The organism is Flavihumibacter cheonanensis, assembly GCF_022352215.1.
GTDB classification, from domain to species: Bacteria; Bacteroidota; Bacteroidia; order Chitinophagales; family Chitinophagaceae; genus Flavihumibacter; species Flavihumibacter cheonanensis.
In genome coordinates this window covers 922,307-979,977 of record NZ_JAKRWF010000002.1, presented here as the reverse complement: position 1 = coordinate 979,977, position 57,671 = coordinate 922,307, and the positions used below count along the sequence as shown (strand labels likewise).

The 57,671-nt window shown below is 43.6% G+C and carries 49 protein-coding genes (2 of these 49 running past the window's edge); 28 read left to right on the top strand and 21 right to left on the bottom strand.

What is annotated here, in order from left to right:
• The 3 genes from MD536_RS13570 to MD536_RS13560 all read left to right on the top strand — a co-directional run.
• Positions 1 to 1,482 carry the 3' portion of a ComEC/Rec2 family competence protein gene (locus MD536_RS13570; protein WP_239600982.1) on the top strand. The gene continues 615 nt to the left of window position 1, outside the view, so 1,482 of the gene's 2,097 nt are visible here — the last part of the coding sequence; the start codon falls outside the window, past its left edge; the stop codon is at positions 1,480 to 1,482.
• A 71-nt stretch (positions 1,483 to 1,553) separates the two neighbouring features.
• The gene (purH, locus tag MD536_RS13565; RefSeq protein ID WP_239600976.1) at positions 1,554 to 3,086 is read left to right on the top strand and encodes a bifunctional phosphoribosylaminoimidazolecarboxamide formyltransferase/IMP cyclohydrolase; all 1,533 of its coding nucleotides are present in this window, start codon (positions 1,554 to 1,556) and stop codon (positions 3,084 to 3,086) included.
• Between the two features lie 18 nt (positions 3,087 to 3,104).
• Entirely contained in the window at positions 3,105 to 4,067 is a 963-nt protein-coding gene (locus MD536_RS13560) for a DMT family transporter (RefSeq protein ID WP_239600974.1), read from the top strand.
• On the opposite strand, the gene MD536_RS13555 is transcribed toward MD536_RS13560, so the two are convergent.
• The 3 genes from MD536_RS13555 to MD536_RS13545 are packed head-to-tail and all read right to left on the bottom strand — an operon-like array spanning position 4,046 to position 7,342.
• The gene (locus MD536_RS13555; protein ID WP_239600973.1) at positions 4,046 to 5,371 is read right to left on the bottom strand and encodes a DUF7033 domain-containing protein; all 1,326 of its coding nucleotides are present in this window, start codon (positions 5,369 to 5,371) and stop codon (positions 4,046 to 4,048) included. The genes MD536_RS13560 and MD536_RS13555 overlap by 22 nt on opposite strands.
• Before the next feature lie 4 nt (positions 5,372 to 5,375).
• The gene (locus tag MD536_RS13550; RefSeq protein ID WP_239600972.1) at positions 5,376 to 6,758 is read right to left on the bottom strand and encodes a LutB/LldF family L-lactate oxidation iron-sulfur protein; all 1,383 of its coding nucleotides are present in this window, start codon (positions 6,756 to 6,758) and stop codon (positions 5,376 to 5,378) included.
• Complete coding sequence (locus MD536_RS13545; RefSeq protein ID WP_239600964.1) at positions 6,755 to 7,342, bottom strand: DUF3109 family protein; 588 nt, start codon at positions 7,340 to 7,342, stop codon at positions 6,755 to 6,757. The genes MD536_RS13550 and MD536_RS13545 overlap by 4 nt, the downstream gene beginning before the upstream one ends.
• Before the next feature lie 68 nt (positions 7,343 to 7,410).
• On the opposite strand from MD536_RS13545, the gene MD536_RS13540 reads away from it, so the two are divergent.
• The gene (locus MD536_RS13540) at positions 7,411 to 8,676 is read left to right on the top strand and encodes a serine hydrolase domain-containing protein (protein ID WP_239600962.1); all 1,266 of its coding nucleotides are present in this window, start codon (positions 7,411 to 7,413) and stop codon (positions 8,674 to 8,676) included.
• On the opposite strand, the gene gldD is transcribed toward MD536_RS13540, so the two are convergent.
• The 4 genes from gldD to MD536_RS13520 form a co-directional block, all read right to left on the bottom strand.
• On the bottom strand, positions 8,673 to 9,353 hold the full coding sequence (gldD, locus tag MD536_RS13535) for a gliding motility lipoprotein GldD (protein WP_239600960.1): 681 nt from the start codon (positions 9,351 to 9,353) through the stop codon (positions 8,673 to 8,675). The two genes, MD536_RS13540 and gldD, sit on opposite strands and share 4 nt — an antisense overlap.
• Before the next feature lie 8 nt (positions 9,354 to 9,361).
• Entirely contained in the window at positions 9,362 to 10,678 is a 1,317-nt protein-coding gene (gene gldE, locus MD536_RS13530) for a gliding motility-associated protein GldE (protein ID WP_239600956.1), read from the bottom strand.
• A gap of 50 nt (positions 10,679 to 10,728) precedes the next feature.
• Entirely contained in the window at positions 10,729 to 11,163 is a 435-nt protein-coding gene (locus tag MD536_RS13525) for a single-stranded DNA-binding protein (protein WP_234866843.1), read from the bottom strand.
• Positions 11,164 to 11,317: 154 nt separating this feature from the next.
• A complete protein-coding gene (locus MD536_RS13520; protein WP_239600955.1) occupies positions 11,318 to 12,397 on the bottom strand; it encodes an A/G-specific adenine glycosylase in 1,080 nt (359 codons plus the stop codon).
• 145 nt (positions 12,398 to 12,542) lie between these two features.
• On the opposite strand from MD536_RS13520, the gene MD536_RS13515 reads away from it, so the two are divergent.
• The 3 genes from MD536_RS13515 (at position 12,543) to MD536_RS13500 (ending at position 15,595) form a co-directional block, all read left to right on the top strand.
• The gene (locus MD536_RS13515) at positions 12,543 to 12,863 is read left to right on the top strand and encodes an HU family DNA-binding protein (protein ID WP_039136824.1); all 321 of its coding nucleotides are present in this window, start codon (positions 12,543 to 12,545) and stop codon (positions 12,861 to 12,863) included.
• A gap of 23 nt (positions 12,864 to 12,886) precedes the next feature.
• Entirely contained in the window at positions 12,887 to 13,735 is an 849-nt protein-coding gene (locus MD536_RS13510) for a tetratricopeptide repeat protein (RefSeq protein WP_239600953.1), read from the top strand.
• Positions 13,736 to 14,047: 312 nt separating this feature from the next.
• Positions 14,048 to 15,595, top strand: a complete 1,548-nt coding sequence (locus MD536_RS13500; protein ID WP_239600952.1) for an Rne/Rng family ribonuclease — start codon at positions 14,048 to 14,050, stop codon at positions 15,593 to 15,595.
• 72 nt (positions 15,596 to 15,667) lie between these two features.
• Here MD536_RS13500 and MD536_RS13495 read toward each other — a convergent pair whose 3' ends face one another.
• The 3 genes from MD536_RS13495 to MD536_RS13485 form a co-directional block, all read right to left on the bottom strand.
• Positions 15,668 to 17,032, bottom strand: a complete 1,365-nt coding sequence (locus tag MD536_RS13495; RefSeq protein ID WP_239600950.1) for a RagB/SusD family nutrient uptake outer membrane protein — start codon at positions 17,030 to 17,032, stop codon at positions 15,668 to 15,670.
• Positions 17,033 to 17,061: 29 nt separating this feature from the next.
• Positions 17,062 to 20,148: a SusC/RagA family TonB-linked outer membrane protein gene (locus MD536_RS13490; RefSeq protein WP_239600948.1), complete on the bottom strand. Its 3,087-nt coding sequence runs from the start codon at positions 20,146 to 20,148 to the stop codon at positions 17,062 to 17,064.
• A gap of 318 nt (positions 20,149 to 20,466) precedes the next feature.
• Positions 20,467 to 21,153: a zinc metallopeptidase gene (locus MD536_RS13485; protein ID WP_239600946.1), complete on the bottom strand. Its 687-nt coding sequence runs from the start codon at positions 21,151 to 21,153 to the stop codon at positions 20,467 to 20,469.
• A 453-nt stretch (positions 21,154 to 21,606) separates the two neighbouring features.
• Here MD536_RS13485 and radA point away from each other — a divergent pair, with 453 nt between their 5' ends.
• The 8 genes from radA (at position 21,607) to MD536_RS13445 (ending at position 30,927) form a co-directional block, all read left to right on the top strand.
• A complete protein-coding gene (gene radA / locus MD536_RS13480; protein ID WP_239600945.1) occupies positions 21,607 to 22,974 on the top strand; it encodes a DNA repair protein RadA in 1,368 nt (455 codons plus the stop codon).
• A 58-nt stretch (positions 22,975 to 23,032) separates the two neighbouring features.
• Positions 23,033 to 23,731, top strand: a complete 699-nt coding sequence (locus tag MD536_RS13475) for a ComF family protein (protein ID WP_239600931.1) — start codon at positions 23,033 to 23,035, stop codon at positions 23,729 to 23,731.
• A 39-nt stretch (positions 23,732 to 23,770) separates the two neighbouring features.
• Complete coding sequence (locus MD536_RS13470) at positions 23,771 to 25,165, top strand: choice-of-anchor Q domain-containing protein (RefSeq protein ID WP_239600929.1); 1,395 nt, start codon at positions 23,771 to 23,773, stop codon at positions 25,163 to 25,165.
• A gap of 38 nt (positions 25,166 to 25,203) precedes the next feature.
• Positions 25,204 to 25,716 (top strand): glutathione peroxidase, encoded by a 513-nt coding sequence (locus MD536_RS13465; protein ID WP_239600927.1) that lies wholly within the window; start codon positions 25,204 to 25,206, stop codon positions 25,714 to 25,716.
• Positions 25,717 to 25,728: 12 nt separating this feature from the next.
• Entirely contained in the window at positions 25,729 to 26,946 is a 1,218-nt protein-coding gene (locus MD536_RS13460; RefSeq protein ID WP_239600926.1) for a DNA polymerase III subunit, read from the top strand.
• A gap of 55 nt (positions 26,947 to 27,001) precedes the next feature.
• Positions 27,002 to 28,405 (top strand): regulatory iron-sulfur-containing complex subunit RicT, encoded by a 1,404-nt coding sequence (ricT, locus tag MD536_RS13455; RefSeq protein ID WP_239600923.1) that lies wholly within the window; start codon positions 27,002 to 27,004, stop codon positions 28,403 to 28,405.
• A gap of 104 nt (positions 28,406 to 28,509) precedes the next feature.
• Positions 28,510 to 30,420, top strand: coding sequence for a TlpA disulfide reductase family protein (locus MD536_RS13450; RefSeq protein ID WP_239600922.1), 1,911 nt, complete (start codon positions 28,510 to 28,512; stop codon positions 30,418 to 30,420).
• A 120-nt stretch (positions 30,421 to 30,540) separates the two neighbouring features.
• Entirely contained in the window at positions 30,541 to 30,927 is a 387-nt protein-coding gene (locus MD536_RS13445; protein ID WP_239600920.1) for a hypothetical protein, read from the top strand.
• Between the two features lie 40 nt (positions 30,928 to 30,967).
• Here MD536_RS13445 and MD536_RS13440 read toward each other — a convergent pair whose 3' ends face one another.
• Positions 30,968 to 32,422, bottom strand: coding sequence for an amidohydrolase (locus tag MD536_RS13440; protein ID WP_239600915.1), 1,455 nt, complete (start codon positions 32,420 to 32,422; stop codon positions 30,968 to 30,970).
• A 42-nt stretch (positions 32,423 to 32,464) separates the two neighbouring features.
• Here MD536_RS13440 and MD536_RS13435 point away from each other — a divergent pair, with 42 nt between their 5' ends.
• Entirely contained in the window at positions 32,465 to 33,307 is an 843-nt protein-coding gene (locus tag MD536_RS13435; protein WP_239600907.1) for an alpha/beta fold hydrolase, read from the top strand.
• Positions 33,308 to 33,350: 43 nt separating this feature from the next.
• On the opposite strand, the gene MD536_RS13430 is transcribed toward MD536_RS13435, so the two are convergent.
• From MD536_RS13430 to MD536_RS13410, 5 genes are read right to left on the bottom strand one after another with little or no spacing between them, the layout of a single operon-like run.
• Positions 33,351 to 34,145: a TIGR00266 family protein gene (locus MD536_RS13430; protein ID WP_234866824.1), complete on the bottom strand. Its 795-nt coding sequence runs from the start codon at positions 34,143 to 34,145 to the stop codon at positions 33,351 to 33,353.
• Between the two features lie 19 nt (positions 34,146 to 34,164).
• Positions 34,165 to 37,788, bottom strand: a complete 3,624-nt coding sequence (locus tag MD536_RS13425) for an efflux RND transporter permease subunit (protein WP_239600905.1) — start codon at positions 37,786 to 37,788, stop codon at positions 34,165 to 34,167.
• Positions 37,789 to 37,844: 56 nt separating this feature from the next.
• Positions 37,845 to 38,987, bottom strand: a complete 1,143-nt coding sequence (locus MD536_RS13420; protein WP_239600899.1) for an efflux RND transporter periplasmic adaptor subunit — start codon at positions 38,985 to 38,987, stop codon at positions 37,845 to 37,847.
• A 28-nt stretch (positions 38,988 to 39,015) separates the two neighbouring features.
• Positions 39,016 to 40,377: a TolC family protein gene (locus MD536_RS13415; RefSeq protein ID WP_239600898.1), complete on the bottom strand. Its 1,362-nt coding sequence runs from the start codon at positions 40,375 to 40,377 to the stop codon at positions 39,016 to 39,018.
• 11 nt (positions 40,378 to 40,388) lie between these two features.
• Positions 40,389 to 41,060 (bottom strand): TetR/AcrR family transcriptional regulator, encoded by a 672-nt coding sequence (locus tag MD536_RS13410; protein ID WP_239600896.1) that lies wholly within the window; start codon positions 41,058 to 41,060, stop codon positions 40,389 to 40,391.
• A 140-nt stretch (positions 41,061 to 41,200) separates the two neighbouring features.
• Here MD536_RS13410 and MD536_RS13405 point away from each other — a divergent pair, with 140 nt between their 5' ends.
• The 7 genes from MD536_RS13405 (at position 41,201) to MD536_RS13375 (ending at position 48,898) form a co-directional block, all read left to right on the top strand.
• Entirely contained in the window at positions 41,201 to 41,842 is a 642-nt protein-coding gene (locus MD536_RS13405) for a DUF502 domain-containing protein (protein WP_239600894.1), read from the top strand.
• 13 nt (positions 41,843 to 41,855) lie between these two features.
• Entirely contained in the window at positions 41,856 to 42,821 is a 966-nt protein-coding gene (locus MD536_RS13400; protein WP_239600892.1) for a zinc dependent phospholipase C family protein, read from the top strand.
• Positions 42,822 to 42,880: 59 nt separating this feature from the next.
• On the top strand, positions 42,881 to 43,948 hold the full coding sequence (gene serC / locus MD536_RS13395) for a 3-phosphoserine/phosphohydroxythreonine transaminase (protein ID WP_239600891.1): 1,068 nt from the start codon (positions 42,881 to 42,883) through the stop codon (positions 43,946 to 43,948).
• 18 nt (positions 43,949 to 43,966) lie between these two features.
• On the top strand, positions 43,967 to 45,196 hold the full coding sequence (locus tag MD536_RS13390; RefSeq protein ID WP_239600886.1) for a DUF1015 domain-containing protein: 1,230 nt from the start codon (positions 43,967 to 43,969) through the stop codon (positions 45,194 to 45,196).
• Positions 45,196 to 46,224: a tetratricopeptide repeat protein gene (locus MD536_RS13385; RefSeq protein WP_239600880.1), complete on the top strand. Its 1,029-nt coding sequence runs from the start codon at positions 45,196 to 45,198 to the stop codon at positions 46,222 to 46,224. The genes MD536_RS13390 and MD536_RS13385 overlap by 1 nt, the downstream gene beginning before the upstream one ends.
• 121 nt (positions 46,225 to 46,345) lie before the next feature.
• Entirely contained in the window at positions 46,346 to 46,987 is a 642-nt protein-coding gene (locus MD536_RS13380) for a YceI family protein (RefSeq protein ID WP_239600873.1), read from the top strand.
• 120 nt (positions 46,988 to 47,107) lie between these two features.
• Positions 47,108 to 48,898 carry an AMP-dependent synthetase/ligase gene (locus MD536_RS13375; RefSeq protein WP_239600871.1) on the top strand — a complete coding sequence of 597 codons (1,791 nt, stop codon included), beginning with the start codon at positions 47,108 to 47,110 and terminating at the stop codon, positions 48,896 to 48,898.
• A gap of 2 nt (positions 48,899 to 48,900) precedes the next feature.
• Here the strand turns inward: MD536_RS13375 and MD536_RS13370 are convergent, their stop codons facing one another.
• Positions 48,901 to 49,728 carry a CvfB family protein gene (locus MD536_RS13370; protein ID WP_239600869.1) on the bottom strand — a complete coding sequence of 276 codons (828 nt, stop codon included), beginning with the start codon at positions 49,726 to 49,728 and terminating at the stop codon, positions 48,901 to 48,903.
• Positions 49,729 to 49,807: 79 nt separating this feature from the next.
• Between MD536_RS13370 and purU the strand changes: the two genes are divergently transcribed.
• Complete coding sequence (purU, locus tag MD536_RS13365; protein ID WP_239600865.1) at positions 49,808 to 50,647, top strand: formyltetrahydrofolate deformylase; 840 nt, start codon at positions 49,808 to 49,810, stop codon at positions 50,645 to 50,647.
• Positions 50,647 to 51,144, top strand: coding sequence for a GNAT family N-acetyltransferase (locus MD536_RS13360; RefSeq protein WP_239600860.1), 498 nt, complete (start codon positions 50,647 to 50,649; stop codon positions 51,142 to 51,144). The genes purU and MD536_RS13360 overlap by 1 nt, the downstream gene beginning before the upstream one ends.
• Here the strand turns inward: MD536_RS13360 and MD536_RS13355 are convergent.
• Together MD536_RS13355 and MD536_RS13350 are read right to left on the bottom strand one after the other, a co-directional pair.
• The gene (locus tag MD536_RS13355; protein WP_239600854.1) at positions 51,122 to 52,198 is read right to left on the bottom strand and encodes a glycoside hydrolase family protein; all 1,077 of its coding nucleotides are present in this window, start codon (positions 52,196 to 52,198) and stop codon (positions 51,122 to 51,124) included. The genes MD536_RS13360 and MD536_RS13355 overlap by 23 nt on opposite strands.
• Before the next feature lie 10 nt (positions 52,199 to 52,208).
• Positions 52,209 to 53,000 carry a carbohydrate-binding family 9-like protein gene (locus MD536_RS13350; protein WP_239600852.1) on the bottom strand — a complete coding sequence of 264 codons (792 nt, stop codon included), beginning with the start codon at positions 52,998 to 53,000 and terminating at the stop codon, positions 52,209 to 52,211.
• Positions 53,001 to 53,157: 157 nt separating this feature from the next.
• On the opposite strand from MD536_RS13350, the gene MD536_RS13345 reads away from it, so the two are divergent.
• The 3 genes from MD536_RS13345 to MD536_RS13335 all read left to right on the top strand — a co-directional run bounded on the left by MD536_RS13345 (position 53,158) and on the right by MD536_RS13335 (position 56,524).
• Positions 53,158 to 53,628, top strand: coding sequence for a PAS domain-containing protein (locus MD536_RS13345; protein WP_239600850.1), 471 nt, complete (start codon positions 53,158 to 53,160; stop codon positions 53,626 to 53,628).
• 256 nt (positions 53,629 to 53,884) lie between these two features.
• The gene (locus tag MD536_RS13340; RefSeq protein WP_239600846.1) at positions 53,885 to 54,808 is read left to right on the top strand and encodes a sugar phosphate isomerase/epimerase family protein; all 924 of its coding nucleotides are present in this window, start codon (positions 53,885 to 53,887) and stop codon (positions 54,806 to 54,808) included.
• An 18-nt stretch (positions 54,809 to 54,826) separates the two neighbouring features.
• Complete coding sequence (locus MD536_RS13335) at positions 54,827 to 56,524, top strand: GMC oxidoreductase (protein WP_239600844.1); 1,698 nt, start codon at positions 54,827 to 54,829, stop codon at positions 56,522 to 56,524.
• Here MD536_RS13335 and MD536_RS13330 read toward each other — a convergent pair.
• Together MD536_RS13330 and MD536_RS13325 are read right to left on the bottom strand one after the other, a co-directional pair.
• A complete protein-coding gene (locus MD536_RS13330) occupies positions 56,521 to 57,633 on the bottom strand; it encodes a glycoside hydrolase family 26 protein (protein WP_239600842.1) in 1,113 nt (370 codons plus the stop codon). The genes MD536_RS13335 and MD536_RS13330 overlap by 4 nt on opposite strands.
• Positions 57,630 to 57,671 carry the end of a hypothetical protein gene (locus tag MD536_RS13325; RefSeq protein WP_239600841.1) on the bottom strand. Its footprint extends 150 nt past the window's final position, so the window shows 42 of its 192 coding nt (coding positions 151-192); the start codon falls outside the window, past its right edge; the stop codon is at positions 57,630 to 57,632. Before MD536_RS13325 ends, MD536_RS13330 begins: the two co-directional genes overlap by 4 nt.

The following is a 57,671-nucleotide window of genomic DNA, read 5'->3' as shown; positions in this document are numbered from 1 at the left end:
CCTTCCTCCTATGAAAACCGGTATCGCACCTGGTTGACAAGCGCACAACAAGTAGCGCTTGAAGCTATGGACACCTCCATTCCGGTTCCACATAATCAACTGGCAAAAGCACTGCTAATCGGTTACCGCGAAGAAGTAGACAAGGAACTGCTGGATACTTATTCCCAAACCGGGGTTGTGCATGTAATAGCCGTATCCGGCATGCACCTCGGTCTCATTTTTCTTATTCTCCAAAGAATTCTACTGTTCCCGGAGAGCAGATTTCCTTTTACCAAATGGATAAAATTCCTGCTGGTGGTTGTCTTTACCTGGTTTTTTGCAGCAGTAGCAGGCAGTGCCGGATCCATCATCCGTGCTGCTTCCATGTTTAGTTTCATTCTCTTTGCAAAACTGCTCCGCAAACCGGTGAATTCCTTTCAATCCATTTCCCTCACCGCTTTTATACTCCTGCTCATAGACCCTAACTGGCTCTGGGATGCCGGATTTTTGCTGTCCTTTGCAGCCCTTCTTAGTATTGTACTTTATCAAAAAAGTTTTTTTAACCTGGTAGCGGTTCAGAATCCCATCATGAATGCTGTCTGGGAATTAAGTGCCGTAACGATCGCTGCCCAAATCCTGACCATTCCAATCTGCATCCTGCTGTTTCACCAGCTACCAGTCTATTTCCTTCCTGCCAACCTGATGGCAGTACCCTTATCCAGCATGGCCCTTATTGGTACCCTGGCACTCTGGATGACAGCAGCCATCGGATTTACAATACCCTTCCTTGGTACTCTTACAGGTTATTTTATTCATTGGATGAACCTTGGAATTGAGCTGATCAGTCGCTTACCGGGCGCCCTGATCCATGATATCAACTGGACCCATGGCCAGGTTACGTTCGCTTATGTTTTGCTCGTAATGATGACAGGCTGGTTGAAATCACGCCAGCCGCGTTTAATCTTTCTTTCTCTGGTATCGCTCACAGGATTTCTTTCACTCGGTCTTGTCCAGAAATGGAACCAGGAGAAACAGGAACTTATACTACTACATCATCTGCCAGGTAAATCTATCCTTACGATAATCAGCGGAACAACAGCTCATTTTTTCCTGAACCGATTTTCACCCCCAAGACACAAAACTTTGGACGATACCCGCAGACACCTTGGAATTGAAACAAGTCATTACACTACTGCCAGCATAATAAACTTTGAAAATCAGCTACTCGCCCTGCCGCGAAACAATGGAGAACTGGCACAGTACCTACTGCTGGACCCGGATTATCTCCTGCTTAACAGACAGATCAGTTCCATAAAGTCACTTTTGAATAAATCCCCGAAAGGAACAATCCTATTAATTGACGGATCTATTCCTGAATCGCGGGCAGCCCAATGGCATACAGCACTCACCAGGGCCGGGTACCGGGTCCATTCAACCTGGCAGGAAGGTGCTTTTTGTCAATCAGTTTCAACCATTCTTCCTAATCCCATACCGGAAAAATGAATTCGAAACCGTAGCTTTGCGCCTTCTATCGAAGTTTTGCTTGCCCATCTTTTAACTGATAATTCCTTGGTATGAACAAGAAGATCCAGTCTGCATTGATTTCCGTTTTTTACAAAGACGGCTTAGAACCCCTGGTTCAACTCCTGCACGAACAGGGAGTAACCATTTATTCAACCGGTGGCACCCAGCAATTCATAGAAAAACTGAATCTTCCCTGTGTTCCTGTGGAGTCTGTTACTTCCTACCCTTCAATCTTAGGCGGACGGGTAAAAACCCTACACCCTAAAGTATTCGGAGGAATTCTGGGTCGCAGAGCAAATGAGCAGGATCTGAGCGAAATGAAAGAATTTGAAATTCCGGAACTGGACCTTGTTATCGTAGATCTCTATCCCTTCGAAGAAACCGTAGCCAATACAAGCGATGAGCAGGCCATTATTGAAAAAATCGATGTTGGTGGTCCGTCTATGATCAGAGCAGCTGCGAAAAATCATAAGGATGTGGTAGTGATTGCTTCTAAACAGGATTACAGTTTGCTGGAAAACATGTTAAGAGATCAGAACGGCAGCACTACGCTTGAACAACGCAAACATTTCGCGGCAAAGGCTTTTGAAGTATGTGCTCATTATGATGTGGCCATCTCACAATATTTCACACCTAAACAGGATAATTATTTCCTGGCTTCCATACCCTCACCCAAAATCATGCGATATGGTGAAAACCCGCATCAACAGGGTATTTTCTATGGCCAGCTGGATACTCTTTTTACCCAGCTCAATGGTAAAGAACTTTCCTATAACAACCTGGTAGACGTAGATGCCGCGGTACAACTGATCCGTGAGTTTGATGCTAACAGAAATGCACAACCGGAGTATACATTTGCGATCATCAAACATACCAATGTATGTGGTATCGCTGCAAGAGCATCGGTTAAACAGGCATGGGATGCAGCACTGGCAGGAGACCCGGAAAGCGCTTTTGGGGGCGTGTTGGTATGCAATGGTACTATCGACAGTTCTACAGCAAATGCCATCAATGAAATCTTCTTTGAAGTATTAATTGCTCCAAATTTTGAACCTGCTGCTTTAGACATACTGAAATCCAAGAAAAACAGAATTCTACTGCAGCAAAAACAATCCGTGAGTAGTTTGTACCAATATAAATCCATGCTGAACGGAGTACTGGTTCAACAGCAGGATGAAGGCAATTACGAAAAATGGGAAGAAGCCGGTGGTCGCCCTTCTACCGATGCTGAAAGAGCTGATCTTGAATTTGCCAACCTTGTTTGCAAACATCTGAAGAGCAATGCTATTGCCCTCGTGAAAAACAAGCAACTGATAGGTAAAGGATGCGGACAAACCAGCCGGATTGATGCACTGCGACAGGCTATTGAAAAATCAAAACAATTTGCTTTCGATCTGAAAGGTGCAGTACTGGCAAGTGATGCATTCTTCCCCTTCAATGATTGCGTTCAGATGGGTCATGAAGCCGGCATAGAAGCATTCATTCAGCCGGGTGGATCCATCCGTGATAAAGACTCTGTAGAGTATTGCCAGCAACACCAGCTCGCACTGGTGATGACAGGCATGCGTCATTTCAAACATTAAACGAAAAGCGAGGACTGTTTGGCAAAGCTGCTGGCCTCCATGAATCCATTGAGCCTCCGAAAAAGAGGGACACATGCCAAAGCATTACTTGCACTGGCTGCCGTTAGCTTTTTATGGGGTACAACCTGGGTTGGTTCCAAAGCAGGTGTTAAATATATGCCTGCTTTACAACTTGCCAGTATTCGTCAAATGCTTGGGGGAGCCCTCTATATCGGCTTCTTTATGGCCAAGGGCCGCGCTTTCCCCAGGGGAAAAGAATGGTGGCCCATCCTGACCTTGAGTTTTCTCAATTTCTTTCTCAGCAACAGCTTCTCCACCTGGGGAGTTAAATACATTTCCAGCGGATTAGGTGCCATCATCGGAGCAGTATTCCCACTCTGGCTGGTTGTAATTGCACTGATTGCGGGTAACTCAAAGCTGACAGCCAAATCAATCATTGGTTTCCTGCTTGGATTTGCAGGCATCTGCATCATCTTTTATGATCACCTGGCCGATTTTTTAAATCCTGAATTCAGGTTTGGTATTTTTTTATCGGTAATGGGTACCCTAAGCTGGGCCTTCGCCACTCTTTATACAAAAAAGCAGGTGCTGGGTTTTAATCCTTATTTCTCCATCGGTTTACAGATGATGATTTCAGGTATCGCCCTGTTCGGTGTAACCCGCATCACGGGTGAACATATTCCCATAACTGAAATACCGATGCCATCCTGGATAGCGATCCTTTATCTCGCAGTAGCAGGTTCCGTCCTGGCGTTTATGGCTTATCTATACGCTTTGCAGCACCTGCCTACAGAGCAGGTTTCTATTTACGCATATATTAATCCGATAGTTGCCCTTTTACTTGGCACCTGGTTGTTTGATGAAAAACTCAACGCCTATATTCTGATTGGCGGAGTTGTAGCATTGATTGGAGTTTACCTGGTTAACGAAGCCTTCCGGAAAAAACAACTTGTCTCTGATCAACCAACAGCATCCCAGTAAGCGTCCTCTTTCATGAATATTTCGTACAGATCGCGCCAACTGGCATATTTTGGATCGGATCCCAAATAATTATTGTGCCAGATTGTAATGAAAATTCCCTGTACTTTTTTTACCGCAACATAATACTTCATGAGTTCGGTATAAGCCTGCTGGGGAGTCAGCTTTTGTTCAAAAAATGCATTGACCTCCATAAAACAGAAGGGATACAAACGAAGTGCTGTGGTTGCATTGGTCTCCAGGTTAAACCAGTAAAAGGATGATGCGACAGAGGCTCTGAAACCATTGATTGTTCCATATCCCATGGAATAATCTTTTTGTATTCCTGAGTCCAGCAAACGTTGGTAACCACCTGGTAAAGTGAATTTGATAAAATGCTGGCGACTTTTTTCAATTGATATGTCGGAAACTGCTTCCAGCCATTCTTTCTCTTCCCTCAAAATGGAATTTCCATCTTCCACACTACTCTGCCAGGAAGGATGCAAACCGATTTTATAAACGGATGCATAATAATTGATCAGTTCCTGAAAAGGTTTATAAGAAGTTGAAATATTCTTGTCCAGTCCCACCTGCTTCTGCGCCACCAGGAAAAAATAAATTGGTTTAACCCGGCAATACAAATGAAGGGCATCAAGCCATTCATAGGCATCAAAAGGATCTTTCATTTTTCCTCTTAAAACCTTCCATCGTTCAATAGCCTGTTTAAAATCTCCATGTAAAAGAGATCGTGCTGTTCCTCCGATATTTCGCAGCCATCCTTTACCCCGATAGCTATACAGCATATCGATGTCGTAGGTGGGAATGAAACGATAACTTCTTCGTTTAAAAACTGCCTTCGGAAAGATTGCTGATAGCTCTTCTCTCCAGGCCATCAGCCATTCATTGATCAATGGGCGATCCAGGAATCCCTCCCTGAAAGCAAGTGAAGCCTTATGAGAAAATCGGCCGAATTCATCTTTTTCATGAGGCAGGTATTCTTCATATCGTGAGAGCAAATAAAAGATGGCAGCAAAAATATCAAAACTCAAACCAGCTTGTTGCCTGAAAAAGAAAACCGGCAGATTTTTCCATCGCCCCATCTTTATTTCCTGCACTGCAATGCCCGTTTCCCGGAGCAGTCCATGTGGACGAATCGTATGATAAACCCCTTCAAAATCCTGCTCACTGTAATTGATTCGAACTCCTTCAAAATGCAGAAAGGTATTCATGTCCTGGCAGATTACTGCCCTGTCCATCAGCATTTCCTCACTGATAAAATCAAGCACATAGGCGAGTCGGGGGGAAGGGTCAGGGCAATATACCAGCATATTATCAGTTAGCGGGGTGTTTATCGCGCCAGAGCTGGTTGAAGGATTTCTCCGGGAAATGCAGATTAGCCCTGTGTGTATTCCAACCCTTTACCATTCTGTTAACCACCCAGTCTTTCATGCCTGCCTTTCCTTTATTCATCCATTTCCGTTGCAGCATAGCAATTTTCCATCCTTTCCAGGCCATACGTTCTATAAAAGGACTATATCCATCCCGAACTGCTTCCGCCCTGTTTTCCAGCAGCAGTTCATGCAGATTGATCTTTACAGAACAAACTTCCGTGCAGTTGCCACATAAGGAGGATGCATGGCTCAGGTGTTTCCATTCGTTCAGGTCGCGCAAATGGGGTGTGATCACACTTCCAATGGGGCCGCTATAGGTGGTGCTATAGGTATGTCCGCCAACATTTTTGTAAACCGGGCAGGCATTCAAACAGGCACCGCAACGAATGCAATACAAACTCTCCCGGGTTTTGGGATTGGCAAGCAGATTGGTTCTACCATTATCGAGCAGAATAACGATCATTTCCTTCGGACCATCCATTTCACCTGGTTGTCTTGGACCAGTAATGATACTGTTATAAACAGTCAGCCACTGACCGGTTCCATAAGTTGCAAGCAGGGGCCAGAAAAGTCCCAGGTCCTGCATGGAGGGGATCATTTTTTCAATCCCTACCACCACAATATGTGTGGAAGGCCAGGCACAACTCAGGCGGGCATTCCCTTCATTTTCCGTAACCGCGACTCCTCCAATATCACTAATCAGAAAATTTGCGCCGGTTACACCTACTTCCGCCTGTATGTATTTTTCCCTAAGCCTTGCTCTTGCTTCGAGGGTTAATTGTTCCGGATTCAGTTTTGGATCGGTTCCCAGTTTTTCGGCAAATAATTTGGCTACATCTTCCTTGCTTTTATGCATGGCTGGAGTAACGATATGATAGGGAGATTCTCCATCCAGTTGCTGTATATATTCTCCCAGGTCGGTTTCAACACTTTCGATATGATGTTTCTCCAGGAACTCGTTTAACCGGATCTCTTCCGTAACCATGCTCTTGCTCTTGACAAGGGTTTTACAACCTTTTTCCTGGCAGATTTCAAGTATGGCTTCTCTTGCCTGGTCGGCGGTTTCCGCCCAGATCACTTTCCCACCCCGGGCAGTAAAATTGGCTTCAAAATTTTCGAGTTGCTGATCCAGGGTTTCGATGGCTCTCCATTTGATATTCTTGGCTCTTTCACGAGCCAGTTCGAGGTCACTGAATTGCTGCTTACCCAGGGGCACAACCGAATTGTACCGTCCAATATTAAAATTGATTTTACGGCGATGTTCCAGATCCGCCGCCTTAATGGTGCTTTTAGCCAGGAAACCTGATTTATAGTCTGTACTCATCCTGCCTGATTTTTACCGTGATACTGATGATAATAAGCATCCAGTCCCTCATAATATTCCTGCCCGTATTTGCGAATAAGGGCTTCTTTGAGGAACTGATAAACCGGAACTTTCAGTTTCTTTCCCAGTACACAGGCCGGTGCGCACAGGACTTCCCGTGGTTCATAATTAAGCATATCATACTCTTTGCCGGATTTGATCCGGATCGGGAAAAGGTGGCAACTGATGGGCTTTTTCCAATTAATCTTGCCATCATTATATGCCTGTTCGAATGCACATTTTAAAATGCCTTTATCATCGTGATAACCATAGGCGCAGATGCCACCATTAACAGCAGGAGTAACCCAACCGAATTCCTTATCATACTGGTAACGGCCAACCCGCTCAATTTCACGTAATCCATCGGGTGCGAGATAAGGTTTCACAATTTCATATACCTCATTAATGATATCCAATTCAGCTGTTTCAAGAGGAGCGCCAGTATCTCCATCTTCACAACACCCCCCTTTACATTTATTGAGATCGCAAACAAACTGTTCTTCCAGCACCTCATCACTAACCAGGGTATGTTCAATAACGATCATGCAGTGTATTTTGACAAAGTTAATTCTTCGAAAAATTAATAGTACCTTTTTTTAATAAATCAGCCAATATGAAACCGGTACTGCTATTACTGTCCATTCTATTGCAGACAATACTGCTTGCACAAACACCGCCAGCCAGCAAAACCAACAGTTTTGTTCCGGCAGCTGCCAACCGTATTGATCAGCTTATTCAACAATATGTCGATAATCAATGGATTGCCGGAGCTACTGCCATTGTTATAAAAGATGGTCAAATTGTATACCACAAAGCATTTGGCAGCAGTAATATTTCAACCAAAGAGAAAATGCGCACAGATCATATTTTCCGGATCGCATCTCAAACCAAGGCAATAACCAGTACGGCTGTGATGATCTTACTTGAAGAAGGAAAGCTATTACTGGATGAGCCGGTTGAAAAATACATTCCGGCATTCTCCAAAGTTGCCGTCCTGGATAAATTTAATAGTGCAGATTCCAGTTTTACCACCAAACCAGCCAAAGGGAAGATTACGATCCGGCACCTGCTAACACATACTTCCGGTATCGGCTATGCGCAGATCGGATCAGAAACCTATAATGCAATGGCAGCTAAAGCAGGAGTATTTGGTCAGATCGGTGTTCCTTTTCATTCGCTTGAAGAGCAGGTTAATAAAATCGCATCTATTCCGCTTGAACATCAGCCGGGAGAAAAATGGACTTATGGACTGAATACAGATGTGCTGGGCAGGCTCGTTGAAGTAGTAAGCAAACAATCACTGGCAGATTTTTTTCGTACCCGGATCTTTGAACCCCTGGGCATGAAAGATACCTGGTTTTATCTCCCATCCGATAAACAGAATCGATTAGTTGCATTACATGGTGAAGACTCGCTTAAAAAAGTTACCACTATGAAAGAGGAACTGGATGTCAATGGCACCAGCTTGGTTGTGAATTACCCGAATGTAAAGGGCAAATTATATTCTGGTGGAGGCGGATTGGTATCTACCGCTTATGATTATGCGCTTTTTATGCAGATGATGTTGAACAAAGGAAGCCTGAACGGGAAACGAATTCTTAGTCCGAATTCGGTAAAACTCATGACCAGCAACCAGATTGGGCATTTAAAGTCGGGTTATAATTCATTCGGACTCGGGTTTGGAATTACTTCGGCGAAGGAGTCATTAAAGCTGGGAGTATCCGAAGGCAGCTTCGACTGGGGTGGCGCATTCAGTTCATCTTACTGGATTGATCCTGAACAAAAAATAGTTGCGCAGTTATTTATCAACCAGTGGCCAAATAGTCATGGTGAGATTCATGAAAAATTCAAAGTATTGGTCTATAGTGCGCTTGATTAATTTTTCCAGCGAAGGGTATTAATCAGATGTTTCAGGTCTTCCCGGAGAAAATTATTGATTGGTCGAAGTGAATCCTCATTGGGGGCCGCATCAAAATACAGGGCTCCCCGCAGGAAATGACGACTGCTGTCAGTAAGTAAAAATTGGTTGGAAGTAGCTGTATTTCCGCCAATGCGAAAATAAATGCCGTTTATTCCACCCTGCGATACAAAGGCACTGTCTTCAATCGAACTTGCCTTATAGGAATGTTTATAGGATAGGGTGTACGAATCATTGAGCAACTTATCGAATGTATTAACTCCGAAAGAATCAACATATTCCCCTGATTTGTTTTGAACTTTGTACCTGGCTTTCCCTCCAATCTGGTTATAGCTGATATAAATTCTTCCATTTAAAGACGGAATATCGATGTTGATCCAATACGGATTTTCAGGTTGATCATCAAAATAGGTACTATCCTGAATAATAGTTGCATATTTCGGGTATTCGAAACTGTAAGGGAAACCGGGTTTTTCGAAAACCTGGTATTCATGCTCCGGAAGTGCGATTTTAAAATAACCACGGGGCTTAGGTGTAAAAGGACTGTTACAGGCAGAAATCAGCTGGAAGCCAATCAGAACCAGCAGTAATATAAAATAGGCAGTAATCTTACCAGGGAAGCGTTTGAATAAACTCATACAAATAGTTAAACGGGGCGGATCGTTATTTTCACTTTTTTAATTCGGTTGCGATCCAGTTCTAAAACGGCCAACTGAAAATCACCCACTTCAATTACTTCATTCTCTGCGGGAATTTTTCCTGCAACTTCCAGGATGAGTCCGGCGAGTGAATCACTTTCCCCTTTTACCGTATCAAATGTGGAAGTGGGCAGGTCCATTATCTTACAAACATCATAAATCATGGTTCTGCCTTCGAAGAGATAGTTGTTTTCATCGAGTTTGCGATTGATACTTTCTTCCTCATCAAATTCATCCCTGATATCACCGATTACTTCTTCCATTATATCTTCCAGGGTAACGATGCCGCTGGTTCCACCAAACTCGTCTACAACTACAGCAAAATGTGTTTTGCGATTGCGGAAATCCTGGAGCAGGTCTTCAATCAGTTTCTGTTCATGTACGAAATAGGGTTGTCTGAGTAGGGAGTGCCAGTTGAAGGAATCACTTTCTTTGAGATAGGGAAGCAGATCTTTGGAATGAAGAATTCCAACAACTTCATCGAGGTTGTTCCGGTAAACGGGAATGCGTGAATAATGAAGGGCTTCCACCTGTTTCAATACATCCGTAAAGGTCGTGTTGAAATTAACACCGCTAACATCCAGACGGGTTCTCATAATCTGCTTCACTGTAATGTTGCCGAATTTGGCAATACCCCTCATAATATTTTTTTCTTCTTCCGAAGCCAGGGAATCATCTTCCAGTTCTTCGAAATGATTGGCTGCATCTTCAGAACGCAAGGATTTTTCAACTCCCTCAGACATTCCAACCAGCCACCGGCTTACCCGATTAAAAAGAAGGTATACAATTTCCACCAGGAAGGAAGCATCCCGGGCGAAGCGCAGATTATTTTGAGAAGCATATACTTTTGGAAGTACTTCTCCAAAAAGGATTAGAAAAAAAGTAACAATCAGGATTTTCAACAATAGTTCAAAGAACCAGAAACTGTTCTGAATCGGCATCAGCTCATTGATCAGGAAATTGGAAAGGATGATAATGGCTATGTTTACAAAAGTATTTCCAATCCGCATCGAACCGAGCAGGACCTTAGGTTCTTCGAGCAGGTTCACGATTCGCTTCCAGGCAGTTCCCTGCTTGGTTTTTAGCATATTGATGTCACGGCTGGTCAGGCTGAAAAAAGCGACCATCGATCCCGAAATGAAATAGGAAATAACCAATAGTGCCAGAATCAGGATCACCATTACGGTTGTTCCCTGTACATTGGAAGCCAGGAACAGGAGGCTCAGCATGGTATTTGAAAAGGGATCAACTGAAGCGTAGTCCAAAGCAGTGGGTTTTGTTTACAATAGAAGCAAAATTGCACTATTTTCTCCAATCAAAAGGGAAGATCCGGATTGGACTCTGGAGGTGCATCTTCGCCTGTAATCCCATCTAATCCTTCTCCGTGCAATCCGTTGAAGGATTGTCCATGAACATCATTTCTTTTATCGAGCATGATGAGGTTATCACCCACTACCTCAGTTGCAAATTTTTTATTGCCTTCTTTGTCTTCCCAGCTGCGTGTCCGTAGACGGCCTTCAATATAAACCAGGCTGCCTTTATGAAGGTATTTTTGGGCGAGTTCAGCCAAACCACGCCATAAAACAACCGTATGCCATTCTGTTTGTGAAATGAGTTTACCGGTGCGATCCTTGTAGGTTTCAGTGGTAGCGAGAGAGAATTTTGCTACTGCGATATTTCCTTCCAAAAACTGTACATCCGGATCCTTGCCCAGGTTTCCGATCAGCATCACTCTGTTTACACCTCTCATATGCTTTCATTTGTGTTTAAAATCGTCTATCCCTGTTTGTACTTTCTAAAATTAATTTTTTTTCGGAGGAATTCCTTGTTTTTGAGACATTAATGCAGTTTTAACGTCCCTCACCCGTCCGGTGCCACCGGACGGGTGGCACCGGACGGGTGAATCAGGGTTTGGGTGAAAAAGCGGTGATGAAACGGGGGAACGCCAGTTTGGCCAGAGCATCTGGTGAAAGCAATTGATACCCTGTTTCAGTTGAGAGCGGCTGGGTAAGTTCGGCAGTAATAAATCGACCGATAATGGTTTGATGAGACAGTTGTTGCCGCACTTCCTCTCCTACTCTCAGCTGTTTGAGTTTGGCAGTTCCCAGGTATTTTTTCAATAGATTCCGGTAAATGGAAGAATCCGTCGCAAGCGGTTCTGCTTGTTCAATAAGCACCCATTCATGTAAGTCTTGCCATATATCGGCTCCAACTCTTTGCCTTACATAATATTGATCGTTCCATTTTAGCAGGAAATAATAAAAATAGCGCGTTCTTTTTTTGATAGACTTTTCCTTTACCGGCAGATCTCCCACTACCCCCAACCGATATGCTTCACAATCAGTTCGCTGTACACAAGCAGAACAAAGTGGTGCCTGGGGTTTACATACGACGGCACCGAAGTCCATAATCGCCTGGTTATAAGCTCCTGGCTGATCCGGTGGCATCAGGGCCTGTGCAAGTTGTGCATACAGTTTTTTGCCCGTCAAACTGTCGATGGGTGTGGTAATACCGAAATACCTTGAAAGCACACGGAAAACATTTCCATCCAGTACGGCACGGGGTTCAGCAAATGCAAAGGAGGCGATAGCAGCAGCAGTGTACGGGCCTACCCCTTTTAGCTTCAATAGGCCTTCATAATCAGGAGGAAACCGTCCTTTATTTTCAAAAGCCACCCAACGGGCAGTGGCCAGGAGGTTTCGGCAGCGACTGTAATAACCGAGCCCTTCCCAGTATTTGAACACTTCAGCATCCTGAGCCAGAGCCAGGTCCTGAACTTTTGGAAACCTGCTTATGAATTTTTCATAATATGCAAGTCCCTGTTCTACACGTGTTTGTTGAAGTATTATTTCGCTCAACCAGATTTTATAGGGGTCGGTTTCACCCTTCCAGGGCATCTGGCGTGTATTGCTGAACTGGTTCCAGTTGAGCAGGTTTTTGGTAAACTCGGGCAGGTTCATCAGAATGTTGGAAAAATATTTCAATTTAATTCAAAATCAATAAATTGCATAAGAGTTGCACGGATTAGAAGTTTATTTTATATTAACAAAACAAAACCGCATTGTTGTGGAATCCGGGTTAACTGGCCAGCATTCCGCCACTTGACAAAAGATTCAAAACAGGTGAATTATGAGAAAGGCCGACCTCATCAATCAAATTGCAGAAAAAACCGGCATCCCAAAAGTGGATGTGCTGGTAACCCTGGAAGCAATGTTCAAAGAGGTGAAGGATGTGTTATCGCAGGGAGAGAACATTTACATCCGGGGTTTTGGCAGCTTTATTACCAAAAAGCGAGCAGCCAAAATCGGGCGTAACATCAAAAAGAATGTTGCCGTTGAGATTCCCGAACATTTTATTCCCGCCTTTAAACCTGCCAAGGAATTTGTGCAGGAAGTAAAAAAACTCAAAACAGTTAAGGAAGGGCAACCAAACCCCGACGAAGAAATGTAATTTTGCTGCCTTAAATGTAGGATTTGAAAAAGCAGCAAATTTTGGTAGCAGGTAGCGGTGTTCTTCTGCTACTGGTAATTTTTTTCTTTGGCAAAACGACCCCGCCTGTAAAAGCAAAAACTGGGGCAAATGTTTCTGTACCATCAGAAACATTTGATATTCAGTCCGTTATTAAAGGCGCAACCGCCAAACTCAGTGAATCGCAGCAAACCTATGTAAATGGATTAAGCGAAGCTGTGGTTCGGGGGGATGTAAAAGAGCAAAAAATCAGGAATTTTCAGCAGCTGGCAAGGTTCTGGAGTGACTCTGCCAGGGCCTTCGTTCCATTCGCCTATTATACCGCGGAATCAGCCAAGTTGGAAAATTCTGAAAAAAGTCTCACCTTTGCAGCCCGAATCTTGTTGGATAACCTCCGCGCTGTGGAGGATCCGGGACTAAAATCCTGGCTTGCCGGCGAGTCGAAAGAGTTATTTGAAAAAGCAATTGAGTTGAATCCTTCCAATGATTCACTGCAGGTGGGATTGGGAAGCACGTATATTTTTGGAGCTTCCGCAGAAAATCCCCAGGCAGTGATGCAGGGTATCCAGAAAATTCTGGAAGTAAGCAGGAAAGATTCCACCAATATGTATGCGCAGAAAATGTTGGGCATCGGAGGAATTGTATCGGGGCAATACGACAAAGCGGTTGAACGCCTGGAAAAAGTTGCCTTGTCCGAACCCCATGATTTGGAAGTGTTGCTGATGCTGGCAGAAGGATACGAGCGGAAAGGCGATAAAGCGAAAGCGATTGAATGGTATGAGCACGCTGCCGAACATATCGAGAATCCGGTATTAAAAGCAGAACTGGAAAAGCGTATCAAACAACTGAAGTGATTTGAATTGTTAACATTGTAAATAGTACTGAAGATGCCTTGTGGTAAAAAAAGAAAGCGTCATAAGATTGCGACGCACAAGCGGAAAAAAAGATTGAGAAAGAATCGTCATAAGAAGAAGAAATAATTTTCCTTCTTTCAACGCCTTTATATAAAGCCGGAATGAATTAACTTATTCCGGCTTTATTCCCTTTCAGCTGTTCGTTTTACGTGGTTGTAGGTGATTATTGCAAAAAACTAAAAACCATCGTTCCTATCAAACACAGCTGAGTTCCTTTTGGTGAGATTGGACTGATGTTAAAAGATTACTCGCTTGAACAAGGAATTAATTATTAACTCAGCGCCCCAGGGTGTTGAGATAGCTCTCCTGGAAGACAAGAAGCTGGTGGAACTGCACAACGAAAAAGCAGATGCCAGTTTTGCTGTCGGGGATTTATATTTAGGGAAGGTACGCAAACTGATACCTGGTTTGAATGCTGCATTTGTGGATGTAGGGTTCGAAAAGGATGCTTTTTTGCATTATACGGATCTGAGCCCCTATGCCAAATCGCTCCTCAAATTCACACAACAATCCATTGCTGATACTGCCGGCAGTTTTGACTTCGGCAAGTTTGAAGTAGAAGCTGAAATTGTAAAAACCGGAAAAATCAATGAAGTATTGGGTGGCAAACCCAATGTTTTGGTACAGATCCTGAAAGAGCCGATTGCAGCGAAGGGACCCCGTTTAAGTTGTGAAATATCGCTGCCAGGCCGCTTTGTGGTCATCACGCCATTTAATGATGTAGTAGCTGTTTCCCGTAAGATTCATTCTGCGGACGAACGTAAGCGCCTGCAAAAAATCATTGAAGCGATTAAGCCCAAGAATTTTGGAGTGATTGTCAGAACCGCAGCGGAAGGTAAAAACACAGCAGAGTTGCATGAAGATTTACTGGCACTGGTAGAAACCTGGAAAACCATTCAGCAGAACCTCAAAGGGGCAGCTGCTCCGGCCAAAATTCTCAGTGAGCAAACCAAGACCACCAGTATGTTGCGGGATCTGCTCAATGAAGATTTCAACCGCATCGTAGTGAACGACCGGAATCTCTATAACGATACCAAGACTTATATCCAGCGTATTGCTCCCGATAAGGCAGATATCGTTTCATTTTATCACAATGGCTCTCCCATATTTGATCAGTATGGCGTTACCAAACAGGTAAAAGCAGCATTTGGTAAGACTGTTAACCTGCCCAGTGGTGCTTACCTGATTATTGAACATACGGAAGCCCTGCATGTCATTGACGTGAACAGTGGTTACAAAAGTGTGAGCAATAACCAGGAGCAGAATGCCCTGGAAACCAATATGGAAGCTGCAGAGGAGATCGCCCGTCAGTTACGTTTACGCGACCTGGGTGGCATTATCGTGGTAGATTTTATCGACATGAAGCTACCCGAGAACAAGAAGAAACTGATGGACGCGATGGAGGCAATGATGAAACCCGATCGTGCCAAACATGCAGTTTTACCGATCTCCAAATTCGGTCTGATGCAAATCACGCGTCAGCGGATGAAACCGGAGCTGAACATCAATACAATGGAGGTTTGTCCCAGTTGTAATGGTACGGGTAAAATATCCTCTTCATTAGTTCTGGAAGATGAAATCGAGAAGAACCTGAATTATCTTATAACGCATAAACATTCCAACCTGACCCTCGTGGTGCATCCTATAATGTATGCTTATCTCACCAAGGGCTGGATCTTCAGCAAATTCTGGAAATGGAAGCGTCGTTTCAAACAAAACATCAAGTTGCAGGAGAATACCAACTATCACCTAACCGAGTTTCATTTTTACGATGATCATGAGGAGGAGATAAAGTTGTAATTACTTTAAATCTTTAAAAATAAAAGCCGGATCAAATGATCCGGCTTTTATTTTATTGATAAGGGCTACAAATTAATCGTATGCCTCGTTTTGAACCAGGTTACTGTTCACATCGATCTCCCTTTGAGGAATCGGAAGGATCAGTAATTCAGAATTCCAGGCATTACCTGACCAATTACTACGGGTCCTCTTAGCATCAGAGAGTGCCTGACCTTCAAATGCAAGCTCCAGGAATCTTTCATTAAGAATGTTTTGAAGCGTAACAGCAGGCAGTGGATCCAAACCTGCGCGATCACGAATCAGGTTTACATCATCAAGCGGAGAATCGCCAACGCTGGTTCCCAGTCGAAGATTTGCTTCTGCACGGGTCAGATACATTTCAGCCAGGCGAACTACCGGAACGTTACCAAAAATATCCAGATGCTTTTGAGTATAGAAGTTAGCTCCAACCTGAGCAAAAAACTCACCTCTAACATCATCTTCTTCATATTTATTTAAATGAGCTCCGAGGATTTTACAATCACCCCTACCACCTGTTCCAGCTACTCCAATACTGATACCAAAATAGGTATTCATGCTGTTTGCGCCATCCTGTTGTGTTACTGTCATAGAAAAAATATACTCCGCCGGGTTAGCTCCTCCGTTATTCATGTATAAATACCAGAGATTTTCAAAATTTCCTTCCAGGCTATATTCTCCACTGGCAATAACCCTGTTTGCAGCATCGCGGGCAGCAGCATAATCACCCTGCATCAACGCAATTCTTGATAGCATTGCTGCTGCAGCACCCTTACTTGCATAGATAGTATTGCTTGTTGGCAATAGCGACTCAGCACGGGTAAGATCCTCAATCACTTTTGCATATACTTGAGCGACACTGTTACGTGATACATAATCGGATTCAGAGATTCCGGCAGTTGGTGTAAGTATCAAAGGAACTCCGGGATTAGCGTTATTATCTCCATCACCCCATGTTTTGGCAAACAATTTTACCAATTCAAAATAAAGGGCACTTCTTATGAAAAGAGCTTCCCCTTCTATGCGATCACGTTCTTCAGGTGAAGAAGTAACCTTATCAAGAGCAGACAACACGTTGTTTACCCTGTTAATGGTATTGTACGCCTGGATCCAGGTATCACGCGCAAATGTATTTTGGGTAGTAATTTCCAGGGCGTGTATATCAGCCAGACCGGCGAATGTTCCTGTAAACAGAATATTATCAGTATTACCTAATAATTCGTTTACAACCTGGATATCACCACCGTACAGCGTAACTGATTGTAACCCATCATAAGCACCAATAAGGGTCACTTTTACATCACCCTCGGTTAATAGCGCGTTCTCCTGGGAAATACTCTGGGTCGGACTCAGATCTAGCTTTTTCTCACAGGCAGTTAAGAAGAAAACTGCCAGACATATATTTATGATTCTTCGCATGTTCATCTAATTAAAGGTTTTAACTACAATTACAGTCCAACATTGATACCAAAGAGAATTGTTCTTGGCTGAGGAGCTGTATAGAAATCGTTTCCTTTTGCAATGTTGGAATCGAAATCATCCGCATTTACTTCAGGATCCCAATAAGGGTAGTTTGTAATTGTCCAGAGGTTCTGACCACTTACATACACGCGCAGTTTGGACAATTTCAGTCTGTTAACAACCGAAGTTGGCAGATTGTATCCCAATGTGAGGTTTCTAAGACGAATGAAATCGCCATCTACTATATAACGGCTGCTGATTTGCGCACCGTTGTTCCGGTACAAACGGGCCTGGGGAATATCAGTGATCTGACCAGGAGTAGTCCAGGCAGCCAGCTGATCACGTGTCTGGTTATCTTCGAAACGGAAGTTTGCAGAAGAATAACGACCCATTCCATAAATATTGATCTGGTTTCCAGTAACACCATTAAAGAATACAGAAAGATCAAAACCTTTGTAGGAGAAGTTATTGGTAAATCCAAACACCCAATCAGGGTTCGGGTCTCCAGTAACTACACGCTGAGCTGAATTGTATCCAGCAGCATTAACGGTAGATTTATCCAATTGACCGTTGTTGTTGGTATTGCGATAGAATAAGGCGTCACCATTCTGAGGATCAACACCAGCATATTCAACTGTGTAGAAAACACCTACTGGCTGACCTTCCATTACACGGTTCATACTACCAACCCCACCTTCAATTACCTGGCCATTCAAATCCACCACTTTACCACGGTTTCTTGCCATGTTAAGACTGGTAGACCATTTGAAAGCTCCTACCAGGTTCTGTGTGTTCAATACGATTTCAATACCCTTATTTTCCAGCTTACCCACATTCTGTACCTGGGAGGTAAATCCACTGGTAGCAGGTACGTTTACGTTCAGCAGAAGGCCTGAAGTATTTTTTACATAGTAATCAAGTTCACCACTGATCCTGTTGTTGAAGAAACCGAAGTCAAGGCCAATATCAAACTGTTTGGTTGTTTCCCATTTGAGGTTAGGGTTAGCAATTTGTGAAGGACGCTGACCAGCAGCTCCTGCATAACCTGCATCACCGATATACAGTCCCAATTGAGGGAAATTTCCAATTTCCGCGTTACCCACAATACCATAGCTTGCTCTCAGTTTCAGGAATGAAAGCACATCGCTTTTGCTTAGGAAGTTTTCTTCAGAAAGAATCCAGCCTACTGAAGCAGCCGGGAAATAACCATTTCTGGAATTTCTACCGAAACGCGAAGATGCATCTCTTCTCAAGCTAAGAGACAATAAATACTTGTCATCATATTTATAGTTTACCCTTGCAAAATAGGAGAGGAATGAGAACTCGGTTTGAGAAGAACTACCATCAGACTTGGTAGCAGCACTGGCTATCTTCTGATATGCATTGGATGGGAAATCGCGACCTTCTACATAACTGTAGTTAGCACGTGATTTCTGGAATTGCATACCCAAAACTGCTTCAACATTACTCTTTCCTATTTCTTTGTTATACGTAAAATAGTTGTTCGTGTTATAGTTGAAAACAAATGCTGAACGATACTCACCCACACCATTTGGTGCAGAAGTGTTCCTGTTGTTTTCCTTACCCCAGTATCCTTCTTCTTGTTGTGCAAGCAGGTCAAGACCAAATTCAGAACGGAAATTTAAACCCGGTAAAATCTTCGCCTGAGCATAGGCGTTGGAGAAGTTACGGTAACTCTGTTGAACATATCTTGCGTATTCAATAGAAATAAAGGGATTGAAATAAAGGGTTCTGAATTCATCACCAGGAGGTGTACCAGTCAATAAACCAGTTTCTGGGTCGGTGAACGGAGTAATATTAGGGAGAGCAGATGCCTGAACTGGATTCGAGAACGCATTATCACCAGGCAAACGGCGGGTGGTGGTTCTTGACAAACTGCTGGTGAAACCAACATTCAACCAGTTGGTAGCAGCATGATCTACAGTCAGTCTTCCAGCCAATCTTTTCAGGTTGTTACCAACGATGGTACCAATCTGATCCATATACTGTAATGAGGCGAAGAATTTGGTTTTATCATTACCGCCATTCATCTGGATATCTGCCTGGTTGTAATTTCCTTTCTGGAAAGCTTTATCCTGCCAGTCATAGTTGGCAGTTGATGTTTCAGACCACTGACCAAAACTATAATAATCAAGAAAGCTTCTGGCATAAGAAGTCCAGCTATCCGGATCATTCGGATCAATTCCTCCTTCATTATCCCTGTAGCCAGCAGCCTGGAAAAACATTTGTGCATATTCCTGGGCACTCAGGAATGGAACCCGGCGGGTTGCTTCTGCTACACCTGTCTGGAAATTGGCAGAAATTGAAGTCTTTCCTGTTTTACCACGCTTGGTAGTAATTAGAACCACTCCATTGGCAGCACGGGATCCGTAGATCGCACCGGCAGCAGCATCCTTCAACACTTCCATTGACTCAATATCATTAGGGTTCAAATCGATCAGTGGGTTCATGGCTCCACCATAAGAACTCTGATCATCTGAAGTAATGGGAACTCCATCCAATACATAAAGCGGCTGACTGCTGGCACTGATGGATGAGTTTCCTCTAACTCGTACAGTTACAGCCTGACCAAGTTTACCAGACTGAGAGTTAACATAAACACCCGCAGCCTTACCCTGCAGGGCCTGATCAACACTGGGAAGAGGCAGGTTTTCGATGTCTTTTGATTTAACTCTCGCAATGTTACCAGTCAGTTCACGCTGAATCTGTGAACCATAACCTACTACTACTACTTCACTAAGCGCATCATTACCTGTAACCAAACTTACTGAAACATTTTCTGTTACTGGTACTTCCGTAGTCTGGAAGCCAACAGAGCTGATTACAAGAGTTTTCGCATTAGCTGGAACAGATAATCTGAATGTACCATCAACTTCCGTAGCAGTGGAAATTGTTGTTCCCTTAACTGTAACGGTAGCTCCAACCATAGGAGAACCATTTGAACGATCCGTAATTTTTCCGGTGATTTGCCGGTCCTGGGCCTGCACCGTAGTTGCAGCGAACAGAAGCACAAGGCTCCAGAGCCATCCGGCCATTTTTTTTCTTGCAGCCATATTCACGTGTGTTAGTTTTGCCAAAAAAGGTGGCGGTTAAAAATTCAACCCGACAAATTTGAGGGTTTTTTGTTAAAAAAATATCAAATTATTAATAACTAGACAGTTTAGTTTCCAATTCTGCTGTTTTTATAGTAAAAATTATTTCAAAAAATATTTTATATTATATTATTTTCTATATTAATTATTATCCACAATATTCACTATTTAACACGATTTTTAACGTTATAGTTTTATATATTTATATTTATAATTTGAATAAGCATAAAAAAAGCCGGTTTGGACCCTTCAAACCGGCTTTCTATTTTTTAAAAACAGTTAGTCTCTGCTTCTTCCCATATAGATAAAGATGTATTGGATCAACGTTACCAAAGATGCAATTGCTGCAACTAAGTAGGTCATGGCCGCCCATTTCAGGGCATCTTTTGCCTGTGGTTGCTCCTGAGCTGTAGTGATATTAGTCTGCTCCAGCCAGGCAAGCGCCCTTTTGCTGGCATCAAACTCAACCGGCAGGGTAATTAAGGAAAACAAGGTAGTGAGACCAAAAAGTATAATACCTCCAAGCAAAAGGCTGGGGAAGGTATTGATTAGCATAATACCCGCCAGCAATACCCACTGTACCAGCATGGAACTCATTTGAACTACCGGTACCAGCTTGGATCTCATGGTTAACCAGGGATAAGCTGTCGCATGCTGAATGGCATGTCCACATTCATGAGCAGCCACTGCAGCAGCGGCCACGTTCCGACCCTGGTAGATATCCGGACTTAAAGCAACTGTTTTGGTTAATGGATTATAATGATCGCTCAGAAAACCCTGAGCCATGGTTACCTGCACGTCATATATACCATTTTCTTTTAACATACGCTGCGCGATTTCCTGTCCGGATAACCCTGAACGCATCGGTGTTTCCGAATACTTCCGGATCTTACTTTTCAGCATGTAGGAAACCAGCATACTGATGCCCACAAACAACAAGGAAACGAACATAATGGAAGGTGTCATAAATGAATTTTTTATCTACAATTCTATTATCAAAGCACTCTCCAATTTAACCAATTTCCCCCAAATCAGCCTTTTTTACGTCGAACTTCCGACGTTTTGACACCCGGGTAAAATCACCCAAATTTAACCTGACAATATTACCTGTGAGAGATTTTCTCGATTTTTAATATGTAAACATAACTTATTTATTATCAGTTATTTAGATAATTACTTGGACACCTAAAGCGCCCCTCCCCCAGCCCGTAAAAGTTATTCACAGGGGCAAAAATTTATTTTGAAATGTGCCCCTTATTCGTAATTTAGTGCAAGAATTTAATGGGTTAGTAAGTAAAGGGTCAGCAGTAATGCTGGCCTTTTTACTTTGTCTAATTTCGTATGATGATTTAGCTTTTTCACGTTTCACTTTTCACCTTTTACTTTTTCACCTTTCACTTTTCACCTTTCACCTTCATCATGGCCAAAACCAAATCAGCATTCTTCTGTCAACAGTGTGGATATGAAAGTCCCAAATGGTTAGGTAAATGCCCCGCTTGTCAACAATGGAACAGTTTTGTCGAAGAAATCAAACAAAAAGAATCAGCACCTTCCACTCCATGGCAACAAGGTTCAGGATATAAAGCAGTTGTTACAAGATTACAGGATGTACCCGTAACCAAAGAAGCAAGATTAGTAACGCCCGATACCGAATTGAATCGTGTACTTGGAGGAGGAATTGTAAATGGCAGTATTGTTCTTGTTGCAGGTGAACCAGGAATTGGCAAATCAACACTCTTCTTACAAGTAGGATTGCAACTGAGCCATGTGAAAGTTCTATATGTTAGCGGAGAAGAAAGTGAACAACAGGTAAGACTTCGGGCAACAAGACTTCCCTACGAAAGTGAAAACTTCTATTTACTAACGGCAACGAATACCCAGCAAATTTTTCAGGAGATAAAACAACTCCAGCCCGACCTCGTTATCATTGATTCCATTCAGACCTTATACACCCCCACCATTGAATCTTCTCCTGGCAGTGTTTCGCAGATAAGAGAAACGGCTGCAGAATGGCAGCGGTATGCAAAGGAATCCAATACACCTGTCTTCCTAATTGGTCATATCACTAAAGATGGTGCAATAGCCGGACCGAAAATCCTGGAACACATGGTAGACACTGTGTTGCAGTTTGAAGGCGATCGCCATTATGCCTACCGGATTCTTCGCACACAGAAAAATCGTTTTGGTAGCACTTCAGAATTGGGCATTTATGAAATGAGTTCAGCCGGAATGAAACCCGTTCTCAATCCAAGTGATATTCTGTTATCCCATACCGGTGAACAACTCAGCGGCATTGCCATCGCAGCCGCTATTGAGGGAATGAGGCCCTTCCTGATTGAAGTGCAGGCACTGGTTACACCATCCGTTTATGGCACACCCCAACGAACTGTTTCAGGATTTGACTCGCGACGTTTACAACTTTTATTAGCTGTACTGGAAAAAAGAGGCGGCTTTCAATTCGGTACTAAAGATGTATTTCTGAATATTGCCGGCGGATTAAAAGTGGAAGACCCGGCCATCGACCTGGCCGTGTTATGCGCACTACTCAGTTCTTTTACCGATATCCCGATTCCATCCACCACCTGTTTTGCCGGGGAAGTCGGACTAAGTGGAGAAATCCGTTCTGTTCACAGAGTAGAACAACGAATTTCAGAGGCAGAAAAACTCGGACTCGAGAAAATACTCATCTCCCGATTCGGACAAAAAGGAAATATCACGCATGCTGGTAATATCGAAATAGTGCCGCTGGCAAGAGTAGAAGACGTTTATCAATTGTTATTTGGCTGATCCAACAATCCGGTGAAAACACGCTTGCAACTGCTAAGCTTCATTTGTAGTTTGGTGAATGAACTCGCCTATACTTCATGCCATTCAATCTGTTTTCTTTCCACATACCTGTGCCGCTTGTGGTACCAATCAATTATCGGAGCATGCAGGCATTTGCAGCTCCTGCCTTTTTGAACTACCTGTAACCGGATTTACTCAGTTGCCAGCCAATGAGGTAGAAAAGATTTTTTATGGCCGGCTTTCTCTAGAACATGCCGCTGCAACCACCTATTTCACTCACAAAAGCATGGTACAAGAAATCCTACACCAATTAAAATACTCCTACAGAAAGGAATTAGGTCTTCAATTAGGAGCTTGGATGGGCTTTCATCTCCAATCCGCCAAATGGATATCAAAAATAGACTGCCTCCTGCCGATGCCGCTGCATCCCAAAAGAAAAGCAACAAGAGGATACAACCAGGCGGAACTGCTGGCAATCGGCATTCAACAGCAAACAGGTCTGCCTATATTACCCGATTGCCTGAAAAGAATTACCCCAACCCGTTCCCAAACAACACAGCACCGATCCGAACGCTGGCAAAATATGCGGGAAGTTTTCCGGGTCAGTCAACCTGATGCCATCGAAAACAAACACGTTTTATTAATAGATGATGTCATTACAACCGGTGCCACCCTGGAAGCCATGGGGGAAAAAATACTTCAGGTTCCTGGTAGCCGCCTGAGCCTGTTTTGTTTTGCTTATACCTTACCCCATTAAAATTTCCCATTTCCTGCTGCCTGGCTTACTTTTGATAACATGGGGCGATTTCTCTGGTTGTTTATTTTCAGCATATTCATCATATCCTGTAGCAAAGACAGCTTGCTAACCAGTTCGGATGCTCCTTTAGGTTTCAGTGCAGATAGTCTTCACTTTGATACTGTATTCACAACAGCAGGCTCCATAACAAAATCTTTCCGGATCATTAACAATAATGATCAACGCATCCGCATCAGTTCCATTCGTCTCGCAGGTGCAAACACAGGCGTATTCCGGATGAATGTAAATGGAGAACCGGGGCCATTGGTGGAAGCTGTAGAAATAGCTGCAGGTGATAGTGCACATGTTTTTGTAAACCTCCAGATTCCCTCCACTACCGAAACACTCCCTTTCCTGGTACGGGATAGTATTTCCATTCAATGGAATGGACAGGAAAAGTGGATCCAGTTGGGTGCATACGGACAAAATGCACGCTATATCCGGAATGGAATCATCAGCAGTAATACCAATTGGGACAATTCATTACCTTATGTTTTAATTGGTCCCTTCACAATTGAAGAAAACACCACGCTTTCCATTTCTAAAGGCACCCGCATCTATGTACATGCTGATGCACCTATTCTTGTAAAAGGAAGCTTGCAGGCAGCGGGTGATACGGCTCAAACAGACCGGGTAGTATTCACTGGTGACCGGCTTGACCAACCTTACGCAAGTTTCCCCGCCTCCTGGCCAGGGATTTATTTTACCAATACCAGTCATACTAACCGTTTTGTATATACGAATATTCGAAATGCCTACCAGGCAGTTGTTTTGGAAGGAAGGGAAACGGTTGGTGAGTACAAATTGGAAATGGATCAGGTCATCATTGACAATGCATTTGATGCCGGACTGCTGAGCATCAACAGTTCGGTTCGGGCCAATAACCTACTCATCAGTAATTGTGGCAAGAACCTGCAGATCGGTGGAGGCGGAAAATATAATTTTAATCATGCTACGTTTGTTGCTTATTCCAATAACCTGATTATACACAAAGACCCCGTAGTATTAATCAGCAACTCTGTTCTGGTGAATGGCAACCCGGTACAAGCTGAACTGCAAGCTGTTTTCCTTAACAGTATAATATGGAGTGGAGGCGGTACTGTTGAAAATGAAATGGTAGCCCTTCGGGAAGGCGGGCAGCCCTACCTGGTCCGCTTTGAAGCCGGTATCTGGAAAATGAGCCAACCAGTGCAGCATATAGAAGTAATAGATACCGAAACAAATCTTGATCCACAATTCGAATTGATTGAACCGGGATCAGGCCTATCTAATTTCCGGCTTAAAGATGGATCGCCCGCCCTCGACCGTGGAATCAGTACCAGCACTACTCTGGATCTGGATGGGAAAAAAAGACCAGTCGGGATGCCCGACCTGGGTGCTTATGAAAAACAATAATGACAGATATTTGTTAGATTACCGATAAATGTATTCTTATGCTCAAAACATTACTAATATCTATGTTGCTGATGGCTGCTACAGGTATTTACGATTTTAAACTAAAGACACTCGATGGTAAACCCATGGATATGGCCCAGTTCAAAGGCAAAAAAATGCTGATCGTGAACACAGCCTCCAAATGTGGTTATACCAAGCAATATGCTGACCTGCAGGAGCTGTATGAAAAATACGGTTCAAAAGTTACGGTGGTAGGTTTTCCAGCCAACAATTTCGGCGGACAGGAACCTGGCTCCAATGAAGAGATCGCCAGTTTCTGTAAGAAAAATTTTGGGGTAAGTTTTCCGATGGCCGAAAAAGTTAGTGTGAAAGGATCTGATATCCACCCCCTCTTTAAATACCTCACCGAAGAAGCGGGTAAGATGGGTGTAAAAGAACCCATCAAATGGAATTTTACTAAGTTCCTCATTGATGAAAACGGCAAACTGCTGGCCGTATTCCCCAGCGGCGTTAAACCCACTGACGAAGCAATTACCAAGTACCTGAATTAGTATATTCGCCGAATGTTTTTCGACGATATAGTAGGTCAGGAAGAAATAAAAGATCAATTGCGCGACATGGTTCAATCCAACAGGTTGAGCCATGCCTTGCTTTTATTAGGGAAAGACGGCTCTGGCGGATTAGCCCTGGCGCTAGCCTTTTCACAGTATATAGTCTGCGAGAAAGTCCAGCTGGCATTGAACCCGGTTCCGCAAGGCCCCTCTCTGTTTGGTGAAGCGGAACCAGTAGGAGAAATAGTACTTCCATCCGCAGCCTGTGGTAGTTGTGCTGCCTGCACAAAAGCTACTGCCCTGATACACCCCGACATACATTATTCTTATCCGGTTATACCTAAGAAAAGTGGCGACAAACCCATCAGTACTGATTATATTACCCAGTGGAGAAGTTTTATCGGCGAGCAGCCATATGGCAGCCTTTACGACTGGCTGCAGTTCATACAGGCAGAAAACAAACAGGGGAATATCACTTCCGAAGAATGTAATGAGATCATCCGGAAGCTAAGCCTGAAGACCTTTGAAAGCAAGTACAAGATCCTTATTATGTGGATGCCGGAAATGCTGGGTAAGGAAGGCAACAAATTGCTTAAACTGATTGAAGAACCCCCACCCAATACCCTCTTTTTATTAGTGGCGGAAAGCGAAGCATTGATCCTGCCAACCATATTATCGCGGTGTCAGCTGGTAAGAATTCCACCTTTATCGGATCTGGATGTTTCCAATGCATTGATAGCAAAACGAGGGTTGGATGAAAAACAGGCTAGGCAGATCGCAGCTATCACAGAAGGAAATTACCGCGAAGCGCTTGCCGAACTGAATCATGCAGGCGAAGACTGGCAATTACTGGTTCGGGAATGGCTGAATGCGATTCTGAAAAATGGGCCTGTATCCCTGGTTAAATGGATTGAGGATATCAGCAAACAGGGACGTGAAAAACAAAAACAGTTCCTGCGCTTTTTCAATCACCTGTTGCAGCAAAGTATCCGGATCCGGATTTTGGGTGAAAACAGTGAATGGGCTTCCAATCTTCCAGTACCGGAAAAAGATTTCATTCTCAGAATTAATAAGATGGCCGACCTGGCTCAACAGGAAGCCATTGTGGAGGAATTGGATAAGGCTGCCTATTATATTGAAAGAAATGCTAATGCGAAAATGCTCTTTCATGCCCTGAGTCTCCAGTTATTCCATATTCTTCGCGATCGGGCCAGGGTGGAGCCGTGGTAGTTTTCGCCTATATTTGTAAAATACAATTAATTCACATTCATTTTATTACACATATATGGGATGCAGTAGTTGTGGAACAGGAAAACCAAATGGTTGTAAAAGCAACGGCGGATGCGCAACGGGCGGATGCAACCGGATGAATGCGTACGACTGGTTACAGAATCTTCCCTTTGCAGATCCGGAAGCGGCTTGTAAAGTGGTTGAGATTTCGTTTAATAATGGCAGCAGAAAGGATTTTTTTCGCAACAATACCCTCACCGTCTTTGAAAAGGGGGAACTGGTAACAGTAGAAGGAGTAAGCGGGGTCGATGTTGGCGAAGTAAATCTGATGGGCGAGATCGTACGAATTCAACTAAAAAAACGCGGGGTAAATGAGTTTGACCCTGAGATGAAGAAAGTTTTGCGTAAAGCAAATGAGCGGGATCTGGAATTACTGAAAACCAATAAGGCCAGGGAAGCAGAAGCCTTGATACGTGCACGCGCTATCGCCAGGCAGTTAAAACTGGAAATGAAGATCAGTGAAGTAGAGATCCAGGCAGATGGTCGGAAAGCCACCTTCTTTTATATAGCTGACGACCGGGTGGATTTTCGTGAGTTAATCAAAATATACGCCAGTGAGTTCAAAGTGAAAGTGGAAATGCGCCAGATCGGGGCCCGCCAGGAAGCAGCTAAAGTAGGTGGAATAGGTAGCTGTGGTCGCGAACTGTGTTGCAGTACCTGGCTTACTGATTTCAAAAGCGTGAACACAACAGCTGCCCGATACCAGAACCTGAGTATTAATCAGACCAAATTAAGCGGTCAGTGCGGCCGTTTGAAATGTTGTCTGAATTATGAACTGGACACTTATCTGGATGCACTTCAAAGTTTTCCGGATCGTGCAGATACCATTCGGGTTGCAAAGGGTACGGCAACGCTGATCAAAAAGGATATTTTCAAAAACCTGATGTGGTATACATTACCTGAAAGTAACAAGCAGTATCCACTGACGATAGAGCGGGTACGTAAGATTCTGTCACAGAATGCGCAGGGAATCATCCCGGATGAACTGGAAGCAGTAGATGTAACCAGTACCAAACCCAAAGAGGTAGAGCCGGAATTTGTGGATGTAGTAGGACAAATCAGTCTGCGCAGCCTGGAGAAAAACGATCGCCGCAGAAAACAACAACAACAGCAGCAACAACAAAGACAGAAAGGAGTAAATCGACCATCCGCTGGCTCGCAACAGCAGGGAAAAGCTCCGGCAACCCAACAGGGCAGGCCGCAGCAAAATCGTCCGGCACAGGGTGGTCAGCAGCCGGGACCAAGACCTGCCAAACCACAACAACAGGAAAGGGGGCCGCGCCCGCAAAAACCACAAGCAGGTAATCCAAGGGGACAGGGAGGTGGTAATCAGGGAGGTCCAACTCAGGGAGGTGGGGCTCCAAAGGGCCCCAAACCCGGTCCGAACCCAGGCGCATAAGCATACTTGTTCGACTTGTAAAATTTTATAATCCGTTTAACGCATTCAGGCTTAAACGGATTTCTTTTTATGCGGTACATTTAGGGTAATATAAACCTTAGAGAATGAAAAAACTACTGCTCTTGCTGGTTGCATTCATTACCGGCATTTCTGCGATTGCGCAACAGGTAAGCTACTCCCGCTTACAGATTGAACCGGAATCTCCCCGTGCTGGAAATACCATTACGGTAAACTATCAGCCAGAATTGGCATCATTTAAAAAGCAACCCATTTTAACAGCGGCTATTTACTATTCAATTGGAAAAAGAATGGAAGAAAGTGAGTTGCAGGTGAAAAAAAACAAAACCAACTGGACAGGTACTTTTAAGTTACCAGATAGTGCCGTTGCCTTCTTTGTAAAAATTGTTGCAGGAAAGGAAACGGATAATAATGACAAGAAGGGATATGCATTTTTTGTGATGGATGCTTCGGGAGAACCGATAAAAGAATCTTATTATAGCATGTGGAATTTTTATCGGGGAAGTGGAAGAATGATGGGCTTTGAAGCCGACGAGAAAAAAGCATCTTTTTATTTTGAAAAATATTATGAGGAGGGTTTGCCAAAAGATGCCGATTTTAATGAAACGATCACCTACTATCAACAAAAAAAAGACAGTGCTGCAGTGATCAATTACCTGGCAGATTTACCTTCTGATCCCAACATTAAAGAAGATGATTTATTCCAGGCTCCTTTTTTTGCGGACCGCTTTGGGAATAAGCCATTGGGTAAATTATTGACAGCCTATTTAAAGTTGAAATATCCGGATGGTTCCTGGAAAGTGCGTGAATTATATCCCAGATTCAACGCTAAGAAAACTGCAACAGAAAAGGCGGCCATGCTTGACAGTTTTAAAAACTCCATCAAAGGAGAGCCGCAAGAATGGCAAAAACTTGTCATCACCAACATTGAATCTAATATTGCAGTAATGCACGGCATGGAAGGTAATCTTTCTAAAGCCAGGGAAATGGCAGAATCTACACGGAAAGGAATTAATCTAGCTTCTATGCTGAACAGTATCGCCTGGAATGCTGCCGAAAAAGGGGCAAATCTTCAGGAGGCTGCTGAAATATCCAAACAATCATTGGAGGTTTTAGAGTCTGAGAAAAAAGCAATGAGTAACAAAGCAATCTATAACACCAAAACAGATTACCTGAAAGAATTGGAAGAAGCGGAAGGAATGTTTTCAGACACGTATGCTTACATTTTATATCAGCAGGGTAATTATAAGGAAGGTTTTAAATACATGCAACGTTCCATTGATTTAGTTGGTACCGGTTCTTCTGAATACAATGAACGGTATGCCTTATTATTGGAAAAAGAAAAAGGTGCTGTCAAAGCCCTTGATTTTTTGGAAAAATCAGTTGTTAAAGGAGCCTACTCGAGTGGTATGAAGAAACAGCTGGAAACACTATATGCCAGCTCCAAAAAGAAACAGCCATTTGATCAGTATTTCGATGGACTCACCAAACAAATGAAAGAGAAAAAAATGCAGGAATTGAGGGCGTCCATCCTGAATGAACCAGCTCCGGATTTTAAATTAAAAGATCTGAATGGTGGAGAAGTAAGCCTGGCCTCTTTGAAAGGGAAAGTTGTAGTTATTGATTTCTGGGCAACCTGGTGTGGACCCTGCATTGCATCCTTCCCTGCCATGTATACCGCACAACAAAAACATGCACAAAACCCGGATGTAGTTTTTCTTTTTGTTAATACCTGGGAGCAGGCTGAGGATAAAAAGAAAAATGTGGAGGAGTTCTTTAAGGGCAAACCCTATTCTTTTACCCGGCATGCATTAGATACAGAAGATAAAATGGTAAGTAGTTTTAAAGTTAATGGTATCCCTACCAAATTCATCCTGGATAAAAACGGTAAAGTCCGATTTAAATCAGTGGGTTTTGGAGGAAATGAATCGCAGGCAGTTGATGAAATTTCTGCCATGATTCAATTGGCAGATGAGGTAAGTAATACATCTAATTAAGAGGACCCACATTCTGAGCAATAATTTCCCCAGGGCTATATAACTATAGCCCTGTTTTTTATGATTTAATCAAAAAATCATGCCTTTGTTAAACGGAATGATTCTTGGCCTATAACAGGCATGCGTAAGTTATTTTTAATTAGCTCATTAGCGGCATTGATAACAGGTTTCACTGCCTGTTCACCTAGATTAGTTGGAAACTGGAACGTACAGCGATTTGAAGTAATCAAACAGGGTGAATCCGGTCTTAGTATTAACAATGTAGGATCCATTGAATTTAAACGAAATGGTAGAGGTGAAAAGAATATTCAATATTCCATTCTTGGCATAACCAAATTTGATAATCTTCCTTTTGAGTGGACGCGTCATGGCAACTCTGTAACCATCAGTGGTAATAATACAGATTTTGCTAAAAGTTGGATCATTGTGCGCGACAAACGTCGTTTCCAGCAATGGAAATCCACTGACGGCGCCAACACCATCCAGATTATTGAGTTGGCTCGTTAATATCTTTCTCCACCCGTCGGGTACCCGACGGGTGGAGAAATTAGTTTCTGTAATTGAGGGCTGGTGAACGATCCCCCAGCAACGGGATGTACCGGAAGCCAGGACCACGCGCAGCATGGAACTCTGCTTTGGCTTTACTCAATTGTTCAGGTTGGTGCAGCAGGTCCAGTAAGGTCATTGCCATGGTTTTCGCGGCCACCATCATTCCCTTTATTCCGATTTCCGTTCCCCCACAGGCAACCGCCTGCCAACTATGGGCCGGTGTACCCGGCACCCAGGTGGCGGCACGTAAGCCCACTGTTGGTACCGCATAACTTACATCGCCCACATCCGTTGAGCCGGTGGTTTTTCCGGTATTAATCCGGATGGGATTTACTGTTCCTGCTGTTTCAATCGGATCAGCTTTAAATCCCAGGCCACCCTGTATTTTATTGGCAAACTCCTTTTCAGAACTAGTGTAAATAACCCCTCCTACTTTAACAAGGTTCACTTGCATGATATCCGCAAGCTGGTTATTGAGCAACAGATCATAGGTTCCCCCAATAATCTCAAAATCAGTTCGGGTTTCGGTTCCAATCGCTGCCCCTTCAGCTGCTTTTTGAATGCGTTCAAACAACTGCATAACAATTTCCCTGTTTGGATGCCGAACATAATAGTACACTTCAGCAAAATCAGGTACCACGTTCGGAGCCTTCCCTCCCTGTGTAATTACATAATGGATTTTTGCATCGGACGGAATATGTTCCCGCATCATGTTCACCATATGATTCATTGCCTCTACTGCATCCAGCGCAGATCTTCCTTTATCAGGCGCCGCCGCCGCATGTGCTGCAGTTCCATAAAAACGAAACTTGGCTGATTTATTCGCCAGTGCACCATCCGCCCATGTAGTGTTTTCATCAGCAGGATGCCAGTGCAATACCGCATCCACTCCATCAAATAATCCGGCCCGAACCATATATACTTTTCCGGAACCTCCTTCTTCCGCCGGAGTTCCATAAACTTTAATCGTACCCTTCCATCCCTGGGCCTGAAGTTGTTCTTTCACTGCGATGGCAGCCGCTACAGAGGCGGTCCCAAACAAATGATGCCCGCATCCATGTCCGTTTGCCTGTCCGGCTATCGGATTTTTTTCAGCAACTGCCTGTTGCGATAAGCCTGGTAATGCATCAAATTCAGCTAATATTCCTAATACCGGCGATCCCGAACCATAGCTGGCAACAAATGCAGTTGGAATACCCGCCACCCCTGCTTCGACGCTGAATCCATTGTCCTTCAAGGTCTCTTGTAATAAGGCAGAACTTTTCACTTCTTTATAACCCAATTCTGCGTAGTCCCATATCTTAAATGCAATATCTTTATACTGGTAATAACGTTCCTGTATAACCGAAGAAGCCTGCGTTTTCCATTTATCCAATTCCTTCACCGTGGGTTTCTTTTGCGCAAACAATACAGCGGGTATCAACAAACTACCAATCAGGAAACCTTTCTTCATATCGAACTAATTTTAAATCTGTTTGTACAAGTTAGGCTATTTATGAAAAAATCATTGTTGCTGATTTTACTGGTTTTGGGTGGATGGCTGATCCTCGCACAAAGTTGTTTCACATTCAGAACTGCTGATTCAAAAGCGATCAGCAGCTTTCAAAAAGATGGCATCCCGCTTAAAACAGCTACTATAAAAGAGGAGGGCTTTCCGCTGCATTATGTGCAAACAGGAAATGATAGCCTGCCCACACTCGTTTTCATTCATGGAACACCAGGAAGCTGGAATGCTTTTGAACGTTATTTAAAAGATAGTACGCTGAGAGCGCACTACCGCCTGATCAGTATTGATCGCCCGGGTTTCGGATACAGTAATTTCGGGAAAGCGCTGAACCTGCCGGACCAATCGCGGATAATCGGACCTGTACTTGAATCACTTAAAAATAAGGAGGCCTTCTGGCTTGTGGGACATAGCCTGGGTGGACCGATGATTCTGCAATTGGCACTGGATTATCCGCAACTGGCAACCGGGTTGGTAATTATTTCAGGAAGCATAGATCCGGCTGCGGAGAAACCGGAAAGATGGCGGTATGTGCTGGATAAAACACCGCTTAAGCTTTTTTTACCAGGTGCCTTCAGGCCTTCTAATACAGAACTGATCTATCTGAAAAAAGACCTGAAGCAGATGGAGCCGGCATTAAGTGCCATTAACCTGCCGGTTTATTTCATACACGGACGAACCGATAGTTGGGTACCTCCTGTCAATGTTGAGTTCGGTTTGAAGAAACTGATCAATGCCCCCAAACTGGACACGCTTTGGCTGGATGGTGGACATTTTATTCCCTGGACTGAATTCCAACCCATCCGAAGAAAATTACTTGAATTGAAGCCATAAAAAAACCGGGACTAAGCCCGGCTTTCTATAGTGTTGATTGGTTTTACCATCCATCTCCATCCAGAACGTTTCCAAGTCCGCCCAGGATACCACCCTCTTCTTTTCTCCGGGGTCCCCCATATTGCATGATGCGGCTGGCAAGGCGGCTGATTGGCAGGGTTTGAATCCATACCTTACCTGGTCCGCGAAGCGTTGCAAAAAACAATCCTTCACCACCAAAAATGGTATTCCGGATTCCTCCTACAAACTGGATATCAAAGTCGATTGTTTGTGTGTAAGCAACCACGCAACCAGTGTCCAGTTTCAAGGTTTCTCCGGGCTGGAGTTCACGTTCAAATACATGGCCACCTGCATGTACAAAGGCCATACCATCTCCTTCCAGTTTCTGCATGATGAAACCTTCACCACCAAAAATACCGGTACCCAGTTTGCGTTGTAATGCGATTCCCACGCTCACACCCTTTGCAGCACAGAGAAAAGCATCTTTCTGACAGATCACCCTTCCTCCCAACTGCATCAGATCCAGTGGAATGATTTTACCGGGATAAGGTGATGCGAAACTTACTCTCTTTTTTCCATGCGCCATATTGGTAAAGGTTGTCATGAACAAACTTTCACCTGTTAACACGCGTTTACCTGCACTCACCAGCTTACCCAGAAAACCACCGGTTTGCTGTTTGGAACCATCGCCAAAAATAGTGGCCATCTGAACGCCATCATCCATCATCATAAAACTTCCGCTTTCTGCAACGGCGGTTTCATTGGGGTCCAGCTCTACTTCAACGTATTGCATTTCTTCCCCATAAATCCTGTAGTCAATTTCGTGATTACTTCTCATGGAATAAAATTACTAAGTTTTAAAACCAACTGCCAACAAATGCTTTGTAGGCGGGATCTGATTCATTGCCTTTGATCTTTCGTTTTCTTCTGGCAACACTAATCCTATGTTTCAACATAGTGTAGAGTACCATTGGAATAAAGACCAAAGTCAATGGTGGAATTCCCATGATAGAGACCCATTTTCCTCCGAATTGGTTGCGCATGGGCCTTTTCAATCTTTCAGACATCAGGTACATGGCAGGTACTACAACCAGGGTCATGAAGAAGGCAACTGTCAATCCAAAAATGATTGTCCAGCTCAGTGGCTTCCAGAAAACGGCGTTGTCCCCACCAAGGAAAATTTTAGGATCCAGTTCTGCGAACAATGTAATAAAGTTGATATTAAATCCAACTGCCAGCGGAATCAGCGCCAGAATCGCTGCCAAAGCAGTCAGCAATACCGGAATGATCCGGGTTTTACCAGCCTGGATAACTGCTTCCCGGGTTTTCATACCACGAGCCCTCAACTCATCCGCAAATTCGATCACCAGGATTCCATTCTTCACCACAATACCTGCAAGACCCACAATACCAATACCTGTCATAACCACACTCACTTCCATTTTGGTAATTCCAAAACCAAGTAATACTCCGATTACACTGAATACAATTTCCGTAAGGATAATAACCGGTTTACTGATGGAATTAAACTGCAATACCAGGATGAACAAAATCAGCATCAATGCAATAAAAAGTGCTTTTATAAGGAATGCACCTGTTTCTGCCTGTTGTTCCCCTTCACCTGTTTGACGGATGGTAACTCCCTCTGCAGTGAGTTTGAAATTATCAATATGATCTTTAATGCGCTGATTCACTTCCGTTGGTGTGAAACCGGATAATACATTTGAGCGCAACGTGATAACCCGCTTCTGGTTTTTGCGCTTAACACTTCCCAGTGTACTGGTGAAATCAACATCTACCAGTGAGCTGATTGGAATTCGCTTAATCGCGCCTCCGCTGGCAAAATCACGGAAAACAATATTCATATTGAGCAGATCCACGAGGTTTTGGCGCTGCACTGCGGTATTTCGCAGTTGAATTTTGTATTCATCTTCCCCATCTTTTATCTTGGAGATCTCGCGACCGAACAGCGCTGTTCTGATCTGCATACCGATCTGCGCAGACGAAACGCCTTCCCTCAATGCACGCTCACGGTTAATAGTAAGCGAAATTTCAGGATTGTTCAAATCGATGTCCATTTTCAACTCCTCCACACCGGAAACCTGAATGGAATCGAGGTAGTTTTTGAGAGCTACAGCAGTTTTCGTAAGATCGTCAAAATCTTCACTGGCGATTTCAATATTGACAGGCGGTTCAGTAGGCGGGCCACCTTGCTCCTGGTCAACACTGAGCTCTGCACCGGGTATACCTTTTACAACTGCCCGAATGGAATCGAGTATGGGTTTGGTTCGTTCACCATGGCGTTTTTCAAACTCTACAAAAGAAACCTGGATTCTTCCAAGCTCCGGCCTTGTGCTGCGATCACCACTCATTGGATCACTGGCACCTACCGCCACATTGGAGATTACTGATTCTACAATCGGGTTTTGCTTTTTACCTCCATCCATATCCAACACTTTATACACCCGTTGCTCCAGTTGTCTTGTAATGGAGTCAGTATATTGAACGGAAGTTCCTACAGGTAATTTCAGGTATACATAAACGAAGTTGGGATCTCCGGAAGGAAAGAATACAACAGGTACTTTACGAAGACCAAAGAATACAAATGAAAAGATGAGTAATCCAATAGTACCCAAAAGAATTTTTACGGGCCTCCATCCATGCAGCGACCAGCGCAGCAAACTTTCATAGTGCGACATGATCCAGGGTAGTGCACGATTCTGGAAGTTATGAATGGTTTTATCCAGGACAAAAACATTCAGAATGGCCAGCACCACAAAGAACAACAGCAAATTACCCCAGAAGAAATACCAGTTAATCGCTCCCGGTAATGCCTGACCGTAACTGGCACCTGCTGTAATCAGCAATACACCCAGGATAACAGCGATCCAGAATCCTTTCTTTTTAAAAATGGAAGTTTTATTGCCATCTCCTTCATCGTGGTTCATAAAATCCACTGCAAATACCGGGTTCATAATAAAAGCGACCACCAGAGAAGCCGATAAGGTAAAGATCAGCATGGTGGGAAGATAGATCATGAACTTACCGATAATACCCGGCCAGAATAAAAGCGGAACGAAAGGAGCCAGCGTGGTGAGGGTTCCTGCCAATACAGGAATGAATACCTCACCTGCTGCCATCATTGCTGATTTCTCTGAATTGATTTTGCCCTTTCCTTCCATGAAGATCCGGTGGGTATTTTCAATAACCACAATGGCATCGTCCACAATAATTCCAAGTCCGAACAGCAGGGCAAAAAGCACAATAAAGTTCAGGGTAACATTTCCCCCAACAATCAGTTCAGCGGCCGGTAAGAAGAGGAAGGCCACGAACATACTAAGGGGTACACTTAATGCTACAAAGAAGGCATTGACTACCCCCATAAAAAACATCAGAATGATCAGTACCAGGATAAATCCGATCACAATGGAGTTTACGAGGTCGTTGAAGGAGACGCGGGTAGCCTTACTCTGATCACCCGTAATTACCAGGTTCAGTTCACGAGGAAACTCTGTTGCTTTCAACTCATCCACCACTCTTTTCACTTCATCAGATGTTTCAATCAGGTTTTCACCGGAACGTTTGATGATGTTAAGCGTAATTACTTTTTTGCCATTTAAACGGGCATAACTCTCGGTATCTTTGATAGTATCTTTAATGGTAGCGATATCCTTAAGATATATGGGCGCACCACTGGTATTGCGAAGTATCACTTTCTCAATATCATAAGCAGTTTTGAACTGACCTTTCAATTGCAGGTTTCTTTTCATGTTGCCCACTTCCAGCAAACCACCTGAAATATCCAGGTTTTCCCGGGCAACGGCATTGGCGATATCATCAAAAGTGATATTGGCTGCTTCCATCCGGTTATTGTCCACATTAATCTGGAATTCCCGCTCAGGAGCACCTACCAGGTCAACCCGGTTGATTTGTGGCAATTCTTCTAGCTTATCCTGTAATTCATCCGCATAACTTTTGAGTCGCTGCAAATCAAAATCACCACTTACGTTCACATACATGATTGGCTGTTCGGAGAAGCTAACCTCCAGTACCGAAGGTTCTTCCGTAAGATCAGTAGGCAGATCTTTTTTTGCCTTATCCACCGCATCCTTCACTTTCTGCAGCGCCACATCTGTTTTTACATCCGTATCAAATTCCACGATGATGGCACTAAAATCCTGCTGTGAGGTACTGGTAGTTTTTTTGATTTTAGCACCTGTAATCCCTTTGATTTGTTTTTCAATGGGACGGGTAACCAGGTTTTCAATATCCTTAGGCGAATTTCCTACATATACTGTTTGTACATAAATAGTAGGAATCACAATATCCGGGAACTGTTCCTTGGGAAGTGTCACAAACTGGAATACTCCAATGATACTCACGAAGATCATCAGGAGATAAATCGACGTTTTATTTTTGATACTCCAGGTAGTAGGTCCAAATTGTTTGAACTTCTCCTTCATATTTTCGAGCGCACTCATACTATAGTTTTACGCATTTCTTAAATTGATAACTCATCTTCCGCACAATTCCATTCTTAGAGACTGGTAGTAATCAGCTGACCATCGTAAAGCCCCTGGAACCCTTCAATGATCAGGATATCACCGGCCTGCAGACCCTTGTGGATTTCCAGTTCATTGCCATAGAGTTCGCCTGTTTCAACCGGACGTTTTTTGGCTCTGAGTTTACCATTCTCGTTCACTGCTACGAGTACGAATTTGCCTTTCTCATCATTTTGCAGGGTGTTTACGGGAATAGTGATGGCATCATTCACCGTATAATCTTCTATACGGATATTGGCGATCTGATTAGGTCGTATCTGTTTATCAGATGGCATTTTGGATTCGATGTAGAAAGAACGACTGTTTGGATCGATCAGCTTTCCTGATACACTCACTTTTGTATTGAATGTTTTGCTGATATCGGGCAGTATTACTTTTACCGGGCTTCCCACTTTAACTCTTTCCAGGTAATTTTCCGGAACTTGTGCAACTGCCTTCAATTCACTGGTATTTACAATACGGATACCATTCATTGGAGAACCGGTAAAGGTTTCACCAACCTTGATATTTACTTCATCCGCAATGCCACTCACCTGAGCATATACGTTTGTCATCGCCAGTTGTTCTTCCAGAATACCAATCTGACGTTCCGCCTGGTCTACATTGTTTTTGGCGGTAATCAGCTGAACTTCGGTACCGATATTCTGATCCCAGAGATTTTTCTGCCGGGAGTATAGGTTTCTTGCATAGTCCAGTTGAGTTTTGGCAGTTTCCAGTTGCTGACGGATCACTGCATCATCCAGCTTCAGGAGCAGTTTTCCTTTCGAAACAACATCACCCTGTTTCACGTAAATAGCACGTACCTGTCCGCCCATTCCACGTGGTGTTACATAGGAAACATTCTGGGCTTCAATTTTGCCTTGCAGGTCGATGTAGTGGGTGAAAGGCGCTGCCGTTAACGGAGTGGTAACTACCAGTTTCGGCTTTTCAGGAGGGATAGCAGTGGAATCCAATAACAGGATTTCTTTCTCCAGTTCAGCAATCCTTGTTTCTGTAGTAACTTTCGTTTCTTTCAGAGAAGCCAGTTCTGCTTTTTTCTTCTCCAGCAGGTTGCCACCACATGCTACCAAAAGCAAGAGGGAAGAAGATATTAGTAGTTGTTGTATACCGGTTTGCATATAATTCGATTTATAAGGATTCAGTTGATTAATAAATTTTTCCAATTGCTGTCAGATAATCCACTTTGGCTAAAGCCGCTTCATATAAAGCTGTGAACAGGTTGGTTTGCGCAGTTCTTAATTCCGTTTGTGCCGCATTTATTTCAGTATTGGAGCCTAATCCCTGTTCGTATTTCTTTTTAGTCTGATCATACACCCGCTCTGCCAATTCCACATTTTCCATTTGTGCGTCTACAGCCAGTACGGATGCGCGGTATCGGTTTCTGGCACTGGCTACATCATTTTCAATGGAAAGCTTGAGCAGTTCCATATCATACTCGGTTTTTCTCACTGCTGATCTTGCCTGTTCTAATAAGGCACGGCGACGGTTGCCATCAAAAATGGGAACATTGATGCGAAGCCCGAGTGTGCTTTGCTGGAACCAACGTCCTCCTGATTTGAAGAAATCGAATTCATTTCGCTGGGCGTTGGTGAAATAATTCCCAAATACGCTGACGGTTGGGAGGGCCATCAGTTTATATCGTTTGACATTATAATCATTCAACTCTTTACCGATCTGCAATAACTGAAATTCACGGCGATCATTAACCGAATAGGCAGAATCCAGTAAATTTTCCTTGATCAGATCATCGCTGAGTTTATCTGTTAGCACAAGGCTGTCGGTCAGGGGCATACCCAGCAACATTTTCAGTCCGAGATAACCGTTATTGATTTGGGTTTTAAGTTTCAGGCTGTCGGTGCGCAGGTTGGTAAGTGTAACATTGACCTTGTCTACATCCAATTGTTCTGCAAATCCATTTTTATAGATCTCACGGGTATCATGGTAGAGCTTTTCAAAGCGTTCTATATTATCATGAAAAAGCTCCAGTTGCTGTTCACCGATCAATAATTGGTAGTACACTTTATGAACATTGACAGCGATGGAAACTTCGGTGATCTCTGCATTTTTGCGGGCGAATTCCATCGCTGCATTCCGTGCCTGCAATCCTACGAATACCTGTCCGTCGAACAGGATCTGGTTGAGTTCAGCGCCTGTGGTGGCTGAGTACTGGACACCAAATTGTACCGGAATAAAAGTGCCGGGTGCTCCGCCAAAAAATTCTCCGGGAACCAGGCTGACCGGCAGTTTGATATTATCAATAAGGTTGAAAGAGCCATTCACCTGGGGCAGGGCACTGGCAGTAACTTCGCGGTTCACCTGTTGCTGAATACGAATATCTTCCAGCACTTTTTTTACCTGATAACTATGCTGCTTTGCATATGCCACAGCTTCCTGGATGCTTAAGGCTTCTGTTTTTCTTCCTTCCTGTGCGTAGGTGCCCAAAGAGCCGCTTATCAGTATAAGTAGCAACCCAACTGATAAGAACCTCCACAACGTTTGCTTGTTCATTGTTAACTGATTTAGATCTTTTTCTTTTTTTGCTGATACTCCAGAACCAACCGATACCCTTCCAGTGTGACGATACCAAACAGATAATGTTCAATAATCTGCTGCTCAACATCGGCAAGGGTTAATTTGTTCCCGCTGTAAAAGACGGGATCCAATGGCATAAGCATGCTTTCAATACGGAATCGGGCGATGATGTCGACATTCAGTTCCTGACGGTAGAGTTGTTCCTGAATGCCTCTGATCAGATTGTCTCGAATGGTATTGTAGATGAAATCATTTTTGTGTTGCAGAAATTTTTCATAGGCTTTAGGATGATATTTTTTCAGATCCAGTATCACGGAGGGGTTCATGTTCCGAAACATCTCTTCCACCATTTCCATCGCTTTAAACATTTCATCAATGGCATTTTCTGCACTGAACTTATCAATATCGCATCGATCCCTTGATTCACAGATCTTACACTGAATCACTTCCAGCACCAGTTCTTCCTTATCGGCAAAATACTGGTAGATCGTTTTTTTGCTGATCCCCATTTCACTGGCGATATCGTCCATGCTCACACTACGGATGCCGTATTTCATAAATAAATCACGGCTCCTGACAAGAATGCGGTCCCTGGTTTCATGTTCACTCATAATCGGGCCCAAAACTATGGAAACTTTAAATGTAACAAAAGTTTCCATCAAATTATTTTACCATTCGTCCCGAAATTGAATGTTCCACCACCCGTCTGGTGCCACCGGACGGGTGGGAGCAAAATCAGGTGAAAATACCGTCAGGGAGCCTGACCGCATTTTAGTAGGTTTGCAACAGGAACTGAACTATGGACAATCAACCGATTCGAACCGATGGCTGGCGTTGGAAAAAAGTTTTCCAGTATTTCTTACAGGGATTACTGGTTACAGCTCCGGTAGTAATTACGGGTTATCTGGTTTACTGGTTTGTTTCTTCGGTGGATAACCTGCTTCCCATTTTCCAGGAAGAAACACCGGAAGGCGGACTATCCACGCGGAATTATGGCTTAGGGTTTATTATCATTATTGTAGCGCTGATTGTCATCGGGTACCTGAGCTCTAACTTTATTACCAGCAGACTTTTCAGTTTTTTTGACCAGTTCCTGGAGAAAGCTCCCGGTATCAAATTCATTTATTCCTCCATCAAGGATTTCTTCGAGGCATTTGCCGGTAACAAACGCAAATTCAACAAACCGGTGGCGGTATCCCTGCACCAGCCTGATGTATTCCAGATCGGCTTTGTAACAGACGAGGATGCCAGTGAATTCGGATTCACGGATTATATCACGGTATACATTCCATTTTCCTACTCCTTTGCCGGACAAACCTACCTCGTTCCCAGGAGCAGGGTGCGTCCTTTGGATCATATCAAACCCGCTGATGCTATGAAATATGTGGTATCAGGAGGAATCGCTGAACCCGACCAGGAACCTGCCCCTCCCCGCGAGTAGGAAATTGTTGGATATGCGAACTATATGTTTACTGGCGGCAGTTCTTCTGCTGCACAACCCTGTTTATTGCTGGGGTTTCTTTGCACATGAAAAAATCAATGGGTATGCGGTTTATCTGCTGCCTCCGGAAATGCTGGTTTTCTACAAGCCATCACAAGCTTACCTCCAGACCCATGCAACCGATCCGGATAAACGACGATATGTGGTAAAAGCAGAAGGGCCGAGACATTTCATCGACCTGGATCAATATGGACAATACCCTTTCACAGAATTGCCCCGAAAATGGGAAGATGCCCGTAAAAAATTCGGGGAGGATAGCCTGCAAAAACATGGCATCCTGCCCTGGCGTATTTTACAGGTGCTCGGAATGCTGACCAGTGCATTCCGGGAAAAGAATACCGCTTCAATCCTAAAGCTATCCGCAGATCTCGGGCATTATATCGGAGATGCGCATGTGCCCCTGCACACCAGCTCCAATCACAATGGCCAGAAAACCAACCAGCATGGCATCCATGGATTCTGGGAAAGCCGGCTACCAGAATTGCTGGCAGACCAGGAATGGGATTTCTTTCTGGAAAAAGCCCGGTATATCCCAAAGCCAGCAGAAAGAACCTGGCAGATCATCCTGGAAAGCGCGGCTGCTGTGGATTCGGTACTGGAGCTGGAAGCAAAACTGAGTAAAACCATGCCACCCGATCAGAAATATGCCTTTGAATGGCGCAAGCAAACACTGGTGAGGCAGTATTCAGGAGAGTTCAGCAGGCTGTATAACCAGGCTTTAAAAGGAATGGTAGAACGCAGGATGCGCCAATCGGTGCAGGCAGTAGCAGATTATTGGTACACGGCCTGGGTAAATGCGGGTCAGCCATCCCTGCATCAATTGGCTACAAATAAAGACCAATCAAATGCAGCACCCGGACTAGACAGCCTTAGTGTTTTATGGAGAAGCCAACCTATCAAGGGTAAATCCTGCGACTAAGGGCAAGGAGAATTGACAATTTTTAAGGAACTTGCGGACTCACCAAACCAGCCAACGAAGTGGTACATAACTTTAATGCAGGTCCGTCTATCTTACCCAAAGAAGTTTTCCAGGCGGCCAGCGAAGCCATCCTCAACTATAATAACATGGGACTCTCCATACTGGAAATCGGGCATCGCACCGATGCATTCCAGTCGGTAATGGATGAGGCCCGTGCCCTGGTGAAAGAACTGATGCAACTCAATGATCAGAAAGAAGTATTATTTCTTCACGGAGGTGCTTCTACGCAGTTTTTCCAGGTACCAATGAATTTGCTGGCAGCAGATCGTAAGGCGGCTTATCTGGATGGAGGAACCTGGGGAGTGAAAGCAATAAAAGATGCCAAACTATATGGCACTGTGGAAGTAGTAGCCAGCTCCAAAGACAAAAATTATTCGTATATCCCTGACAGTTATACAATTCCCGGTGATGCCGCCTATTTCCATTATACCACCAACAATACGGTGGAAGGCACCCAGATGCATTCGATTCCTGAAACAAATGTTCCGCTCGTAGCAGACATGAGCAGTGATATACTGAGCACGCAGATTGACTTTAATCGCTTTTCGCTGATCTATGCAGGAGCGCAAAAAAATATTGGTGCAGCAGGGGTAAACCTGCTGATTGTAGATCCTTCCATTCTTGGGAAAGCAGATCGTGCCCTTCCCACCATGATGGATTACCGGGAGCATATTAAAAACGGATCTATGCTGAATACGCCACCCGTTTTTGCCGTATACGTATGTATGCTCACCTTACGCTGGCTGAAACAACAGGGAGGAGTAGCAGCTATTCAGCAAATCAATGAAAAGAAGGCACAACTCTTGTATGATACGATCGATCAGAATAGCATCTATACGGCACCGGTAGCCAAAAAAGACCGTAGCCGGATGAATGCGGTATTCACCATACAGGACCCGGAGGTAGAAAAAGAGTTTTTGACAGCTGCCAAAGCGGAAGGATTTTATGGTGTGAAAGGACATCGTTCCGTAGGTGGTTTCCGCATCAGTATGTACAATGCATTACCCTATGAAAGCGTAGTAACATTAACTGAATTCATGAAAGAATTCGCAACAAAAAAAGGATAATCCTTACATTTAAATAACATGGCCAGGATACAACCATTCAAAGCAGTTCGCCCGCAAACAGATAAAGCCGCCCAGGTAGCGTCTCCTCCTTATGATGTATTAAATTCAGCAGAAGCGGCTGAACAGACAAAAAACAATCCCAACAGTTTTTTACGCATTACCAAATCGGAAGTGGATCTACCAGGAATTGCAGATATTCATATAGCTGACGTATACGAAAAAGCAAAGACCAACCTGCAGGATTTTCTATCCAAGGGTATCCTCATCAGAGAGGATAAACCCTGCTACTATATTTATGAATTGGTAATGAATGGCAGGCATCAAACCGGACTTGTTGCAGTTTCATCTGTTGATGATTATGAGGCGGACATTATCAAAAAACATGAATTCACAAGGCCTGAAAAAGAGCAGGATCGAATCAACCATATTCGTACCAGCGGTGCGCAAACAGGAAATGTATTCCTGGCTTACCGCGATGTAGCAGCCATTAACTCACTGATTGAAAACTGGAAGCAACGGACACCCCTATACGATTTCGTAGCAGAAGATGGCATCGGCCATACCATTTGGGTGGTAAATGAGGATGCAGCCATCGCGCAGATAACAGAACTATTTGCCAAAGAAGTACCATATACCTACATAGCGGATGGACATCACCGGGCAGCTTCCGCTGCAAAAGTGCGGAAATCCCTGGAGGCAGGATATCATGACCATGCCAATTATTTTTTAACGACCTTGTTTCCTGCCGGTGAATTACATATCATGGACTATAACCGGGTGGTAAAAGATCTGAATGGACATACTGAATCAGATTTTCTGAGGGCCTTATATGATCATTTTGAAGTGGAGCGTATGCCTTCCGCTTTTTCTCCCACCAGGCTCCATGAATTCGGTATGTATTTGGGAGAGCAATGGTTTAAACTGACTGCCAAAGAAGGAACGTATAAAACTGATCCGATTGGTGTGCTGGATGTGACCATTCTTTCGGAACTGATACTGGATCCTATGCTTGGCATTAAAGACCAGCGGACGGATAAACGAATTGATTTTGTTGGCGGCATACGCGGGTTGGGCGAACTGGAAAAGCGAGTAAACAGCGGCGAAATGAAAATCGCTTTCAGTCTTCATCCCGTTAGTATCCAGCAATTGTTTGATATTGCCGACAGTGGAAATGTAATGCCCCCCAAAAGCACCTGGTTTGAACCCAAGTTACGCGATGGCTTATTGACTCATTTAATCTACGAATAATGCGAAAAGTCCTTCTTCTGTGTTGTCTGATTTGGTTGGGAAGCAGTATTGAACTGGCTGCACAGGAAGATGTCAAATCCTTACATGCCAATGCGAGGAAATATATGCAGGAATCCGACTATTCAAACGCTGTGCTGGTTTTGAATAAGGCATTATCCCTTGAACCTGCCAATGCAGACCTGCAAAATGATTTGCTATTCACCTATTACCTGGCCCGTAACTATGGAAAAGCCATGGAATTGGGAAAACAGCTGGTGAATACGGACAAGCCGGATATTCGTAGTTTTCAGTTACTGGGACTCACCTATCGCGCTATTGAAGAAAATAAGGAGGCAGAAAAACTCTATAAAAACGGGATACGTATTCATCCCTATAGTGGTGTACTGTACAATGAATTTGGAGAATTCCTCTGGGCTAAAGAGAAATTTGAAGCGGCCGTAGAGCAATGGGAAAAAGGAATAGCGACAGATCCCAATTATTCCGGTAACTACTATAATGCTGCTAAACATTATTATCTAACCAAGGATAAAATCTGGGCACTGATCTATGGGGAAATTTTCGTTAACCTGGAAAGTTACAGCCGACGTACTCCGGAGATCAAGGAACTCCTGCTAAACGGATACAAAAAATACTATGGCAAGATGGGTGAATTACAGCCAGCTAACCCCAAAAATGGATTTGAACTGACTGTAAGCGGAATCTTCGACAAACATGCCGGAACGGTAAGTTCCGGAATCAGTGCAGCCAGCCTAACCAAACTGCGCAGCAAATTCATACTCGACTGGTATGAAAAAGAGCCGGTCGCTTATCCTTTCCGTCTGTTTGAATATCATCGTCAATTATTAAGAGAAGGCTATTTTGAAGCCTATAATCAGTGGCTCTTCGGTGCAGCTCAAAGCCTGCCTGCATTCCAGCAATGGTCTCAGGCCAATGCCACCACATATGAAGCCTTTCTGCAATACCAGCGTGGCAGAGTATTCAAACTACCTGCGAACCAGGATTATCGCTTTCTGGACAACAAGAAATAAGCATTGATTTTCAATTGTTTAAAAAAAATTACCGAAAACTGACAAATATTTTAATCAATGTTTGAACATTAGTGTTATACTTTTTATTAATTTTGTTCGACAAAGAAAATTTCAACACACAATGAAAAAGGCAATTTTTGTATTCGCTGCTTTTGCCGCACTGGCAACAGCTTGTAACAATGCTCCGGAAGGAGAAACCGCAACTACCGCTGACGCTCAGGCTGCTGCAGCCGGAACAGGGGCTACCTACAGTATCGACACCACAACCAGCGTAGTTGAATGGCTGGGAACCAAACCCGTTGGTCAGCACAATGGTACTATGAAAATTTCTACCGGTGAGTTCAGCATTGCTGATGGTAACATCACTGCTGGAAATTTTACCATCGACGTAAATTCTCTGACAGATCTGGACATGAACGGTGAAATGAAAGACAAACTGGAAGGACACCTGAAGAGTGCTGACTTCTTCGATGTTGCGAAGTTTCCTACAGCCAGCTTTGTGATTACCGGAGTTGAGCCTATTACTGGTGACAGCACTGCTACCCACAAAATCAGCGGTAACCTGACACTGAAAGACAGTACCAAGAATGTTAGCTTTCCTGCACAAGTTACTGTAGCAGAAACTGGTGTTAAAGCAGCTGCCAACTTCAATATCGACCGTACCCAGTGGGGTATGTTCTATGGCAACGACCAGAGCCTGGGTGATAAATTCATCCGTCCAGAGGTTAATATCAAATTGAATATCAACGCCAACAAATTATAACTCGCTTTTTTCTAGTGATGTTTTGAGTTGGATCAACCGGGAGCTTCGGCTCCCGGTTTTTTTATGGTGGTGGTTACCTATATTTGAAATGGATTATTCACACACTAACGATTGATGCATATGAATCAGCCACAACGACTTTTTGACTGTCTGCAGTTGCTTATGGATAAAAATCCCGCTCAACCCCTGCTTTCAGGCAAAGAAAACGGACAATGGAAAGAGTATTCGGTTCAGCAAGTTAAGGAACTCGTGGACCAGCTAAGTGGGGGCCTGCTTAACCTGGGAATGAGCTGTGGCGATATGACCCCGGAAGGCCGGGATAAAATTGCCATCCTTTCCAAAAATCGCCCGGAATGGGTGATAGTGGACCTGGCTGTTCAACAAATAGGAGCCATCCTCACGCCTGTTTACCCAACCATCAACGCTAAGGAACTTGAGTTTGTATTAAATGATGCCGGCGTTAAAATGGCCTTTGTGAACGATGAGGAACTCTATCACAAAATTCTGAGCGTTCAATCAAGAGTACCTAGCCTGCAGCATATTTTTACCTTTGAACATGTTACCAATGCTGCACATTGGAAAGATGTAATCCGGAACAACAGCCAGGAAGCACAGCAACAAATTCCTGCAATCGCCTCAAAAATCGGCTACGAAGATCTTTTCACGATCATCTATACATCAGGTACTACAGGCACCCCGAAGGGCGTGATGTTATCGCACAAAAATGTACTCAGCAATGTGTTGAGCAGTATCGAATCGGCTTTCCTGGAAATTGGTGTAGAGGGACAAAAAGCCCTGAGCTTCCTGCCCCTGAACCATATTTTTGAACGAATGGTTACCTATATCTACCTATTTGCCGGTACCACTATTTATTATGCCGAAAGCATGGAAACCATTGGCGATAATCTCAAGGAAGTTAAACCTACCCTATTCACCACGGTACCCCGCCTGCTCGAAAAAGTGTACGAAAAGATCATGCTGAAAGGAATGGAACTGACTGGTGTAAAGCGCAAACTCTTTTTCTGGGCGCATGACCTTGCCGATCAGTTTGAACTGCATAAAAACCAGGGCTTCTGGTACAATACACAACTTGCACTTGCCAATAAACTGGTTTTCAGTAAATGGAGAGAGGCTTTGGGTGGAAATCTCAAAGCGATCGTAAGTGGTGGTGCGGCCTGCCAGGTAAAACTTATACGAATTTTTACAGCGGCTCAAATTCCGATTATGGAAGGTTATGGCCTTACGGAAACCTCTCCGGTAATCGCTGTGAACCGCTATGGTAAACATGGCCGCAAATTTGGAACTGTTGGCACACTTATTAATGGTGTGGAAGTGAAAATTGCGGAAGATGGAGAGATTTTATCCCGCGGACCGAACACCATGATGGGATATTATAAACGTCCGGACCTCACAGCTGAAGTGATGCAGGGCGACTGGTTCTGCACCGGTGATATCGGATTATTTGAGGAGGGTAAATTCCTGAAAATAACGGACCGCAAAAAAGAGATGTTCAAAACCAGCGGAGGCAAATACGTGGCGCCGTTGCCAATTGAAAACAAACTCAAGGAATCTTTATATGTTGAACAGGTGCTGGTAGTGGGTGCAGAAAGAAAATTTGTCGGAGCCCTGATTGTGCCCTCCTTTGCCAACCTGCGCGATTGGTGCCGCCAGCAAACTATTGAATATACCAGCAATGAGGAAATGATCCGTCATCCTAAAGTGGCTGAGTTATACCGCGACCTGGTTGAGAGTTTCAACAAATATTTCAACCACGTAGAGCAGATTAAAAAGTTTGAATTGCTACCTCAGGACTGGTCCATTGAAACCGGCGAAATGACCCCTAAACTGAGTTTGAAACGCAAAGTTATACAGGAAAAATACCGGGATGAGATCGAAAGGATCTACGCCTGAATTCAGATCTTTTCGATTCCGTTTTCCTTGATACGGATGAGATGCTGTTTAAAGAGGTTACCGATTGCCATCTTGAAGGCTTTTTTGCTCATCCCGAGGTTATCGTAGATATCTTCGGGATCGGATTTATCATGGTAGGGCAAAAAACCTCCATGCTGATCGAGCAGGTCCAATATTTTTCCTGCCTCTCCGCTTACCCGTTGATAGCCACGTTCCCCAAGTGCCAGATCAATTTTATTTTCCTCGCGAATCTTGCGAATATACCCTTTCAGCCTGTCGCCAACCTGGATATTCTGGTAGATATCACTAAAATGTAAAACGCCGGTATGTTTTCCATTTATGATACAGAGATAACCGATATCCGTACGACGATAGACCAACAGATCCACAGGATCTTTTTCTTTCAGGTCAAGCTCTTCATTGGAAAGCAGGTTTTCAATTTTTTCTGTTGCTGCAACACGTCCTGTCTGTTCATCAATATAAATGCTGACAATATAAGTACCACCAACCCGCATGGTGCCGAGTTGTTTCGACTTGGGTACAAAGAGATCTTTCATCAGTCCCCAATCCAAAAAAGCGCCCTGTTTGGTTGCACTCACAGCTTTTAATGCCACGATATCTCCAACAATGCCCAGCGGCTTCTGAGTTGTTGCAATGAGCCTGTCTTCTGAATCATGATAAACAAACACATCCAACTCATCACCGACCTTTAATCCGGCTGGCACAAATCTTTTGGGTAGTAGAATACCTTCTTTTCCATCATCAAGGAAAACACCAAAATCAACTGCCCGGATAACCCGTAGTGTATTGAATTCGCCAACTTTAATCATACTGTTTATTTGAACTGGGAGCAAAGCAAATGTAGCCGAATTTAAGAAAGCAGGTAAATTTGTTACTCAAGCAGGCAGCATGGAAAAAAATCACGTCATCCGGATTAAGTGCCCGGATCAGAAAGGACTTATTGCCGGTATTGCCGGAATTCTCTTCAAAAGGGGATACAATATTATGGTGATGAAAGAATACGTGGAAACCGAAACCGGACAGTTTTTTGCAAGGTTGGAAATCGCCGGAGATTTAGAATCGCAGGAACTGGAATCGGAACTCAAGTATTTATTGCCGCCCTCCGCAATAGTTGAAATCATACCCAGAAAGAAGAAAAGAATCGTGCTGCTGGTAACTAAAGAATACCACTGCCTGGGCGATCTGTTGGTTCGTCATTACTTTGATGAACTGCACGCAGAAATACTTGCAGTGATCGGTAACCATAACACGCTACAATCCTTTACTGAAAAATTTGAAATCCCTTTTCATTTTATAAGTCATGAAGGAATAAGTAAAACAGCATTTGAACAAACCATCCTTCAAACGCTGGAAACCTACCAACCCGACTACCTCGTGCTGGCTAAATTCATGCGTATACTCACGCCTGAGTTCGTGCAGTGCTACAAAGACCGGATCATCAATATTCATCACTCTTTTTTGCCTGCTTTCATTGGTGCCAATCCATATAAAAAAGCTTTTGAACGGGGTGTGAAACTGATCGGTGCCACGGCTCATATTGTAAACAACGACCTGGATGAAGGTCCTATTATTACCCAGCAGATCATACCGGTAAAACACGATGATGGCTTAACTGACATGATTGAAGCTGGGCATGAAATTGAAAAATCCGTATTGGCGGACGCATTAAAACTGGTACTGGAAGACCGTATTTTTGTTTCCGGCAATAAAACCATCGTATTTTCCTGATGAAAACATTTTCCATTCAACCTTATCATGATAAACACCAGCAGGGTGTTATCAACCTGATATTACCCATACAGCAGATTGAATTTGGTGTACCTGTTACGATTAAAGATCAACCTGATCTTTTGATCATTCCTGAATTTTATCAGAAAAACAAAGGTAATTTTTGGATTGCAACAGATCAGTCAACTGTAATTGGAAGTATCGGACTGATTGATATTGGACATCAGGCTGCTGCCATTCGAAAGATGTTTGTACGGGCTGATTATCGCGGAAAGGAAACCGGCTTGGGTCAGGCATTATTGGAAACAGCCATCAACTGGTGTAAAGAAAAGGAGATCAACAGTATTTATCTTGGAACAGTAGAGCAGCTAAAGGCAGCACAGCGATTTTATGAAAAAAATGACTTTCATAAAATCGCTGTAGAAGCATTACCGGATTATTTTCCAAGAATGCCGGTAGATACACATTTCTATGTTAAGCAACTTGCGTACTCTTAAGGGTAGCCAATACCTCAGGTGTTACATTACCAAAGAGGGATACCCCAGCGGCACCTTTTGCCATGGATAGTTCAATCCCTGTTTTTAGTTCTTCCATGGAATCAAAATCGGGAAGGTACAAGCCAGCATATAGCGGAAATTTTCCAGCCAGGAAATGCACGCCTTCCGTAACCGCATCCCCAATCCATTTTATATCTTCCTGGTAAAACTTATGGTAGATCATCGGGAATACAGCGTCCAGGTTCCAGTTGGTCCAGTCCTGGCGAACAATTCTGCGCGCCACTTCAGGAGTTGGGAATACAGCCGCAGTGATCCATTTTTTATGCCGGTTGGCAACTTCTGCTAATTGGTTAACCACCTTGTTAATCGCATTATAGCGGAAGAGACGCCAGGACAAAACTCCATCTGGATAAGGGAGGTCCAACGGATCTTTACCTGATATTTTTTTATATTCAGCTCTGCAGGTAGAACAATAACAGAAATCATATGCAGGCAATTCCTGCTGCTGAACCAGGTTGTAATTTTTCCAAAGGTTAAGCGGCAGTATCACATCACAAAACCGGATATAATCAAGATGCAGGCCATCAATATAATCTTTTGAAAGAATCTGTTCTGCTTCCTGTTTCAGGTAAGCCTGAACTTCCGGTTTGGAGGGACATAACCAGCGATAATATCCAACATAGGGCGGATGATCAATAACCGATTTCCCTTCTCTCGAAATCGCATACCATTCTGGATGTTGCTCCATCAGGGTTTTTACTCCCTTGTTCATGGTCCAGTTCCAGCGATGCGCTTCCAGCTTCATTTTTTTGGCGGCCCTGAAATGTTTCTCGGAATCATCTTCAAATAAAACACCCCGGACACCGGCTGCAGCGTATGCAGCATATCGTTCATACAATTCCGCTTCTGAATCCTTTGGATTCGGCCTCGTCCAGATCCAGTGTTTTGCCTTTCTTTTTTTGAAATCCAAATCTGCAGCGCTGAGAGAAGACCCAATTGAAAGGGAGGCTGTTGTAAGCAAACTGTTTTTTATAAAATTTCTGCGGTTACTCATAATCGTTAGTTCATTTTTTCCTGAATGTAATGTATCCCCAATGTTCAGGAACATGCATATCAATTAATCCCTGCGGAGACCATACCCAGTTATCTTCGCGAAGCCGCTTACCATTCGGTCCCACCCTTCTTTTATAGGATTGTCCATCCATGTCCATGGTCCACTGCACTCTTGAAAAATTGATTCTCCAGGTAGCGCCGGGTTGAGGTTGTGAAATACGGCCCGGACGTTCCAGATCCTTATAGGGAATCGCCATTTCAACTATCCAGCCTTTATCAATATCACGGTTATCATTAAGCGTACCTTTAAGTTGTACTGCAGATAACAATCGATCCGAGTTCCAGCCCATCACCATAGGTCCGCCTTTTTTATAAGGCTTGGTCATGAACAGGTCCATGATCGTACCTAATGCATTGATTTCATATTCGAAGTATTGTTCCTGGTCGTTATTAGGATCCAGAAATACTTCAAAATCGTGATCGTTGAAAATGATAGCATCCCGATCAGTAAGTGTAGCCCAGAGATGAGGTTCTTCCATTTCAGCAAGGATATACAGGTACTGTTCATCCCACAGCATTTTAACACGGGTTTTAAACCTTGGAACCGGCTTTCTGCTGCCTTCAATATCCTGGAAATAACTGGTCCACGCAGCTTTTTTCCAGGCCTTATCTACTTTCCCATCAATCTGAATTTTGTGCTGAGTTTTCAGCACATCATAGCGCTTGGGTAATGAGTCTGCCGACGATTCAGTTTGACAAATACTACCCAGTGCCAATCCACATATTGTAATAAGATCAACCATACTTTTCTAGTGACGGAAATAGAATTTGTGTAACATTTCCATTTGATAAATCAGTAATATGAAACAAAGCTATAAGGCTTTAGCAGTTCTGACTTCTTATTATTCAACAAATGATGCAATTCAATGAACCTTACCGTAGATTCATTAAAAGTTTTATATGTCGCATCCATTGCTTTGTTGGGATATCATACTGGAAGGCAGAAGCAGAAGAGAAGAATTCAGCAAGGATATCTCTTATTTGAACCGGTTGCAGGAGTCGGGCTATTGGAAATATTCTCCTGGCAGGTCGCTCGATAATGCATTGGTATGGGAAAATAAAACGATACTGGTTACCAGTGCAGATCTGAAGATTCTGTTTGCCAGTAAAAATATTGAACGCATGAATGGATATCAACCCTGTGAAGTAATAGGAAAATCACCGAAACTATTCCAGGGGCCGGCTACACAGCTAGGCAGCAGGCTGATGATCCGGAATGCACTGACTGAAATGAAGCCCTTCAACTGCACCATTCTGAATTACCGAAAGGACGGAACCCTCTACAATTGCCTGATTGAGGGCTATCCTGTGGTGAATGAAGCAGGCAGATTAACCAACTATGTTGCCATTGAAGAAGAAATCGAAATATAGTTAATCCTGTTTAAGATCATCAGGGTCCCCGGTTTCTTTATGGCTTTCGCGATGAGGAAAATCCCTGTTCAGCCGGTTACTTAATTTCCTCTTTTCCTTACGATTGACCCTCCAGGTCCATATTAAAAAAACCAATACTGCGATTGCAAGAAGTGTATAAATAAACGCATCCATAGACGTTGCTTTCAGGTAATCTACCATCCCAATATTACCTGAATATTACCGCTAATTCCCTGCTATTTATTATCTTTTCGACATGCAAGCGAAATCAACCCGTTCACGCAGGGAATTTATACAGACAAGTTCGGTTTTGCTGGGAGGTCTTTTATATCTTCCTGCATTCGCAAAAACCGGATATGCTCCTAAACTAAGTTTCTCAACACTTGGTTGCCCCGACTGGAACTTTGACAAGATCACGCAATTCGCAGCCGAACATGGCTATAAAGGATTGGAGATAAGAGGAATTCAGCGTGAACTTGATTTAGTGAAATCGTCCATATTCAATTCTACAACGGCCAGGTCACTAACCATGGCGCGCATGAAGGAAAAAGGATTGCGTTTTGTTGGATTAGGATCTTCCTCTACCCTGCATTTTAAGGAAGCAGTAAAAAGAAAGGAACAGCTGGAGGATGGCAAACGTTTTATTGATCTTGCTGAGCAACTGAAATGCCCCTATGTAAGGGTGTTCCCTAATAATTTTCCGAAAGAACAGTCGAAAGAAGAAACCATGGATCTGATTAAAGCAGGATTGCTTGAATTATCTGCACACGCCAAAGGATCAGGTGTGGAAGTATTGATGGAAACACATGGCGACCTTGTTTATCTGGCAGACCTCGAAAAGATCATGAAAGAAGTAAATAGTCCGAAAATCGGTTTGATCTGGGATATTTCAAACATGTGGACGGTAACCGGTGAAGCCCCCGCCAAAGTTTATCCGGCATTGAAAAAATACATCCGGCATGTGCATGTAAAGGATGCCATAAAGGAAGAGGGAAAACTTCGGTATACTTTTTTAGGAAAGGGGCAGGTTCCCATATTTGAAGGAATCGACCTGCTGGCCAGGGATAACTATAAAGGCTTTTATAGTTTTGAATGGGAGAAATTATGGCATCCAGAAATTGCCGAGCCAGAACTGGCGCTGGCAGATTATCCCAAAGCAATGAAAGCACATTTTGCATAATCTATCCAATATTGAAAAATGCCTGGAGATTCCGTTTACTTAAATACCAAAGTTGTACGTCAGAATACTTATGATGCCATCGTTGTTGGATCCGGCGTCAGCGGAGGGTGGGCCGCAAAAGAATTATGTGAAAAAGGTTTACGCGTGCTCTTACTGGAAAGAGGCGGACCGGTTCAGCATCCCAGTTATCCAACTTCGTTGATGCATCCCTGGGAGTTTGAACACCGCAACAGTTTATGTAAAGCCGACCGGGAAAAATATCCCATTCAAACCAGGCATTATTCCATCAATGAAGACAACAAACATTTCTATACAAAGGACCTGGAAAATCCGTATGAAGAATTAAAACGGTACGACTGGATCAGGGCGGATGTGCTGGGAGGCCGTTCCCTTCTATGGGCAAGAGCCTGCTACCGCTGGAGTGATCTTGATTTTGAAGCGAACCTCAAAGATGGTTATGGGATAGACTGGCCAATCCGTTATAAAGACCTGGCGCCCTGGTATGATTATGTTGAAACATTTGCAGGCATCAGTGGGAACAGAGATGGTATCCCACATTTACCCGACGGGGTCTTTCAACCTCCTTTCGAAATGAATTGTGTGGAAAAGGACTTTACCGCAAAAATTGCCAAAGCCTATTCCACCCGGCAGGTTATCATTGGAAGATCCGCTAACCTAACTGCGCCGCTCAAGGGAAGAGGTGTATGTCAGTCGCGAAGTCTGTGTCACAGAGGTTGTCCTTTTGGTGCCTATTTCAGTTCGAATTCCAGCACACTTCCTGCAGCCATGGAAACAGGAAGATTAACCATCCGAACACATGCTTTGGTGAACAGGGTACTCTTCGATGAGCAAAAAGGAATGGCAACCGGCGTTGAGATCATTGATACGGAAACAAAACAAACAGAAGAGTACTTTTCAAAGCTTTTATTCATTAATGCATCTACGATTGGCACAACAGCAATCCTGTTAAATTCTGTCTCCAATCGTTTCCCGAATGGTTTGGGAAATGACAGTGGACAACTCGGACTGAACCTGATGGATCATCATAAAGGGCTGGTGATAGCAGCCGATGTTGACGGATTTGAAGACCGTTATTACAAGGGAAGAAGGCCTACCAATATGTATATACCCAGATTCCGGAATGCTACTGAGGCAACCAGCGATTTTTTAAGAGGGTATCATTTTGGCGGAGGCGCCTATCGCACACGTGGGCAGGCAGATGGTATTGGTGAAGAGTTAAAAGAAAACATGAGTGAAGCTGGTCCCTGGAAGATCAGCATCTATCATTTTGGTGAATGTCTTCCTTACCAGGAAAATAAAATGAGCCTGCATCCGGATAAAAAAGATCCGTTTGGAAGACCTATCATCCAGTTTGATGCACAGTTCCGGGACAATGAAAAACGCATGTTTGAAGATGCTGCTAAAACCGGAGTGGAATTGTTTGAAAAAGCCGGCTATAAAAATATCACAATGAGTGGAAAGATGTCATTCCCGGGAAATGCCAATCATGAAATGGGTACAGCGCGTATGGGGCATGATCCAAAAACCTCTGTACTGAATGCTTTCAATCAATTGCATGCGGTGAAAAATGTATTTGTAACAGATGGGGCCTGTATGACATCCGGATCTTGTGTTAACCCATCCATTACCTATATGGCATTAACCGCAAGAGCATGTGACTATGCTGTTCAGGAAATGAAAAAAGGTAATATCTAATCCGTATATAAAGCGGGTAAATCTTTTTCAAAAATCGTAACAGGCACTTGGTAAAACCGAATAAAATCGGGTTCACTAACCTGGCCTGGAAAGGGGGCATAATAATGTGTTGGACTTATTTTATCATTTCGCCATACCAGTACATAAGATAAACGCAAGCCTGGTGTTGTAATCGTTTTTAATAACACTTCTGTCCACCAATTTGGGTTTGGAATGGATTCAAGTCCGGTTTCTGTAAGAGCCGCCAGCTTGCCGGACTTGTTGGCATAAGCCTGGACGATCTGTAATTTTTTTAGTGCAGCGGGAAGATTATATTTTCCATCCCGACCAAAATCGGCATAGTTATCCATGCCTACCATATCAACAAAATCGTCACCAGGGTATCGCTCCAGAAATTCGGATTCAGATTGAAAAGTACAATCCGGTGAAAAGGCATAGAGCAACTGATGAATATTCATTGAATCACGCATATAGGTGACTGTGAATCTCCAGAGCGTCTTTATTTCATCCGGACTGCAATGCTTTTTCCCCCACCAGAACCAGCTACCATCCAGTTCATGGAAGGGCCGGAAGATCATTGGAATAGGTTCACCGTCAGCACCCTTAACCGTATGCAAAAAATCAGCTATTCTTCTGAGAATACTTTTATATGTATCATGTGCTGCAGCGCCTGGGATCATTTCTCTTACGGAAGCCTTTGATACGCCTTCTTTCCAATAAAATCCACCTCCCGAAAGCGGGTTGTTGAAATGCCAGGAAACGGTAATGAGTCCGCCTCGTTTATACGTTTCCGTTATTACCTTTCGCAGGTGGCTTTCTTCCTGCTTTATCAGGCTGTCTGGCCGGCCTGATAAACCACTGAAATCGATACCAATTACGGCAGGATGAGAGCCTGTAATAGATTTCACATCCGATCGATCAGCGTCTCCACTCCAGCCATGACCATATTCAGTAGCATGCTGATGCCCGAACAGGATACCCTTTTCAGTTAACTGATGGAGGTTACAATAAAGCGCCCTGGTTTCTTTGGTAGCTTTCGTGTCAATCGGTACAGGTTCACCTGCATAAGAAGAAAGACCCGCAAGTAGGATAAATAATAAAAATTTCATTCGAGTAAAAAGTAAAGTCCGATTAAAGCAAGAATGAT

What these genes read in the sequence shown, in the direction of transcription:
- purH (WP_239600976.1), top strand. Translation starts at nt 1,554, where the DNA reads ATGAACAAGAAGATCCAGTCTGCATTGATTTCCGTTTTTTACAAAGAC.
- MD536_RS13555 (WP_239600973.1), bottom strand. Translation starts at nt 5,371, where the DNA reads ATGCTGGTATATTGCCCTGACCCTTCCCCCCGACTCGCCTATGTGCTT.
- MD536_RS13550 (WP_239600972.1), bottom strand. Translation starts at nt 6,758, where the DNA reads ATGAGTACAGACTATAAATCAGGTTTCCTGGCTAAAAGCACCATTAAG.
- MD536_RS13545 (WP_239600964.1), bottom strand. Translation starts at nt 7,342, where the DNA reads ATGATCGTTATTGAACATACCCTGGTTAGTGATGAGGTGCTGGAAGAA.
- MD536_RS13540 (WP_239600962.1), top strand. Translation starts at nt 7,411, where the DNA reads ATGAAACCGGTACTGCTATTACTGTCCATTCTATTGCAGACAATACTG.
- gldD (WP_239600960.1), bottom strand. Translation starts at nt 9,353, where the DNA reads ATGAGTTTATTCAAACGCTTCCCTGGTAAGATTACTGCCTATTTTATA.
- MD536_RS13525 (WP_234866843.1), bottom strand. Translation starts at nt 11,163, where the DNA reads ATGAGAGGTGTAAACAGAGTGATGCTGATCGGAAACCTGGGCAAGGAT.
- MD536_RS13515 (WP_039136824.1), top strand. Translation starts at nt 12,543, where the DNA reads ATGAGAAAGGCCGACCTCATCAATCAAATTGCAGAAAAAACCGGCATC.
- MD536_RS13495 (WP_239600950.1), bottom strand. Translation starts at nt 17,032, where the DNA reads ATGCGAAGAATCATAAATATATGTCTGGCAGTTTTCTTCTTAACTGCC.
- MD536_RS13490 (WP_239600948.1), bottom strand. Translation starts at nt 20,148, where the DNA reads ATGGCTGCAAGAAAAAAAATGGCCGGATGGCTCTGGAGCCTTGTGCTT.
- MD536_RS13485 (WP_239600946.1), bottom strand. Translation starts at nt 21,153, where the DNA reads ATGACACCTTCCATTATGTTCGTTTCCTTGTTGTTTGTGGGCATCAGT.
- radA (WP_239600945.1), top strand. Translation starts at nt 21,607, where the DNA reads ATGGCCAAAACCAAATCAGCATTCTTCTGTCAACAGTGTGGATATGAA.
- MD536_RS13475 (WP_239600931.1), top strand. Translation starts at nt 23,033, where the DNA reads ATGAACTCGCCTATACTTCATGCCATTCAATCTGTTTTCTTTCCACAT.
- MD536_RS13470 (WP_239600929.1), top strand. Translation starts at nt 23,771, where the DNA reads ATGGGGCGATTTCTCTGGTTGTTTATTTTCAGCATATTCATCATATCC.
- MD536_RS13465 (WP_239600927.1), top strand. Translation starts at nt 25,204, where the DNA reads ATGCTCAAAACATTACTAATATCTATGTTGCTGATGGCTGCTACAGGT.
- MD536_RS13460 (WP_239600926.1), top strand. Translation starts at nt 25,729, where the DNA reads ATGTTTTTCGACGATATAGTAGGTCAGGAAGAAATAAAAGATCAATTG.
- ricT (WP_239600923.1), top strand. Translation starts at nt 27,002, where the DNA reads ATGGGATGCAGTAGTTGTGGAACAGGAAAACCAAATGGTTGTAAAAGC.
- MD536_RS13450 (WP_239600922.1), top strand. Translation starts at nt 28,510, where the DNA reads ATGAAAAAACTACTGCTCTTGCTGGTTGCATTCATTACCGGCATTTCT.
- MD536_RS13445 (WP_239600920.1), top strand. Translation starts at nt 30,541, where the DNA reads ATGCGTAAGTTATTTTTAATTAGCTCATTAGCGGCATTGATAACAGGT.
- MD536_RS13440 (WP_239600915.1), bottom strand. Translation starts at nt 32,422, where the DNA reads ATGAAGAAAGGTTTCCTGATTGGTAGTTTGTTGATACCCGCTGTATTG.
- MD536_RS13435 (WP_239600907.1), top strand. Translation starts at nt 32,465, where the DNA reads ATGAAAAAATCATTGTTGCTGATTTTACTGGTTTTGGGTGGATGGCTG.
- MD536_RS13430 (WP_234866824.1), bottom strand. Translation starts at nt 34,145, where the DNA reads ATGAGAAGTAATCACGAAATTGACTACAGGATTTATGGGGAAGAAATG.
- MD536_RS13425 (WP_239600905.1), bottom strand. Translation starts at nt 37,788, where the DNA reads ATGAGTGCGCTCGAAAATATGAAGGAGAAGTTCAAACAATTTGGACCT.
- MD536_RS13420 (WP_239600899.1), bottom strand. Translation starts at nt 38,987, where the DNA reads ATGCAAACCGGTATACAACAACTACTAATATCTTCTTCCCTCTTGCTT.
- MD536_RS13415 (WP_239600898.1), bottom strand. Translation starts at nt 40,377, where the DNA reads ATGAACAAGCAAACGTTGTGGAGGTTCTTATCAGTTGGGTTGCTACTT.
- MD536_RS13410 (WP_239600896.1), bottom strand. Translation starts at nt 41,060, where the DNA reads ATGGAAACTTTTGTTACATTTAAAGTTTCCATAGTTTTGGGCCCGATT.
- MD536_RS13405 (WP_239600894.1), top strand. Translation starts at nt 41,201, where the DNA reads ATGGACAATCAACCGATTCGAACCGATGGCTGGCGTTGGAAAAAAGTT.
- MD536_RS13400 (WP_239600892.1), top strand. Translation starts at nt 41,856, where the DNA reads ATGCGAACTATATGTTTACTGGCGGCAGTTCTTCTGCTGCACAACCCT.
- MD536_RS13390 (WP_239600886.1), top strand. Translation starts at nt 43,967, where the DNA reads ATGGCCAGGATACAACCATTCAAAGCAGTTCGCCCGCAAACAGATAAA.
- MD536_RS13385 (WP_239600880.1), top strand. Translation starts at nt 45,196, where the DNA reads ATGCGAAAAGTCCTTCTTCTGTGTTGTCTGATTTGGTTGGGAAGCAGT.
- MD536_RS13380 (WP_239600873.1), top strand. Translation starts at nt 46,346, where the DNA reads ATGAAAAAGGCAATTTTTGTATTCGCTGCTTTTGCCGCACTGGCAACA.
- MD536_RS13375 (WP_239600871.1), top strand. Translation starts at nt 47,108, where the DNA reads ATGAATCAGCCACAACGACTTTTTGACTGTCTGCAGTTGCTTATGGAT.
- MD536_RS13370 (WP_239600869.1), bottom strand. Translation starts at nt 49,728, where the DNA reads ATGATTAAAGTTGGCGAATTCAATACACTACGGGTTATCCGGGCAGTT.
- purU (WP_239600865.1), top strand. Translation starts at nt 49,808, where the DNA reads ATGGAAAAAAATCACGTCATCCGGATTAAGTGCCCGGATCAGAAAGGA.
- MD536_RS13360 (WP_239600860.1), top strand. Translation starts at nt 50,647, where the DNA reads ATGAAAACATTTTCCATTCAACCTTATCATGATAAACACCAGCAGGGT.
- MD536_RS13355 (WP_239600854.1), bottom strand. Translation starts at nt 52,198, where the DNA reads ATGAGTAACCGCAGAAATTTTATAAAAAACAGTTTGCTTACAACAGCC.
- MD536_RS13350 (WP_239600852.1), bottom strand. Translation starts at nt 53,000, where the DNA reads ATGGTTGATCTTATTACAATATGTGGATTGGCACTGGGTAGTATTTGT.
- MD536_RS13345 (WP_239600850.1), top strand. Translation starts at nt 53,158, where the DNA reads ATGTCGCATCCATTGCTTTGTTGGGATATCATACTGGAAGGCAGAAGC.
- MD536_RS13340 (WP_239600846.1), top strand. Translation starts at nt 53,885, where the DNA reads ATGCAAGCGAAATCAACCCGTTCACGCAGGGAATTTATACAGACAAGT.
- MD536_RS13335 (WP_239600844.1), top strand. Translation starts at nt 54,827, where the DNA reads ATGCCTGGAGATTCCGTTTACTTAAATACCAAAGTTGTACGTCAGAAT.
- MD536_RS13330 (WP_239600842.1), bottom strand. Translation starts at nt 57,633, where the DNA reads ATGAAATTTTTATTATTTATCCTACTTGCGGGTCTTTCTTCTTATGCA.